The sequence below is a fragment of the Jeotgalibacillus alimentarius genome, from assembly GCF_000829445.1.
GTDB classification, from domain to species: domain Bacteria; phylum Bacillota; class Bacilli; order Bacillales; family Jeotgalibacillaceae; genus Jeotgalibacillus; species Jeotgalibacillus alimentarius.
On record NZ_JXRQ01000027.1, the window covers coordinates 1 to 49,773 of the forward strand.

Annotated in this window: 45 protein-coding genes; 15 read left to right on the top strand and 30 right to left on the bottom strand. The window is 44.0% G+C overall.

Features of this window, described 5'->3' with window-relative positions; translation table 11 throughout:
• Positions 1-466 precede the first annotated feature (466 nt).
• Both KP77_RS14195 and KP77_RS14200 read right to left on the bottom strand, forming a co-directional pair.
• Positions 467-3,967, bottom strand: coding sequence for an S-layer homology domain-containing protein (locus KP77_RS14195; protein WP_041123404.1), 3,501 nt, complete (start codon positions 3,965-3,967; stop codon positions 467-469).
• A gap of 505 nt (positions 3,968-4,472) precedes the next feature.
• Complete coding sequence (locus KP77_RS14200; RefSeq protein WP_041123405.1) at positions 4,473-5,900, bottom strand: S-layer homology domain-containing protein; 1,428 nt, start codon at positions 5,898-5,900, stop codon at positions 4,473-4,475.
• A 342-nt stretch (positions 5,901-6,242) separates the two neighbouring features.
• Here KP77_RS14200 and secA2 point away from each other — a divergent pair, with 342 nt between their 5' ends.
• Together secA2 and KP77_RS14210 are read left to right on the top strand one after the other, a co-directional pair.
• The gene (gene secA2, locus KP77_RS14205) at positions 6,243-8,621 is read left to right on the top strand and encodes an accessory Sec system translocase SecA2 (RefSeq protein WP_041123406.1); all 2,379 of its coding nucleotides are present in this window, start codon (positions 6,243-6,245) and stop codon (positions 8,619-8,621) included.
• On the top strand, positions 8,618-9,517 hold the full coding sequence (locus tag KP77_RS14210; RefSeq protein ID WP_041123407.1) for an accessory Sec system S-layer assembly protein: 900 nt from the start codon (positions 8,618-8,620) through the stop codon (positions 9,515-9,517). The genes secA2 and KP77_RS14210 overlap by 4 nt, the downstream gene beginning before the upstream one ends.
• A 180-nt stretch (positions 9,518-9,697) precedes the next feature.
• Here KP77_RS14210 and KP77_RS14215 read toward each other — a convergent pair whose 3' ends face one another.
• The 6 genes from KP77_RS14215 to galU form a co-directional block, all read right to left on the bottom strand.
• A complete protein-coding gene (locus KP77_RS14215; RefSeq protein ID WP_041123408.1) occupies positions 9,698-10,957 on the bottom strand; it encodes an oligosaccharide repeat unit polymerase in 1,260 nt (419 codons plus the stop codon).
• Positions 10,954-12,468 (bottom strand): murein biosynthesis integral membrane protein MurJ, encoded by a 1,515-nt coding sequence (gene murJ, locus KP77_RS14220; protein ID WP_041123409.1) that lies wholly within the window; start codon positions 12,466-12,468, stop codon positions 10,954-10,956. The genes KP77_RS14215 and murJ overlap by 4 nt, the downstream gene beginning before the upstream one ends.
• A gap of 10 nt (positions 12,469-12,478) precedes the next feature.
• Positions 12,479-13,186 carry a WecB/TagA/CpsF family glycosyltransferase gene (locus KP77_RS14225; protein ID WP_041123410.1) on the bottom strand — a complete coding sequence of 236 codons (708 nt, stop codon included), beginning with the start codon at positions 13,184-13,186 and terminating at the stop codon, positions 12,479-12,481.
• Positions 13,187-13,207: 21 nt separating this feature from the next.
• Positions 13,208-14,488, bottom strand: a complete 1,281-nt coding sequence (locus KP77_RS14230) for a nucleotide sugar dehydrogenase (RefSeq protein WP_041123411.1) — start codon at positions 14,486-14,488, stop codon at positions 13,208-13,210.
• Positions 14,489-14,555: 67 nt separating this feature from the next.
• Positions 14,556-15,875: a UDP-glucose dehydrogenase family protein gene (locus tag KP77_RS14235; protein ID WP_041123412.1), complete on the bottom strand. Its 1,320-nt coding sequence runs from the start codon at positions 15,873-15,875 to the stop codon at positions 14,556-14,558.
• Between the two features lie 6 nt (positions 15,876-15,881).
• Positions 15,882-16,760: a UTP--glucose-1-phosphate uridylyltransferase GalU gene (galU, locus tag KP77_RS14240; RefSeq protein WP_041123413.1), complete on the bottom strand. Its 879-nt coding sequence runs from the start codon at positions 16,758-16,760 to the stop codon at positions 15,882-15,884.
• Between the two features lie 723 nt (positions 16,761-17,483).
• Here galU and KP77_RS17670 point away from each other — a divergent pair.
• Both KP77_RS17670 and KP77_RS14250 read left to right on the top strand, forming a co-directional pair.
• On the top strand, positions 17,484-18,743 hold the full coding sequence (locus tag KP77_RS17670; protein WP_052474285.1) for a helix-turn-helix transcriptional regulator: 1,260 nt from the start codon (positions 17,484-17,486) through the stop codon (positions 18,741-18,743).
• Positions 18,736-18,924, top strand: a complete 189-nt coding sequence (locus tag KP77_RS14250; RefSeq protein WP_041123414.1) for a hypothetical protein — start codon at positions 18,736-18,738, stop codon at positions 18,922-18,924. Before KP77_RS17670 ends, KP77_RS14250 begins: the two co-directional genes overlap by 8 nt.
• 302 nt (positions 18,925-19,226) lie before the next feature.
• Here the strand turns inward: KP77_RS14250 and KP77_RS14255 are convergent, their stop codons facing one another.
• The 3 genes from KP77_RS14255 to serC all read right to left on the bottom strand — a co-directional run bounded on the left by KP77_RS14255 (position 19,227) and on the right by serC (position 22,917).
• Positions 19,227-19,685 carry an IDEAL domain-containing protein gene (locus KP77_RS14255; protein WP_235420730.1) on the bottom strand — a complete coding sequence of 153 codons (459 nt, stop codon included), beginning with the start codon at positions 19,683-19,685 and terminating at the stop codon, positions 19,227-19,229.
• 457 nt (positions 19,686-20,142) lie between these two features.
• Positions 20,143-21,327, bottom strand: coding sequence for a phosphoglycerate dehydrogenase (locus KP77_RS14260; protein ID WP_041123415.1), 1,185 nt, complete (start codon positions 21,325-21,327; stop codon positions 20,143-20,145).
• Positions 21,328-21,837: 510 nt separating this feature from the next.
• Entirely contained in the window at positions 21,838-22,917 is a 1,080-nt protein-coding gene (serC, locus tag KP77_RS14265) for a 3-phosphoserine/phosphohydroxythreonine transaminase (RefSeq protein WP_041123416.1), read from the bottom strand.
• A gap of 212 nt (positions 22,918-23,129) precedes the next feature.
• On the opposite strand from serC, the gene KP77_RS14270 reads away from it, so the two are divergent.
• Positions 23,130-23,933 carry a 3D domain-containing protein gene (locus KP77_RS14270; RefSeq protein ID WP_041123417.1) on the top strand — a complete coding sequence of 268 codons (804 nt, stop codon included), beginning with the start codon at positions 23,130-23,132 and terminating at the stop codon, positions 23,931-23,933.
• Between the two features lie 360 nt (positions 23,934-24,293).
• Here the strand turns inward: KP77_RS14270 and KP77_RS14275 are convergent, their stop codons facing one another.
• The 4 genes from KP77_RS14275 to KP77_RS14290 all read right to left on the bottom strand — a co-directional run bounded on the left by KP77_RS14275 (position 24,294) and on the right by KP77_RS14290 (position 28,573).
• Positions 24,294-24,485, bottom strand: a complete 192-nt coding sequence (locus KP77_RS14275) for a hypothetical protein (RefSeq protein WP_041123418.1) — start codon at positions 24,483-24,485, stop codon at positions 24,294-24,296.
• Positions 24,486-24,622: 137 nt separating this feature from the next.
• Positions 24,623-25,870 carry an S-layer homology domain-containing protein gene (locus KP77_RS14280; RefSeq protein WP_041123419.1) on the bottom strand — a complete coding sequence of 416 codons (1,248 nt, stop codon included), beginning with the start codon at positions 25,868-25,870 and terminating at the stop codon, positions 24,623-24,625.
• A gap of 352 nt (positions 25,871-26,222) precedes the next feature.
• The gene (locus KP77_RS14285; RefSeq protein ID WP_041123420.1) at positions 26,223-27,488 is read right to left on the bottom strand and encodes an S-layer homology domain-containing protein; all 1,266 of its coding nucleotides are present in this window, start codon (positions 27,486-27,488) and stop codon (positions 26,223-26,225) included.
• A gap of 230 nt (positions 27,489-27,718) precedes the next feature.
• Complete coding sequence (locus tag KP77_RS14290) at positions 27,719-28,573, bottom strand: STAS domain-containing protein (RefSeq protein WP_052474288.1); 855 nt, start codon at positions 28,571-28,573, stop codon at positions 27,719-27,721.
• Between the two features lie 229 nt (positions 28,574-28,802).
• Here KP77_RS14290 and KP77_RS18215 point away from each other — a divergent pair, with 229 nt between their 5' ends.
• Both KP77_RS18215 and KP77_RS14295 read left to right on the top strand, forming a co-directional pair.
• Positions 28,803-28,958 carry a hypothetical protein gene (locus KP77_RS18215; protein WP_160289535.1) on the top strand — a complete coding sequence of 52 codons (156 nt, stop codon included), beginning with the start codon at positions 28,803-28,805 and terminating at the stop codon, positions 28,956-28,958.
• Between the two features lie 39 nt (positions 28,959-28,997).
• Positions 28,998-29,189: a hypothetical protein gene (locus KP77_RS14295; RefSeq protein ID WP_041123421.1), complete on the top strand. Its 192-nt coding sequence runs from the start codon at positions 28,998-29,000 to the stop codon at positions 29,187-29,189.
• A 258-nt stretch (positions 29,190-29,447) separates the two neighbouring features.
• On the opposite strand, the gene KP77_RS14300 is transcribed toward KP77_RS14295, so the two are convergent.
• Entirely contained in the window at positions 29,448-29,960 is a 513-nt protein-coding gene (locus tag KP77_RS14300; protein WP_152614746.1) for a hypothetical protein, read from the bottom strand.
• Positions 29,961-30,273: 313 nt separating this feature from the next.
• On the opposite strand from KP77_RS14300, the gene KP77_RS14305 reads away from it, so the two are divergent.
• Complete coding sequence (locus tag KP77_RS14305) at positions 30,274-31,146, top strand: hypothetical protein (protein ID WP_041123423.1); 873 nt, start codon at positions 30,274-30,276, stop codon at positions 31,144-31,146.
• Positions 31,147-31,380: 234 nt separating this feature from the next.
• Here the strand turns inward: KP77_RS14305 and KP77_RS18220 are convergent, their stop codons facing one another.
• The 3 genes from KP77_RS18220 to KP77_RS18225 all read right to left on the bottom strand — a co-directional run bounded on the left by KP77_RS18220 (position 31,381) and on the right by KP77_RS18225 (position 32,222).
• Positions 31,381-31,521, bottom strand: coding sequence for a hypothetical protein (locus KP77_RS18220; protein WP_160289536.1), 141 nt, complete (start codon positions 31,519-31,521; stop codon positions 31,381-31,383).
• Positions 31,522-31,553: 32 nt separating this feature from the next.
• Entirely contained in the window at positions 31,554-32,000 is a 447-nt protein-coding gene (locus KP77_RS14310) for a hypothetical protein (protein WP_041123424.1), read from the bottom strand.
• Positions 32,001-32,084: 84 nt separating this feature from the next.
• On the bottom strand, positions 32,085-32,222 hold the full coding sequence (locus KP77_RS18225; RefSeq protein WP_160289537.1) for a hypothetical protein: 138 nt from the start codon (positions 32,220-32,222) through the stop codon (positions 32,085-32,087).
• 174 nt (positions 32,223-32,396) lie between these two features.
• Here KP77_RS18225 and KP77_RS14315 point away from each other — a divergent pair, with 174 nt between their 5' ends.
• From KP77_RS14315 to KP77_RS14325, 3 genes are all read left to right on the top strand, one after another.
• Positions 32,397-32,819, top strand: coding sequence for a helix-turn-helix domain-containing protein (locus KP77_RS14315; RefSeq protein ID WP_152614747.1), 423 nt, complete (start codon positions 32,397-32,399; stop codon positions 32,817-32,819).
• 165 nt (positions 32,820-32,984) lie between these two features.
• Positions 32,985-33,650, top strand: coding sequence for a hypothetical protein (locus KP77_RS14320; protein ID WP_041123426.1), 666 nt, complete (start codon positions 32,985-32,987; stop codon positions 33,648-33,650).
• A 15-nt stretch (positions 33,651-33,665) separates the two neighbouring features.
• The gene (locus tag KP77_RS14325) at positions 33,666-34,943 is read left to right on the top strand and encodes an efflux RND transporter periplasmic adaptor subunit (RefSeq protein WP_041123427.1); all 1,278 of its coding nucleotides are present in this window, start codon (positions 33,666-33,668) and stop codon (positions 34,941-34,943) included.
• 322 nt (positions 34,944-35,265) lie between these two features.
• On the opposite strand, the gene KP77_RS14330 is transcribed toward KP77_RS14325, so the two are convergent.
• Positions 35,266-36,249: a nuclease-related domain-containing protein gene (locus KP77_RS14330; protein ID WP_041123428.1), complete on the bottom strand. Its 984-nt coding sequence runs from the start codon at positions 36,247-36,249 to the stop codon at positions 35,266-35,268.
• Positions 36,250-36,626: 377 nt separating this feature from the next.
• On the opposite strand from KP77_RS14330, the gene KP77_RS14340 reads away from it, so the two are divergent.
• Positions 36,627-38,165 carry an SWIM zinc finger family protein gene (locus tag KP77_RS14340; RefSeq protein WP_041123430.1) on the top strand — a complete coding sequence of 513 codons (1,539 nt, stop codon included), beginning with the start codon at positions 36,627-36,629 and terminating at the stop codon, positions 38,163-38,165.
• Positions 38,152-40,947, top strand: coding sequence for a DEAD/DEAH box helicase (locus tag KP77_RS14345; RefSeq protein ID WP_041123431.1), 2,796 nt, complete (start codon positions 38,152-38,154; stop codon positions 40,945-40,947). Before KP77_RS14340 ends, KP77_RS14345 begins: the two co-directional genes overlap by 14 nt.
• 280 nt (positions 40,948-41,227) lie before the next feature.
• Here KP77_RS14345 and KP77_RS14350 read toward each other — a convergent pair whose 3' ends face one another.
• Entirely contained in the window at positions 41,228-41,635 is a 408-nt protein-coding gene (locus KP77_RS14350) for a single-stranded DNA-binding protein (protein ID WP_052474290.1), read from the bottom strand.
• Positions 41,636-41,875: 240 nt separating this feature from the next.
• Between KP77_RS14350 and KP77_RS14355 the strand changes: the two genes are divergently transcribed.
• Positions 41,876-42,301, top strand: a complete 426-nt coding sequence (locus KP77_RS14355; RefSeq protein WP_041123432.1) for a YwpF family protein — start codon at positions 41,876-41,878, stop codon at positions 42,299-42,301.
• A gap of 315 nt (positions 42,302-42,616) precedes the next feature.
• Here KP77_RS14355 and KP77_RS14360 read toward each other — a convergent pair whose 3' ends face one another.
• From KP77_RS14360 to KP77_RS14400, 9 genes are all read right to left on the bottom strand, one after another.
• A complete protein-coding gene (locus KP77_RS14360; protein WP_041123433.1) occupies positions 42,617-43,000 on the bottom strand; it encodes a hypothetical protein in 384 nt (127 codons plus the stop codon).
• Positions 43,001-43,242: 242 nt separating this feature from the next.
• A complete protein-coding gene (locus tag KP77_RS17675; protein ID WP_052474291.1) occupies positions 43,243-43,587 on the bottom strand; it encodes a hypothetical protein in 345 nt (114 codons plus the stop codon).
• Between the two features lie 473 nt (positions 43,588-44,060).
• The gene (gene fabZ / locus KP77_RS14370) at positions 44,061-44,483 is read right to left on the bottom strand and encodes a 3-hydroxyacyl-ACP dehydratase FabZ (RefSeq protein ID WP_041123434.1); all 423 of its coding nucleotides are present in this window, start codon (positions 44,481-44,483) and stop codon (positions 44,061-44,063) included.
• Positions 44,484-44,499: 16 nt separating this feature from the next.
• A complete protein-coding gene (locus KP77_RS14375; RefSeq protein ID WP_041123435.1) occupies positions 44,500-44,754 on the bottom strand; it encodes a DNA-directed RNA polymerase subunit beta in 255 nt (84 codons plus the stop codon).
• Positions 44,755-44,769: 15 nt separating this feature from the next.
• Positions 44,770-45,606: a flagellar hook-basal body protein gene (locus KP77_RS14380; protein WP_041123436.1), complete on the bottom strand. Its 837-nt coding sequence runs from the start codon at positions 45,604-45,606 to the stop codon at positions 44,770-44,772.
• 12 nt (positions 45,607-45,618) lie between these two features.
• Positions 45,619-46,458, bottom strand: coding sequence for a flagellar hook-basal body protein (locus KP77_RS14385; protein WP_041123437.1), 840 nt, complete (start codon positions 46,456-46,458; stop codon positions 45,619-45,621).
• Between the two features lie 116 nt (positions 46,459-46,574).
• Positions 46,575-47,576, bottom strand: a complete 1,002-nt coding sequence (mreB, locus tag KP77_RS14390) for a rod shape-determining protein (protein ID WP_041123438.1) — start codon at positions 47,574-47,576, stop codon at positions 46,575-46,577.
• A 274-nt stretch (positions 47,577-47,850) separates the two neighbouring features.
• Positions 47,851-48,114: a sporulation transcriptional regulator SpoIIID gene (gene spoIIID, locus KP77_RS14395; protein ID WP_041123439.1), complete on the bottom strand. Its 264-nt coding sequence runs from the start codon at positions 48,112-48,114 to the stop codon at positions 47,851-47,853.
• A gap of 63 nt (positions 48,115-48,177) precedes the next feature.
• Positions 48,178-48,864: a M23 family metallopeptidase gene (locus KP77_RS14400; RefSeq protein ID WP_052474293.1), complete on the bottom strand. Its 687-nt coding sequence runs from the start codon at positions 48,862-48,864 to the stop codon at positions 48,178-48,180.
• 123 nt (positions 48,865-48,987) lie between these two features.
• Here KP77_RS14400 and KP77_RS14405 point away from each other — a divergent pair, with 123 nt between their 5' ends.
• Entirely contained in the window at positions 48,988-49,422 is a 435-nt protein-coding gene (locus KP77_RS14405; RefSeq protein ID WP_041123440.1) for a VanZ family protein, read from the top strand.
• Positions 49,423-49,773 lie beyond the last annotated feature (351 nt).

Sequence of the window (49,773 nt, forward strand, 5' to 3'; positions counted from 1 at the left end):
TATTGTATAATCAGTCGTTCTTTTAGACACAAAAATGCCCCCTTCATAGTAGTAGAGAAGTTTTATTATTTCTCTGTCTACTTTGAAGGGAGCATATCACTTTAAGAGATAACAGGAGCTTTCTATTTCAAGGACTAATTCTATAAACCATCTTCAATCTTTCACACTCCGAATGATTCAAGTTTTACGTCCCCGTGAATCTTTCTAAAAGAAAAAAACTCCTGCCATCTCACTTATGAGATAGCAGGAGCCTTCTATTTCAAGAACAAATTTTTTAAATCACCTTCGGTCTTTCGAACTTCGAATGATTCATGATTTACGTCCCCGTGAATCACACAAGAAAAGCTCCTGCCATCTCTCTTAAAAGATAGCAGGAGCCTTCTATAACAAATACTCATCCTTTAAATCACCTTCGTTCTTTCCAAACTCCAGATGATTCAAGTTTTACGTACACGTGAATCGAAAATTAACGAGTATACGTTAGAGTTACAATTTGTGAAGCAGGCAGTAGATTTTTCTTAGCAGGAGCTGCTAAATCACCAGAACGATAAACTGCTGTTAACAATACTTTCACAGTACCTTGCTCTTTGTCAGCTGCCAAAGCAACTGTTTCAGCACCCGTTAGTGGAGCACCAATTGCTGGAGCAAAAGTTACATCTTTAGTATCTAGCAATGTAGCTTCAAATTCTAAATCTTGATCTGCTGAGTATCCTTGCAAAGTAGACAAGATACGATCATTGATAGCTTGCGCACCAGCTGCGAAGTTTGCAGTAGGTTCACCGTATGAAACTGGTCCTAATTTGATTACATCACCGTTTTGATCTTTAAGTTCAACAACTGGTTTCACCACTACGCCGTCTTGACCATTCTTAAGCGCAATGACTGTATCTGTTGGACCCGCACCGATTGAGTCTACAATATATTCAGAAACATCGTACAACCCAAGTAGTGAGTCTTTAATAGAGATCGGAGCAGTTGCAGCCCCACCAATTACTTTATTGGTTTCACTAATGTCGATTGTATTAGTAGTTTTAACAGTAGCTGTATTAGCAACTGATTTACTGTTATACGCACGTACATCAACTGTCTGAGCAACTAAAAGATTCGCATTTGAAGCATCCCCAGTTTTAGCTTTAACTGTGAAAATTACATCTTCACCATATAGTAAATCTGCTGTTGGAACGAATTCATACGTAGCTTCTGCATCACCAGTTGTAGTCAGTGTTAATTTATTGTCACCATCAGGAGTTGATGGAGATGCAGTAGTTGCAGTTGCTTCTTTAATAAATGCATCTGCAATTTTGTTATTTGGTACCACAGCTTCAAATTCAATTACATCATTTGAAGATAGAGTGACATCATCAGCAGTACCTACAGTTAAATCAGCACCACGGTTAACAGTCTCTACACCTTGTTCTACCTTACGAATTTTATCTCCGTCTTTATCAACTTCCCAAAGTTCAATTTTAGAAGTTTTGTTAAGTCCAGACGGATTCATGTCACTACCTTTGAAAAGCTTTTGCGCTGTAACTTCAGTAATATCTTTAACTTTTACTGGAACAGTGATAGTTTTAATCACTTTTGGAGTAGCAGTATTAGTATCATAAAGAGCTACTGTTAGATTCACGTTCTCATCAACAGAGATATCGCGGTTTGTAGAAGTAACAGTTACTTCATTAGTTGCTTCATCAAAACCAACAGTTAATTTCGTATGATCTGCAGTAATTACTACTCTACCACTTTTAGTTGAACCGTCATGAGATGTGAAAGTAACATTTGCTTGTTGACCAATTGTGTCTCCATTGTCATTAGCATAAGCAGTTGGTGCACTAACTGTGAAATTAGCTACTCCATTTTCTTCGTTAGTAAAATCAGCACCGAATTCAGTAGCATATTGGTCTAAGAATGTAAGATTCATAGAAGCTGATTGTAGAGCAGGATCAATTACAGTAGCATTCGCCGTATTGGTTTCAGCAACTTGTAAAGCTGATTTATTTGCAGTGATATCTTTCAGTTCAGCTGCATTGCGTAATTCAACTTCAGCATTATATGAGAATGCACCTTTTTTAACATTTACAGTAGCTTTCCCTGCAGTGCTTGCTTGATAGATGATACTACCGTCATTTTTGTTAACTTGTAACAAAGTTCCACCAGTAGTCACATTGTATTCAACTACTTCACTGTTTGAAGATGTAACAGCTTCAGTCAACGGGTCATTGTTTGCATCATAAGCATAAACAGAAAGGAATGTTGGAGCTGCAGTTCCTTGGGTAGGATATAAAACTGTTTTATGTTCATTATCTGCTTGAGCAAGTTTAAAGTCTACAGTGTTTTCAAATTGATCCGCAGCAGTATTGATACTGAAGCCAGCTGTGTTTTTAGCATCTTGTGCAACTGCACTTATTGTCGTACTTCCAGTTTCTAATACTGTACCATCAGTTAAAGTATAACGAATGTTTACCTTAGCTGTTCCAGTTCCTTTAATGTCACCTTTTGTTACAGTATTTGTAGCATCGACTACATTAGTGTTATCAGTTTCAATATCCTTAGATGCTATTTGGCTTTCTGGGACTTCTTTACCGTTCACATCATAAACTTTCACAAAATCAAAGATATTTTCATCAGCTTGATTAGCATAGATAGTGAAAGCAGTTTTTTCTAATTTAATTCCTTTTTCAACTTCTACAGCGTATAAGAAGTTAGCAGAAGATTTTTCATATCCTTCTTTTTCAAAATCAACTGTATAAGTAGTTCCATTAGACAATTCAGAGCTTAAAGTTAAAGTAGCAACTTTACCGTTAACTGATACGTTTGTAACAGCAAGGTTAGAAACTTTGAAGTCTTCTGCTTTCAGATCTTTATCAGAAACATCAGTGTTAAATGTTACTGCAACAGATTTAGCGTTAATCGCACTTACAGAAGTAACTGCTACTTCACCAGCAAACACATAAGTATCCTCAACACCATTAATAGATAGAGTCACTTCATCGCCTTCAAGAGCTTCACGAAGATCATCAAGATCAGTGTGACTGAATGTTACAGTCATACCATCTACTGAATCAATATCTAGGTTTAGTGCTTCAACTACTGCTTCATCAAGTTCAGTTACAGGTGTATCATTAACCTCTACATCATAGTTTTCAAGAATCCATTCAGTTGTTACGTCTTCAGAAATATCTTCATCAAACTCAACAGTGAACATGTTACCTTCTTCATTGAATTCAACTGAAGTTACGCCAGGATACTCTCCATCGACAATTTCACCATAAACTACTTCATATGCCTGAACTAGGAAAGAAGCAAGGTGTCCACGTGAAGTGTAATCAAGAGGGCGGAAGTTAGATACCGTTGTAACTTCATGGTTAGCAAGAATTTGAATATCATCCTGGTACTGAGTGAAAGCTGAGTCAAGATCTTCTACTACCACTTCATTATCAGTTTCAACCTCATCAAGATTGAAAGCATTAACGATAACCTGAGCCATCTGCTGACGAGTAATGTTATCAAGAGGCATTAGGTTGTTGTTGCTACCTTGGAAAATCCCAGCTTCTTTAACAATTAGAGAATAATTATATAGCTCAGAGTCAACAGAATCGGATGGAACATCATTGAACGCTTCAGTAGCTGCAAGCGCTTCTTCGTTTGCTTCGAAATATTCAGCAACTGTTTCAAAACCTGCAGCTGCAACTACGTATTTACCTAGCGCTTTAACAACATTAGAACGAGTTAGGTCTTGAAGAGGCTTGAAAGTGCCATCCGGATAACCACCCATGAGGCCGGCTATTTCTGCCTTATAAATATTTTCAAAGTGAGAATTTGTAGCTGGGACGTCAGTATATCCTGACTCCTGTGCTGCTTCGTTCTGTGTTGTTTCGGCACCTGCGACTGGAGCAACAGCTGAAGCAACTAGTGCAGTTGTAACTGTACCCGCAAGAAACTTGCGGTAAGACTTTGGTTGGTAAGCCATGTAAAAATTTCCTCCTTGTGATTGCATTATTATAATCAAGCTGTTGAAAGGGAATATGTAATTATGAAAAAAGACCCATTTAACAACTTATGAACCTACACCCATCAGTATAGTCATAGGTTACGAGAATGTCAAACCTTTTACAATTTGGAAATTAACATCATTTATTTCCATTTAGGATAGGTTTACCCATTTCAATAACCATCTTTTATTCTACAAGATGACAGAAATATTTCAATCATTTTCTGAAAAATAAAAGAAAAAACTCATTAGAATAAGTTTCTATACTTCTTTAATGGTTTTCTCTAGTGTTCTTTTCTTTTTTCGTCATCTTTTCGTAAAACTTTAGCACAAAAAGAAAAAAACTAGTTCCATACCCTTTATATGGTTCGATTACTGTACTTTTATCCTTTTGATGATAATATTCGTTATATTCTTATAACAAAAGAAAAAGAGACTGACGTCCTATGTAGATGTCAGTCTCTTTTTCTTTTAATCGCTTACATTATTCAAACTTTTCCTCCATGAGTCTAATGGACCGCTCAAAGAACAGCGCATACTGTCCGCGGGTAACCGAATTCCATGGATTAAATGCTGTATTCTCATCAGCATTTGTAATCCCGTTATGAACGATCACTGCAATATCATCATAGATCAGATCATCAGTACCGATATCCTTAATCTTCAAATCTTCTTCTGGCACTTCATATACTGCTTCAAATGAACGGTTCAGCATACTGGCCATCTGTGAGCGGTTCAGTGGTGCCTGTGCGTTCATCTGACCGCCTCTGCCCATGATGCCGTGATACTCCATAATCGCAAGGTCTTGGTATCCTGGCGTCTCAGGTGTCAGGTCAGGTGAAGTCACTTCATAGTCTTCAGGCATTTCAAGGTCAAGCGCTCTGACGATCAATGCTGCTGCGTGTCTTCTCTGAAGAACGTTGAACGGTTTGTATGTGCCGTCCTCATAGCCGTTAATGACATCTCTTTGCTGTAGATAAGCTACAGCTGTTTCAAATTCTCCCGGTGATAAGTCACTGAAGATCGTCAGGTCATTACCATACTGCAGGTTGGAACTGGCAATGTATCCTTCACCAAAGTTTCCTTTAACTTTATAGAAGACATAGTGGTTGGCTTCTCCTGCTGCTTCAAACGGTCCTGCTGTGATTTCAAGTGGTGTGTAATGGTTAAGAGATGCAATAACCTCTCCCCCAACTTCACTTCTCACGTTTGAAGTATCGAAACCTTCATGTTCATGAAAGGTGTAGACACTGCTGCCGTTTGCTGCAAGCTGCATAGACGGCGTTTCAGTCGGCCATGTGTAGTCGCGATCCGGGAAGGACATAATCAGGCGGTCTTCTTCCGTGTCACCAAAGTTGATTTCAAGTTCCGGTGTTTCACCGACTGGAATCACACTATTGTTGCGGATATAGTCATATACATCCTCCTGATAAGCATCATCATTTGTATTCGGATCATTAATTTGACTCAGGCCGTTATAAGCCATTACAGCAAAGTACCATGATTCTAAATCCCGCATCTCACCATCATTCACAATCGGAAGGTTCAGTGCTTTTTTACGGAGCAGATGATCAGCTGCCTGTTCGATATGATAGTCCACATCATTCGCTATACGATCCATATCAATGTTATAGCGTTCAATTTCATCCGCTGTGAACGTCAACTGCATCAGCCCGATTCCGCCATCATCAGAAACAACAGGTTGTCCTTCTTCATTATAGTGATTGAATCCGCCGTTTTCTTTATAGGCGATTGCTTTTAACACTTCAGGCGGTATCCCCTTCTCAATTCCTGTCTCAGTGAGCATTTTCTTAAATGCCTGTGTGTCGTTCTCTTCTGCTGATGCACTGTTCACACTGACTAATGAAAGTGCAAGTGCAGCAGCCGTAATGCCAGTCCATTTCTTTTTCATGAAAATCCCCTATTAAATAATTTCGTAAACACGATTTGCTGTATCTGCACAGCTAAGTGATTGGAGCGTAAGGGGGTCCGACTCCAGCGCGAGCAGTCGGATAGGCGAAACCCCCATAGGCGCCCTGCGCCGAGGAGGCTCACCGTCAACCGCGCGGAAAGCGGTCCCCCTGAAGCGGAAATCACCAGCCCGCTTCTACAGACTCTATCATTATCCTACACTACTAACCTTAACACACTTACCATCTATATCCAGTTGAAATGCTGAGAAATTAATGTAACTGACTACAGTACATGCTATACTGATAGCTGATGCAGTTTACAAGATTAAGGAGAGAACACCATGATTTCTTTCATACAAAAACTTAAAAGCTCCGGCGATGACCGGCAGCTAAAAAAATATAGAAAACTGGCAGAGCAGATCAATGCTCTTGAAAGCCGTTATGAAGCGTACAGTGACCAGGAATTGAGAGAACAGACCACCATTTTTAAAGAACGAGTCGCTCAGGGTGAGGCATTATCTTCACTGCGTAATGAAGCATTCGCAGTTGTACGTGAAGCGTCTAAGCGTGTGCTTGGCATGCGCCACTTTGACGTTCAGATGATTGGCGGTATCGCGCTTTCTGATAACAATATTGCAGAGATGCCAACCGGTGAAGGGAAAACGCTTGTTGCGTCCCTGCCGAGTTATCTGCACGCACTTGAAGGAAAAGGCGTTCACGTCATTACAGTGAATGAGTACCTGGCACGGCGTGACCGTGACTTAATCGGTCAGGTGCATGAGTTCCTTGGGCTGGATGTCAGCCTGAATATCCCCGGGCTTGAGCCTGACCGTAAGAGAATGGCTTATGCTGCTGATATTACATATGGAATCGGAAGCGAATTTGGTTTTGATTACCTGCGTGACAATATGGTCTATGAGACCGGGCAGCGCGTTCAGCGTCCCCTTCACTATGCCATCATTGATGAAGCTGACAGCGTATTAATTGATGAAGCGAAGACGCCGCTGATTATTGCCGGTAAAGATGGAATCAGTACTGACCTCAGTTATCTGTGCGCTCGGATCGTTAAGAATTTTGAAGAAGGCCGCGAGTTCCATTATGACCTGGAGACAAAAACGACGAACCTGACAGAAGACGGGATTTCAAGTATTGAGCGCGGATTTGATATTGATAACCTGTATGAGCTTGAGCATCAGACGCTTTACCATTATGTGATTCAGGCATTGCGTGCACGCGTGATGTTCCAGCGTGACGTGGATTATATCGTGAAGGAAGGTAAAATCCTTCTGATTGATATGTTCACAGGCCGCCCGATGGAAGGCCGTACACTCAGTAATGGTCTTCATCAGGCGATTGAAGCCAAAGAAGGTCTTGAAGTGACAGAAGAAAATAAAACGCAGGCCTCAATCACGATTCAGAACTACTTCCGACGTTACGAAAAGCTGTCAGGGATGACAGGGACTGCGAAAACGGAGCAGAAAGAGCTGCGTGATATATACAACCTTGGTGTTGTACAGGTGCCAACAAATAAGCCGATTGCACGTGAGGATTTACCTGACCGCATTTATGAAACAGTTGAGCAGAAGTATCAGGCCGCAGCTGACCGTGCCGAAGAACTGCATGATGCAGGACGTCCGGTTCTGATCGGTACGACTTCTATTATTCAGTCAGAGCTTGTCTCTAAAGAACTGAAGAAGCGCGGTCTTGCTCATGAACTGCTGAATGCGAAGAGTCTTGAGCAGGAAGTACGCCTCATCTCACTTGCAGGTCAGAAAGGTTCCATTACGGTTGCGACGAATATGGCTGGACGCGGAACGGATATTGTCCTTGGTGAAGGTGTCCGTGAGCTTGGCGGTCTATATGTGATTGGAACAGAGCGTCACGAAGCACGACGGATTGATAATCAGTTAAAGGGGCGTTCAGGCCGTCAGGGAGACCCTGGTACATCTGAATTCTTTATCTCACTTGATGATGAAATGTATCGCCGCTTTGCACCGGAAGAGCTTGAAAAACTGAAGAAAAATATTTCTTCTGATAAAAACGGTGAAGTGAAAAGTAAAAAAGCCAAAGAATTCGTTGACCGCGTGCAGCGGATCTGTGAAGGCTCCAACTTCTCGATCCGTGAATATAACCTGAAGCTTGATGATGTGCTTGGGGTTCAGCGTGCGACGATTTATGATCTGCGCGATAAGTTGCTTGAACGTGACGCTGTTCATCCGATTCTGAAGAATATTATTTCATCTCATGCAATGGAGGAAGTCCGCCTGCGCTGCCCTGAGGATGAGCCGGATGAAACGTGGGACCGCAAACAGATGAAAGACAACCTGAAGCTGATTGTGCCAACAGGTGACTTTTCGTTTATTAACGAAGACACACCACTGAAGAAAATCCAGCAGTCTGTGAAAGAACAGACTGACGTTTATGTAAATCTTGTAGATGAACACTTACAGGAGGAGTCATTCTCTGAGCAGCTGAGAAAGTTCCTTCTTGGGCGTACGGATCATTACTGGCTGCGCCATATTGATGCAATGGACCGCCTGAAGGAAGGCGTTGGTCTGAGAAGCTATTCTCAGGAAGATCCGATGAGACAGTATCAGCGTGAAGGGCTTGAACTGTTCTCTATGATGTATTATCAGCTTGAGCAGGATGTAAGCAGACAGACTGCACAGCTGATTCATAAGATCGAGACAACGAAGAAGAACGGAGTGAACGTTAAATGAGCTGGCTAAAGAAATTTACACGTAATAAAAAAAGAGAAGGAAAAGATCATGCTGTTTCTTCTGATGAAATCGTGGAAAATGCAGAAGCTGCGGGTGAAGAGGAAGTCACAACTGGCCTCTCCCTGCACCCTGGTTCAAGAGTGAATGATGAAGAAAAATATTATTATCAGTTTCTGAATAAAGAATTGACACCGCTTAAGCGTAACCAGCTGTCACTGGCAGGTATAAACCTTGAGCAGGATGAAAAAAGCGGCGCTGTTGCGGTAACGGCATTTATGAGATCGAGCCTGAAGAAGCCTGTAACACTTGGTAAAACATTTTTACTGTTGCTAAGTCCTGAAGGCGAACGGCTTGCGCGTAAGGAATTCGACCTCGCAGAGCTTGGTGAGCTTCCTCCTGAAAGCAGCCGCCCGTGGCAGTTTATGTTCGAAGCTGGAACAGTGGAGAAAAAAGACATGCCTTCAGAGGACTGGCAGCTTGCTTTTGAGCTGAAGCCAAAAGAGGTGCCGCACAGACTAGAGCTTGATGAGAAGTGGGAACTGTCCCTTGCAGTTGAGGAGCAGGAAAAGCTTGCTTCATTTGTGAAGCAGACAGAACCGCCTAAGCCAGGCGAAGTGAACTTCCTAGGCCTGCAGCAGTCACGTAAGGAAGACGGCAGTCTTCATGTCACGCTGCTGATCCGTAACGGCAGCCAGAAGAATATTCAGCTTGAGCAGCTGCCGCTTGTGATTGAAGATGCACAGGGTGATGTCGTGGCACAGGGCGGATTCAAGCTTGGACCGTTATCTGTATCAGCGAACACGAGTAAGCCGTGGACATTTATTTTCCCTGCGGAGATGGTGAAGAAGACGGATGCTGACTTCAGCAGATGGAAGGCTTATCCGCCGAAGCAGTAAGATTAGAAGCACAGTTCGGGATATCCGGACTGTGCTTTTTTCGCATCAAAAAAGCACCCCGCCATTAGACGAAGTGCTCCCGGCCACCAACCAGCCGTTGTTATATATTTTAGAGGAAATTTCTATCTGCAAAACCATCTTATCACTTATTGACAATTTTCACAATCTTTCATTTCACAATTAAGGAATTTTCTTTTCCACCGTCGCACTCAGCAGCGCAAACCCAAGCATCAGCACAAAAATCAGATCTAAAAGCCCCGTATGAAGCGAGATCGTGAACACTGTCAGCACAAATGCATAACTGATCGTCTGATACGACCGCTCCCCCATCTGCCGCGTCTGGTTATACAGAACGGTGATAAATAGCCCGATCAAGCCGAATCCGATGATCACACCTGCATAACCGAAGTCAGCGAAGAACTGACCGAATAACGTCGGCGTTGTGGTTCGTCCGGGACGGGTAATATAGATCCCTTCTTCGACGGTCAGGGAGTTTGCGATTTCAGATACCTTCATCCGCGGTGACATTTGCTCACCCGGCAGTACCGGGCTTAAGATCCCTTCATGAATCTCGCCAAGGAGGTACCCTTCCTCATCCGTGTATTCCATGATCTTACTCAGCACAACATGTCCTGTGACACTTTCATTATTGATTGCGCGGACAACTGCTGGCGTTTCTTCCATGCGTGCCCTGAGCATTTCATTGCGCTCTTCAATCTGATCCACGTTCAGCTCATCTGAGATCTCAGGCAGCTCGCGGCTGTTGAACGGGTTTGACGGATCCTCTGTAGCGAAGCGGTAGAAGCCGAACATCGAGAACGCCAGTCCGACGAATACAAGTGCGCCGATAAACCAGGTGAACTTAATCTGTCGCACCATATAGTGAAAAATGATGATGGCTGTAAACAGCATGATGACTAGCGGTGTTCTGTAGCCCATTACAACAAACAATCCTGCAAGTACGGCAAAAAGTAAAATAAACACGCCTACCTTCTTCTCTTTTACAAGAAAGAACCAGCTGATTAAAAACAGTCCGGAGAACCACAACAGTGCGCTCAGAAAGTTCAGCTTCGGATCAAGCGATCGTCTTGCTGCTTCATCGCTGATTCCGATCTGCCCGGAGCCGATCATGATAATGTAAGCGATCAGGCCAAGCCAAGCGAGTGCAAACAGCACCCAGATGCTTTTACCCTGAAGCTTATCAGATACGTTGATCGTAAAGCGCCAGTTTTTACTGCGGACGATCCAGACCATCAGCCAGTAGGATGCAAGGCCAAGCAGAATCACCGGCCAGATTGAATACGTTAAGCCGAAATATTCAAACCGTCCGAAGTCAAACAGGCTTGTCCCGAAGTAAAGCAGCACAATAAACGGGAAGAACAGATACGGTGAAAAGACATCGATTCTATTTAGCTCCTGAAGTACGTGTTTGAATTTCATGTTCTGTTCCCTCCCCTTGCGATCAGCTCTTTAAATGGCTGGCTTTTTAATAAATATAGTCCTGTTGCGTACACGATGATCCCTGTGACGCCAATAATAACGAGATATAAAAGTATTGGCAGTGACGGAATCGCTGTCTGCTGAAGACCGATCAGTGCGGCAGTCATAACTGCTCCGGCAATGAGTACCTTCAGCACATTCCAGCCGATCTTCTTCAGGTCAAAGCCGCCAGTCAGCCTGTAAAGCATGGTGAATGTCATGATGCTGTAGAGCATGCCGACAACGGATGATGCAAGCGCAAGGCCAACTGCACCGTATAGACTTGAGAACCACCAGTTGAAGATGACATTCAGGACGACTGAGATTAATCCAATGCGCAGGATATAATGCCCTTTTGACATCGTGTAAAATCCTTTTGCAATAACAGCCTGAATACTGTAAAAAAACACAGACCCTACGTAAAAGATCGCATATGTAGCAGTATCAGCAGTCGCTGCTGCGTCAAACCGTCCTCTTTCGAAGAAGATCTTCACAAGTGGCTCCATCACAAGAATCATTCCGGCGATAGTCGGGATCAGAAACATGATCATAAAGATCAATCCTTTTTCAATCCCGCTCTTAAACTGATCCATCTTATTTTCTGCATAAGCGGATGCGATTAATGGAAAGACGAGCGTTGCGATCGTTACACCAAAGATCGCCTGCGGAATGTTCACGAGTCTGAACGCATAGTTCAGGTTCGCTACAACACCCGTTTCCATCTGCGCTGAGAAGATTGAGTCAACGGTCAGGTTAATCTGTCCAATTGCAATCGTAAGACCAACTGGAAGGAAGATCAGATAAAAAGCCTTCACTTCTTTCCGGTCAATCTTCTGCTTCCAGGCTAAAAAGCGTTTTGGTTTCAAATACACAAGCTTGATTAAAAATGAAATGATCGTTCCAATCAAATATCCGATCGGAACAGCATAAATGCCCAGCTGACGATAGAATAATAATGAAAAACCGATCATCACAAGTACGACGACAGTTTGAGAGAACGTTGAAAATGAGAACTTCTTCTGCGAGTCGAAGAACCCTTCATACACTGCATTCATCCCTACAAAGATAATCGCAATAAAGTAAATGATTGCGGTCCATGTAGCGATTTCAAAGCCGTCTTCATAACGTCCGAATTCAGGATATATCAGTCTCATCAGAAATGGTGAAATGATAATCCCGATAATTGAAATCCCAATTGTAATCCAGAACGTCCCTTTGACGACGTTTGTAAGATGCGAAAATCCCTTCCCCTGCTGATCGAACTTATAATAGCTCGGCAGGAAGGCATCCTTCATGCCTGTAAGCATAAAAAGAACGATGGCATTTGGAATGGTCATCGCGGCAAAATAAATATCTGACTGCCCGGAAGCACCAAACAGCCCCGCGATCGTCATGTCGCGGAGCATGCTTGAGAACTTTAACAGCAGTGTTGAAAATAGAAATAGTATACTCGCTACTTTGAATTTCGACATAGTAAACTCCTTACTTCTTCAGCACGCTGATTAGGAATTTTGGCAGAATGAGCTGACGCTTGATCCGCTTTGGTTCCTTCAGCAGGCGGTAAAACCATTCAAGCCCGAGGCGCTGAAAGGCTTGGGGCGCACGCTTGATTCTGCCTGACAGTACGTCAAATGAGCCGCCGACACCCTGGAAAATGTGCGGGTGCAGTTCACTCATATTGTTGACGATAAAGTATTCCTGCGCAGGGCTGCCCATTGCAACAAACAGAATATCAGGTTTCGCGTCATTGATCGTCTGCCTGATCACGTCAGGATCTTTTTCATAACCATTCAGCGTCCCTGCCACCCGGATACCGGGATACAGTTTTTCAAGACCTGCCTGCGCTTCTTCAGCGATACCAGGCTTTGCGCCGAACAGAAACACGCTTTTGTTGCGCTTTACTGACTCTTCGCAGATTCGCATCATCATATCAATACCCGTGACGCGGCTGTTGATGCTGCCGCCTTTTAGCTTGGAAGCCAAAATCACGCCAATCCCATCCGGAATCTGAAAGTCAGCGCGGTTTAAGAGCGTTCTCAGCTCCTCATCCTGCTTGGCTTTCATGATTTTTTCCGGATTGATTGCGACGATGAATGAATTTTGCTGTTCTTCAAGTCTTTTATAGAGTGCGCTTATCAGTTCATCGTAGTTCAGAGGACTGACATCGACTCCGAGATAATTTTCCTTCATGTCATCTCACCTATCCCACTCTTATTCAGAGTGCTTTGAGTCACCTAACAGTCCGAATGCAAAACCTGCTTCTTCCCAGCGAACGCGGTCAATGCAGTTTTTTGTATCAAGCACAGCTGGTGTGCGCATCTCGGATTTGAAAGCTGCGGGATCCAGCTCTTTAAATTCATTGTGATCTGTCAGGATCAGCACCAGATCAGCATTGCTTACCGCTTCTGTAAAGTCCTGCGTCTGACGCGGCACTTTATTTTCTTTTACATGCGGATCGTAAGCTGTATAATCAACGCCTGCTTCTTCAAGCTGACGAAGTACTTCAAGTGACGGACTTTCACGCACATCATCCACATTTCCTTTGAACGCAAGACCAAACACTGCCACGCGGCCATGCTGAATCTGCTCTTTCTGGAAATACTTCTGTACGCGCTCTACTGTATGCTTTGGCATACCGTCATTTGTATCACGTGCAAGGTGAATCATCTTTGCAAGGTCAGGTGCAAGTTCAACAAGGAACCACGGGTCAACTGCGATACAGTGACCGCCCACACCAGGGCCCGGCTTATGAATATTTACACGCGGGTGGAAGTTTGCAAAGTCAATTGCCTCCCAGATATTCACGTCAATCTTTTCAGCGATCTTCGCAAGCTCATTGGCAAATGCGATGTTAATATCGCGATATGTGTTCTCAATTACTTTTACAAGCTCAGCTGTCGTTGCGTCTGTTAAATGGATTGTTCCTTTTACAAACGTTTCATACAGCTCTTTTGTCTTCTGTGAAGATTCAGGGCTGATCCCCCCGACAATGCGGTCATTCTGTACAAGCTCTTCAAAGATCTTACCCGGAATCACGCGCTCAGGTGAGTGTGAGACCAGCAGTTCAGTTCCGAACTCAAGACCTGTTTCTTTTAATACAGGCAGCATCACATCTTCAACGGTACGCGGCGGCACGGTTGATTCAAGGATGACCAGGTTGCCTTTTTTCACAAAAGGAACGATTGATTCTGTCGCCATGCGCACATAATCAAGGTTCGCTGTTTTATCGTCATTGATCGGTGACGGAACGGCAATAATGAACACGTCCGCTTCTTCAGGCTTTGTTGATACAGTAAGTGTGCCTGCATCCACCGCTTTTTCAAGGTACTCCTGAAGTCCGTTTTCTTCAATATGAAGCTGTTTATTCTGAATCATGCTGACTGCTTTTTCATTTACATCAACGCCGTGAACCTTCATGCCGTTATTTGCAAACATGACAGCAGTCGGAAGGCCTATATAACCAAGACCTACAACACAAATTTTCTCAAACATACGTTTTGTACTTCCTTTCATCGGCTTATCTTCAATAAACCTGCCTTTTATTATATCGAAAAAACGCTTAAGTTGACATACTCATACGAAAAGAATTTCCGCTCCGTCCGATTGAATGATAGTGAATGCCGCCACTGAGCATCTCCCCCGGATCAAAGCAATTCCGTCCATCAAAAATCAGCGGACGTTTCATCAGTTTTGTAAAGAAATCGGGCGTCTGTTCTTTAATCTGCTGCCAGTCTGTAATAATGAACGCGGTCTCAGCACCGGATAGCGCTTCTTCAAGCGAATCCGTATACGTCAGATCTGGGAACACTGCCTTCATTTTGTCCGTTGCGATCGGGTCATATGCGATAATGTCCGCTCCTTTTCGCTGCAGCTCTTCAATCATATGAATCGCAGGTGAATCCCGTGTGTCATCTGTATTCGGCTTGAATGCAAGTCCGAGCACGGCTGTTTTGGTGCCGCGGTGAATCGCGCTGTACTCGTTGGCTTTTTCCATCAGCTTGTTGTGCTGCAGCTCATTTACCTCAAGCACAGCATTCAGCATACGGAATTCATAGCCCGCTTCAGCGGACATCGACGTGAGCGCTTTTGTATCCTTTGGGAAGCATGAGCCGCCAAAACCGATTCCGGCTTTTAAGAACTGGGTGCCGATCCGCTTATCAAGCCCCATACCTTTCGCGACAGCTTCCACATTTGCGCCCGTGATCTCACAAATATTTGCGATTTCATTGATAAAGCTGATCTTAGTTGCTAAAAATGCGTTCGATGCGTATTTGATCAGTTCTGCACTTTTTGTATCAGTCTGCACGACTGGAATGTCAAACGGTTCATATAGCGCAGCCACCTTTTGGACAGCCGGCTCATGGTTACCGCCGATGACGATCCGGTCCCCGTGAAAGGCATCATAGATCGCATTGCCTTCACGCAGGAACTCAGGATTTGAGACAGCGTGTACGTCAATTGTTGACTGGCTGCGGATGATGTCTTCGACCATTTCGTTCGTCCCGACAGGCACTGTGCTTTTGGTGACGACGATGATATCGTTTGTCACAGTGTCAGCAATGTCTGCTGCAGCCTGTCTGACATACGACAGATCCGCCTGACCGTTTTCACCCTCAGGCGTTCCGACTGCGATAAAGATCATGTCTTTACCGTGGTAGGCTTCGGTGCGGTCTGTTGTAAAATGCAGCCGCTCTTCACGGATATTTTTCTGCAGCATCTCATCAAGCCCCGGTTCAAAAATCGTTGACTTGCCACTGCGGAGTAATGCTATTTTTTCTTCTGATATATCGAGACAGGTCACATGGTGTCCAACCTCTGCCAGGCAGACGCCTGTGACAAGGCCGACATAGCCAGTTCCTGCAATTCCAATATGGTTCATGTTGATTTATCCTTTCTGACGTACCATCAGTTCCCCCAGATAATCTAGGAGGTCCCCTTTCAGGTCTTCCCGTTTCAGTCCAAGTTCAAGCGTCGCTTTAATAAATCCGAGCTTATCCCCGACATCATAACGGTTGCCGTTAAAATAATACGCAAGCAGCTGCCCCGGCATCTGTCTCAGCGCATCCGTCAATTCTATTTCACCCCGCGCACTCGGCTCAAGGTTCTCTAGTATATGAAACACTTCAGGCTGCAGAATATATCTGCCCTGAATCGCAAGCGTGGATGGTGCATCTTCTATAGAAGGCTTTTCCACCAGACTTTCAATTGTATACAGGTGATCTTCTATCTGCTCACCCGGAGATACGATCCCGTATTTTGACACGTCTTCTTTCGGCACTTCCTGCACGCCGATCACAGAACTGCCAGGGTGCTCTCCGTATATATCAATCAGCTGCTTCAGGCATGGCGTATCTGACTCCACAATATCATCCCCTAAAATGACCGCAAACGGCTCATCGCCAATAAAACTTTTCGCACACAAGATCGCATGTCCGAGTCCTTTAGGCTCTTTCTGTCTGATATAATGAATGTTCGCCAGATTCGAGATATGCTTCACCTGATCAAGCAGTTCACGCTTCTCTTTTTTCTCAAGGGTTTCCTCCAGCTCATACGATTTGTCAAAATGATCCTCAATCGCACGCTTCCCGCGGCCGCTGATGATAATAATATCCTCAACGCCCGATGCAATGGCCTCTTCCACTATGTACTGGATCATCGGCTTATCTACAATCGGCAGCATTTCCTTCGGCTGAGCCTTCGTCGCCGGCAGCATCCTCGTTCCAAGGCCGGCAGCCGGAATAATCACCTTACGCACCTGCTTCATCCAAACCCCTCCCCTACACTTCTTTCAATCTAACTATTATAACGCAAAAGAGGCAATATCTGATAGCAAAAACGTGATTTTGCACATTATCCTATTGTATGCGAGTCTGATGATACGTGCCAGTGGGATATGTGAAATTTAAAGGAAATGTAATGGTTGTTATAGTGAAGACCCGGGACAGTCCCGGGTCTTCGGATAGTGCGGGGGTCGGTTGCAGTGTTTTGGCTGGTGGTTGCAGTGTTTTCGCGTGCGGTTGCAGGATACGCCCGGTTTGATTGCAGTATATACAGCCGCAGATGTCGTGTATGCACCCGCAGTTGCAGTGAGCCCATAAGCGGTTGAAGCGGCACGCCCTCGTGATGGTTTTGAGAAACTAAAGGCTTGTTTCTGAAGGGCATGCAGGGCGGCTTCGCTGTGCGCGGGCTTGGTTGTAGTGTTTTGGCTGGCAGGTGTTGTGTTTTCGTGCGCAGCTGTTGGATACACCTGGGTTTGTTGTAGTGAGACGGGCCGTAGATGTAGTGAGATGCGATTTTGTTGTAGTGGCCGATCTCGTAACTGCAGAACCCCCTAGGTAATGACTATATCGAAAGTCTTATATTATAATAGGAAGAGAAGATTTGAACCGCTCCGCCTTTTCGCAGGGAACTGCGCTTAGTGACATAAAGAAATAGAATAAAAATCTACACACACTTTTATACATAGATAACGAATGGGGGATGGCAGATGAATGTCGGGTCAATTATTAAGTACTACCGCACGAAAAAAGGCATGACGCAGACTGAGTTGGCTGAAGGCATTTGCTCAATTTCTCACTTGAGTAAGATTGAGACAAATATGTATTCAGCGAACGAGGAGACTGTTGGGCTGCTGTTGGATAAGCTTGGGCTAAAGCTTGATGAAATTGCTGATAACCTTGCTGAATTGAAAGAAATACTACAAGAGTTCATTTCTTCTGTTTTTATGAGGGATACAGCAACTATAGATACCTTATTTGAAGAAATGATGCAAAAAGAAGACTACTTTGAGACAAGCGAATATGTAAATTTGTTTCATTTATATAAATACCGATACTTTCTTAATAAAGCTGATTTAAAAGAAGCTCAGGTACAGATGAAAATTCTGCAAAGACTTAAAACCACTTTTGATCCAATTGAAAGTAATATCCTGACATTCTTTAATGGCTTCCATTATACAATAACTGAAAAAACAGAAGAGGCGATTAAGGCTCTAAATAAATTCTTAGAAAACCCACTTCCTGTAGGAGGTCAATGGGTTGGAGAAGCGTATTATTTACTCGCCCGTGCCCATGTCAGTATGAACCAAAATGAAGCTGGGCTTATTTTTAGTAAAAAAGCGTATGATATTTTCATGAATGAGAGTAATTTCTCAAGACAGGTTCATTCCCAGACGATTATCGGGATAAGCTATATGCGCCTTAATCTCTATAATGAAGCCATTGCAATTTATAAACCACTATTGCAAAATACGCGCATGTTCTTTCGGGACTCACTGTATGCCGGCGTCCTAGTTAATTACGGAAGATGCCTGCATATGTCAAAGCAATATGGAAAAGCACAGAAATATCTTGATGAAGCACTCGAACTTGCTGAACCATATACAGAAAGTCATGCAGTTGGATTACTAATATGGTTAGAGAATGTACAGAAAAATCGTAAAGTAAATAAACAGTGGCACAGCAGAGTGCAGTTATTAAAAGAATCTTATAAAGAAACATACGGAAAATACTATTATCACTACTCTACGTATTTAGAAAAATTAGAATTTTCCCAACTCGAAGGAGTTAAATATGCGGTAAAATGGTTGTATCCTTACTTAGTGAAACATCAGAACTATGGGGATGCACGAGAAATCATTGAAGTTATCATTGATTACTATAACGACATCGGGGACTTTACTAAGACCAAGGAGTTTTATGATCAATGGAGGCTACTAATAGAAAAGGAGAGAATATATTATGGTTAAACTAAAGAAACTTATCACTGCCGGAGCTCTTGGAGTCACTGTACTAGCTGGAGGCTTTATGGCTGGAAGTGCTCTCCACACAGCGACAGATCATAACGATACACTTCATCAAGTTGCGAGCGATGACACTTACGGAACACAAACAGTTAAAGATCGTACTGTGCTTCCTCCTGCCAGATAAAGTAAACACAATTTTCCCAATAGACAATCTCGCGAACCTATCCTACAATAAGATTATGAAATGACCCAGCAATACCCTCTCATTTAACCGTCCGATTTGATCGGGCGGTTCTTTTTTATGTTTATTTAGGCGTGCGGTGACTTTTTACATATAAGTGTTGATTTATGAGACCTTGGAACAATTTTTCTAAAAAAATTTCCAACTGTTTTTGACAAAATGTTTGGATTTTTCCCAACTTTAAAACCCTCTCTTCTGTTGGTCAGATGAGAGGGTTTATGGCTCGCTTCGGGTTCGGGCTTTCATTACTGTGCTGCCTCCTCTGTTTTCAGCTGGTCAGTAAGCTGCATAAACAGGTCACGGTCTCCTTCCAGGAGGGCTTTATCGATCAGTCTGTAAAGGTTCTGCATCTCAAGGTTGCCGATTTCTTCATTCATCGCTTCTTCCTCCTCGTCTGCCTGAATTTGCTCAACGTAGAATTGTGATACTGCTTTTAGATGATCAACCAGATCTGATATTTGCAGCAGCTGGAACAGCGGGATTCTAAAGATCCTTGTGCCACGCTGGAAAACAAAGATATCAGTCAGGTTTTCGATTTGGCGTGTTTTTAGATTAATTCTGATTTCGTTTGATTCGACCGGGATAAATTGATAGACTTCCTCTCCCTTTACGACGGAGAAGTATTGGTACGCGAATACCAGCTTGAGCTCATGGCCTTCCTGAAGCGTGTAAAACGGCTTCATCATTTTAACGGTCAGCAGCATTGTTCTCCCTCCTGTCTTTAGTTGTAGTCAATAGTCGCAGATCCTATCTGTGGATCTGCCCCTTATGCTGAATAGGAGTTTCACGTCTTAAAGCGTAAAGAGATTTACTGGTTAAGTCATTTAAGCTGAATATTGTTTAAATATTCAGTACTTTAACATAATTATCGTATATTTTATGCAAAATGAAAAGGAAAAATGTTTGAATATTTTGTGGATAGCACATTGTATGCTGGTTATTAAGGAAATTTTTCTGATGAATCATAAAATTTAAGGTGGTTGTATTTTACTTTTTGGGAGATAACAGTAGAATGTTCTGATTAGTTCGGAAAATTTGATTTCAAATTTTTGGTTATATTTTAGCGCAGTGAAGTATTTTGTCAGAAAGAAGGGGATTTTGCAGTTGTTTGTGCTTAGAGTGAAAAGCGAAGACCCGGGACAGTCCCGGGTCTTCGCTTTCTTAGTGCCAGCCGTTTGCGATGTGTCGTGCGCGGATGACGCCTTCTATTTTTTGGAGTCTGTTCATGATGTCTGTTGCTTCTTCGTCGTTCAGTTTGTTGTCGATATCGATTAGTGTGTAGGCAAATTCTCCACGGCTGCGGTTGAGCATGTCTGCGATGTTGAAGTTGCGTTCCGCTAGCAGCTGTGAGAATTGACCGAGCATATTTGGAATGTTACGGTGCATGATCGTCAGGCGGCCTGGTGATGTAAGCGGCAGGCTGACATTTGGCAGATTGACGGCATTTTTGATATTACCTGTTTCAAGGTAATTCTTCAGCTGTCTTGCTGCCATGATCGCACAGTTTTCTTCGGATTCAGTTGTTGATGCGCCAAGATGCGGTGTAGCCACTACATTGTCCATGCCAAAAATATCATCGCTCGGGAAATCTGTAATGTATTTGCCGACTGTTCCGTCCTGGAGTGCAGTTTTCAATGCTCCGTGATCAACGAGTTCTCCACGTGCAAAGTTAATGAAGTGAATGCCTTTTTTCATGGCTTTAAATGCTTTTTCATCAATAATACCGGTTGTTTTAGGGCTGAGCGGCACGTGGATCGTGATGAAATCACACTGCGAAAGCAACTCTTCAAGCTGGTGCACGCGCTTAACACTTCTTGAAATGGTCCACGCAACATCTACTGACACAAATGGATCATAGGCCATCACTTCCATGTCGAGTGCAAGGGCATCGTTGGCTACGACTGATCCGATATTACCGAGCCCGATAACACCGAGCTTTTTGCCGGCTACTTCATGTCCGATAAACGCTTTTTTGTTTGCTTCCACTTTTTCAGAGATTTCAGTTTCTCCTTTTAGCGAGTGGGTCCACTGTACGGCACGGAACAGGTTACGCGAGCTTGCAATCAGGCATGAGATCACGAGTTCTTTAACTGCATTAGCGTTCGCACCAGGTGTGTTGAACACAACGACGCCCTGTTCAGAGCACTGGTCGATCGGGATATTATTCGTTCCGGCACCAGCCCGGGCAATGGCCTGAACGGTTTCAGGAATTGGCTGTCCGTGAAGCTTATGGCTTCTCAGCAAAATGGCATCCGGGTCATTGCCTGCGTTGATCTCGTATTGTTCATCTAAAAGCTTCAGTCCTGCATCAGCGATTTTGTTATAGGTTTGAATCTGATAAGTCAACGTAGAGAACCTCCTGATATAAATAAGTTAGGGTGATGCTTGTATAAAAGCTGGAGACCTTTGTTTCAGGCGGAGGCTTTCCGAGCGGTGGTCGCTAAGCCTCCTCGGCTTCGCCTGCGGGGTCTCAGCTATCCCACTTATCGCTCCGGAGTCCCCGCCTTCCACTCCGGTCACCAGCGGATGGGTTTTCGATATCTAAATAGTATAGAAGTAAATAAGTCCAGTTGATTAAGAAAGTTTATTACCTATTATGCATTTGACTTAAAAATCTGATTGTAAAATGAAATGACACTTAAATATAGAAGTATCTACATTATATCCATCAATTAACTTGATGAGGCAGTGTTAATATATTCATCAAAGCGTTGACCGTAGCGGAGGGTGGCGACTCCAGCAGGATAAGTCGGACAGGTGAGACCCCGCAAGGCGAAGCCTGAGGAGGCTCACCGCCGACCCTGCGGAAAGCGCCACCCGCAGCGAAGGTCATAAGCGGTTATTGAATTCCACCTTCTACTTCATCGTCTCCTCAAACTCCCGCATGGCCCCACACAGCCGCTCCACATGCTCAAGCGGCATCGCGTTATAAATGCTCGCGCGCATGCCACCTACTGATCGGTGTCCTTTTAATTCTACAAGCTGTTTCGCTGCTGCGAAGTGTAAAAATGCACGGTCTGTTTCTACGCTGTCTGTTTTAAAAGGAACATTCATGAGTGAACGGTCTTCCTTTTTAACAGGCGAATGGAAAATGGTCGATTGATCAATTGTTTCATATAATAAGGAAGCTTTTTCACGGTTGCGCCTTTCAACCTCTTTAACGCCCCCGAGTGAATCAATCCACTCAAGCATGAGACCGATCATATATATGCCGAATGTCGGCGGTGTATGATAGAGCGAATCTGCTTTTGTATGCGTTTCGTAGTTCAGCATGGTCGGCAATCCATCAGGTGCATGTCCGATCAGGTCGTCCCGGATGATCACGACTGTGACGCCGGATGGCCCGAGATTTTTTTGTGCACCTGCGTAGATCATGCCGTAATCGCTGACGTTAATCTCCTCTGACAGGATACCGGAGGACCAGTCATTGATGATCGGCGCATCAGTTTTTGGCAGGTGCGTAAATCGCGTTCCTTCTATTGTATTGTTACCGGTGATGTGGACGTAGGATAAATTTTTTGAGTGTGTAATCTGAGAGAGATCAGGAATTTGTCTGAACTGATCCTCTTCGGATGTTGCTGTGACAGTGGTTTGTCCGACCTTTTTAGCCTCTTTTAGTGCTTTTTGGGACCAAGATCCTGTAATAATATAGGCCGCTTCGTGATCTTTTTGTAACAAATTTAACGGAATCATGCTGAATTGTAACGATGCACCACCCTGTAAAAATAATATTTTGTAGTTTTCAGGGATGTTCATCAGTTTTCTCAAGAGCTGTTTTGTATTGGACAAAATTTCCTCGAAGGCTTTTGACCGGTGACTCATTTCAAGTACCGATATGCCGGCGTGATTCGTGTCGACGAGTTCAGATTGTGCTCGCATCAGTACTTCGAGCGGCATAGCTGAAGGCCCCGCCGAAAAGTTGACGACTCGATCCATCAGGTTTCTACTCCTCTCTTACACTTTAAATCATTAAAATATCCTTTCCAATAATAGAGTATAGTATAGTCCTCACGTGTACACATGTCAACGCTGTATAGACAAATTTGACCGTAATGTAATTGTTATCTCTCTCTAACTTGTTTGTTATTGCTGTGAAATGTATGCGTGTTATGCTAGGTCCTGTTAGTGAAAAGGAGGTAATTCAATTTATGAAAAAGCAAATCGTTGCACTAACTGCAATCGCAGCATTATCAACAGGCGCAGCAGCGTCAGCATCAGCAGCAGATTATTCAGTCAAAAAAGGTGATACTCTTTGGAGCATCTCTCAAAATAATAATGTAACAGTAGAACAAATTCAGGAGTGGAACAATCTATCTTCTACTCTAATCTTCCCGGCACAAACGCTTAAGGTTTCTGGTGAAGCACAAGCTGCTTCAACTTCAAATGACACTTATACAGTAGTGAAAGGCGACACACTTTATAAGATCGCTCAAGCACACGGTATTACTGTAGGTGAACTTATGAGCTGGAATGGCCTTTCAAGTGACCTGATCTTCCCAGGACAGGAATTCTCAGTAGCTGGACAAGCGGCAGCTCCAGCAGTATCTCAGGCGGCAGCTCCAGCAGTATCTCAGGCTGCAGCACCGGCACAGAGCTCAGGTCAAACTCAGTCAGCTGAAGGTGTACAAGGAACAGGTGGCGAAGCGCCATCATCTGATGCAGTTCAGGAAATGACAGTTACAGCTACAGCATACACTGCTTATTGTGCAGGCTGCTCTGGCGTAACAGCAACTGGAATCGACCTACGTTCGAATCCTAACCAGAAAGTAATCGCAGTAGACCCTAACGTAATTCCACTTGGATCACGTGTATGGGTTGAAGGTTACGGAGAAGCAATCGCTGGAGATACTGGCGGCGCAATCAAAGGAAATAAAATCGACCTATTTATTCCTTCTCAACAAGCTGCGCTTAACTATGGCGTACAAACTGTAGATATCAAGATCCTTGATTAATAGGATTTTATAATAAAAGAAACCCCGTCGTTCTGCTGAGCGACGGGGTTTTTGGTTGGTTGTGAGGTTATTGGAATGAAAGGTTACTGATTTGAGTGTGAACTCTGGGGTGGTATGGTCGGGCCTCAATTCCTTCAAGTTGAACGATATTTCCATCAACCCTGAATTTATTCCCTCAATTTTGGAATGATTCCTTCAGAAGTCAATTTATTTCCTTCAGCCTCTTATAGGCGTTCGATATTTCCTTCACTGAGGCGCGAAATTCCATCAGCACGTACATGATATCCATCAGCACTTGAGTTTTTTCCATCACCCACCCACCTAGCTAGCCCCCACCGGCCCCGTGCCAGCCTCCATTCCCTAGTTAATAAACGCATCCAGCATATAGAAAAACCCGGCGATCGACATGAGTATTCCTACGCCGCGGTAGAAAATCACAGACAGCTCACTCTGCTCAGCATTGACCAGCCAGCCGATTGCAATAAACCACGGAATGGCCGGTTTCCACGTAATCATCAGACTGAAAAATAACAGAAAAAATCCTTGTACCATGTTTGTCTTCTTTTAACACATTATCAATTATTAATGGTAATACAGTGTTCATCCTCCATCAATGGAACATTCTAAAAAAAGCTGAACAGGCTTTTTGGCGCCTGTTCAGCTCTGATACTTACTCAACTTTATTCAACTTAGAATAATACAAGCCCGGTTGCTTTATCAACCTTAATTTCACGGTCACCCTGGCTCGAGTAGCTCATGAATACATAGCTGCCGTTTTCTTCTCTTAGTAGTTCATATTTGTAAATCGTAATCGCTGAATATGAACGTTCTTCACCTTCCATATAGTTCGCCGCTTCTTCAGCAGTCAGGTTCAGTACCGGCATTTCTTCTTTCGTTTCAAAATATGTTCTATTGTAATCATTTACTTTCCATGTTCCATCATCATTTTTAATTTCAAGGTGATATTCAGTTACTGGGGTTAAACCTGCTTGTGTATACATAACTTTCAATTCAATTGTATTTTCAGTGTTTTCAATCATTTCAAAACCAAGTTTACTCACGAAGCTTCCTGTGTAATACAATCCGTCACATGCACGGCACTGATGTTCATAGTTTTCAATGACAGTTGGTTCATATCCAACCGTTACTGATTCAAGCATCTCATCACGGAAGTTTTCATATGGAAATACTGGTTCGTTAGGGTCTGTTTTGATCACGTTACTATAAAACGTATCTTTCATTTTATTGAATGTACCTCTTGCCTGCACTAATGCCATATCATCGTTCAGCTCTTTTGATTCATAGATCCGGTCGATGAATGCAGCAAGCTGATAGCGTGTTACATCATTGTAAGATGAGAATGTATCTGCTGATGTACCTGTCGTGATACCGGCATCAACAAGTGCTTTTACATAAGGCGCTTCCCAGCTGTTACTGCTGACATCGTTAAATCCGGTGTCCGTATCATTTTCATCAAATGGCAGATCGAATCCTTCCACCAGCATTTTAGCGATCTGAGCTCTGTTCAGGCGGTCTTCAGGATTAAAATTGCCATCTGCGTCCCCTGATACAACACCGTCATTTTCAAGAAGTGTTACGTAATCATGTGCCCAGTGCCACTCATCGATATCCGGGAAGTCACTCACATTTTGAGTAGCCTGGATGTTTCCTATACCATTTGAAATCATTTTCGCAGCTTGTGCACGCGTGATTTCCTGGTAGGGTCTCATTTCATAGCTGACACTGCCATCAGCGTTTGCCTGATCATAACCAGTCATAACTCGTTTGAAAAATACACTTTCAATCGGTCCATAAGCGTCACTGTCAACACTCACATCTGTAAATAATTCTTCTGCCTGTGCCCCTGCTGCAAATCCTAACGATAATACGCCCGCTCCAACAGTTGTCAGCAAGCCTTTTGATAAACGTTTTTTCATTATGTAATCCTCCGTATGTATAAATTTTATTGTAATCTAAATGTAACATTTAAGTAATCATAAAGAAACATTAAATCCAAATCTCTCCCAAAAATGATACATTAGTCTTTACCCTCATTCCTGATATGTAAACGTTTGGAAGGTCAAAAACATATTTCTCAAATTTTTATAGCAGGTCTAAAGACAGATAAACGGTGAGTAAAGTATTGTGAGATTGATGAATTCTGATTACTTGGTTGTCTGCTGAGAGCTGCATCCAAAACAAATTCACTGAAGATCATACGACGATCAAAATATATTTAATTTAAAAGAAAAACCGCAGCCATCTTTCAGCTGCGGTTTTTCCATCAGTTCAGTAATAAAAACTGCCTTCTTCCGGATTGAATCTAATGACATACTCATCATTAGAACCATCCGTATTCAGTTGAATCAGCCATTCCCCTTCTTCATTCATCCCAATGTCCGTCACACTATAAACTTGTTCCCACTGTTGATAGTTCAGCCGGTAAGATGATTCGATATGATCAAGTGCTTCTTCTTTTGTCAGGCTGAGCTTAAGTTTGGTACCTTTGTAGAACTCAGCTTCATATCCGTCGAGCTTCCATTGTCCATTCTCTTTTGCAATACTGATGACATAATTTGCGGCCGAAAAAAGACCATTTGCTTCTTCATCATATTGGATTGTAATCCGCTCATCACTATATTCAATAATATTTTTATTGAACATATTTTGTAATGTTGCAGTATACCTTAATCCATCACAATCTCCATTTAGCGCGCATTCTGAGTTAAAAACTTTTTTCAACACAGGTTCATAGTCATCAGTCACAAGATCTTCGAATCGCCACTCGAAATCTTCATATGTCTTACTGGTCACATTACCTTCCTGCAAAGCTCTTATATAAAAATGTTGAAACTCTCCATACACTTCCCGCACTTTAAGAAAAATCTGATCCTCGCTTAGTTCAGACTGATTAAGTGAACGTTCAATGAATGCAGCAAGCTGATAGCGCGTGACATTTTCTTCTGGAGAGAAAGCCGTTTGTGACGTACCAGTCGTGATCTCAGCATCAACTAATGCATGAATATATGCTGCAGCCCAGTGATCACTAGAAACATCATTGAAACCGGTGTCCAGCTCATTTTCATCGTATGGCAAGTTAAATGCAGTAACGATCATTTTCGCAGCCTGAGCACGCGTTAAATTTTCCTGAGCTTTGAACGTACCGTCCTCATACCCGCCAACTATCTCTTTCTCATTCATGATCGTGACATAATCATGTGCCCAATGCTGTTCACTCACATCTGTAAATGGACTAATCTCTTGTGTAGCCATTTTTCCACCTAATGATGCAGTCATCATTTTTGCAGTCTGCGCCCGGGTTACACTTTCAAAAGGACGCATTTCGTAATACATTCCGGAAGAATCCTGGTACCCTGACATAATGTTCATATGAAACACACTCTCCATCGTTTCATAAACAGGTGAATGCTGCTTAATGTCCGAAAAAATATTTTCAACTGGCTGTTGTTCTTCTCCGGAAGCAGTTTGTGATAATCCAAATGATAGAATACCTGCACCAATCAGTGCTGAAGCTTTCTTAGTTACTTGATTCATCTTATACCTCCTTATGTATTTGACAAAGCCCAACGACAAAATCATTTCCCATCAAAACTTTGAACCATTCGTTTATCGTGATGGACCGTAACCATAATGTAACATTTTAGTGACAATAAAGAAATGCAGAACTTTTAACTATGTACAATTAATGATCGAAAAATTACCTTTGTTTAGAACGCGTCTCTAAAAAACAAAACCGCAGCCATCACCAGCTGCGGTCTTCTGTATTAACTATATTCACTTACCTTCATTTCAAAACCAATTTCTTTTAACGCAGATTTCAGTGTTGCATATGACGGAATATCTGAGAAGTTCAGGCCGAGCTGCACGATTGTCTGTGCCATTTCAGGAGAGATGCCTGAAATTTTCGGTTTTACGCCAATTAATTTGAGTGAATCGATGACCTGAAACAGCTTGTGTGCAACAAACGTATCAACCATTGCTACACCTGAGAGGTCAATGACAAATTCACTTACATTCAGTTCAAGACACTTTGTCAGTGATTCTTCCATGATCAGCTTCGCACGGTGCGTGTCAATGGTTCCGACAAGCGGCAGCACTGCAACGCCTGCATCGATCGGGACAACTGGCACTGACATTTCGAGCATCTGCTCCTGTGAGGCCTGGAGAGATTTTGTCTGTACTTCTACAAATGGCAGGCAGAAGTAATATACGACGTCATCGACTGTACGGTCCAGCACTGACAGGATATCGTACAGTTTTGCTACAGACATATCATATGTAATCGCTTCTTCTTTAATGATTTCACCAATGGCAGCCCGGTATTCCGGAACTTCCTTCAGCATGGAATCAAGTGAGATACCCATCTCAGCACAGGCCTTACCTGTTTTTGTCCCCCAGCTTTCGATCCGCTCCTGCCGCTCATCTTTCGTCATAGACAAAGATTCTGCGTAGAGCGTCACCAGTTCAACGCGGAATTGGAACAGGTCTTCAGAAAATGCTTCAAGTCTTTCATATCGCTTATTTTGATTTCCAGTAATGTCATGTGCCAGATCAGTTTTACAGTCTAAAATTTTATCAGTTAATTGATTGAGGGTTGGTTCAAGACGAGTGTCAGCCATAGCGGACCCCTTTCGCACGTTTATAAATGTTGTTAGCTAAATTCATTTACCCTTATTTTTAAAGTATAAACATAAATCTGAATGTTTTTTTAGTGTAACAGATCGAGGGGGAAATTTGTCGTTTATTGTCTATATATATTATTTATGTAACAACGCGATTAAGAAATGATGATTTTGTTGAATGGTGTTTTTTTGCGGCGTAAGATGTTGTCAGAGGGAGGCGTTACGTATGCAGAAAGAGATTCTTTTTGACCTGAATGAACAGCGATTTTTCATCCAGTCCATGCAGCCTTCGAACGTACGACATGTGAGCTTAACGGGTCATTTACCCGGCTCAAGAATCGGACAGTCAACCGATCTTAAAAAGCTAAAGCCGCTTCAATAGTCAATGGACATCTTAGAGATTTGCAGGAGGTGTGGTTCGGTGAAACTTCATAACATAGGTGCAATGATCATTGCCATTTTACTTATTTCTTATATTACCCTGAAGGTGTTTACTGATATGTTCCAGACATCATTCAGCGAATCATTTTTAATTGAATTTATTCTGATTATCGGATTGATCGGCTCCTTTACTTTTCTTAGCTGGAAGTCGGAGGAGAACGAGCATTATTAATATGTGTAAAGGCTGAGACGTTTTTTGTCTCAGCCTTTTTTCTTTGGTAACCGGGTCACTGCGCTGCAGGGGCGCTTTCCGCATGGGTGCGCCGGTTTGTGGCGCCATAGCGACTCCTCGGTGCTTTGCGCCTGTGGGGTCTCACCTGTCCGGCTTATCCTGCTGGAGTCGTCCCCTTCCGCTCCGTTACCCTCAGATTTTTTCAATAAATTCATCTGCCTTTAAATTAAAATCCCTCTCATACACACCCACAATAGATTACGTCGTATGAAGTGGCAGGTCGTGGAGTTTTTTTGGCAGGAGAACGATTGGGATGTCTTTGATTTCGTCTCCATAGATGCCTGTCATTTTGTCGTCGAGTCTGGTGAACAGTTCGTCAAACCACTGCTGAACTTCTTCGTCAGCAAATACCTGATCGACGAAAAATTCAACTTCTGTGGTGTTGCTTTTGCGCTGGAATGTTTTTACTTCTGAAATCGACTCATGAAGTCCGAGTGCTTTCAGGCGTTTTGTATAAAACTTCAGCACAACCCCGTCGATCTGATTTTCCTTCATTTTCTGAGGATCTCCTTCATATTTCACCACGGCAATATCCTTTTCAAATTCAGGATTACCTTCTCTTTCAACCAGATATTCAGGGAGAGCGAAAGTCGCTTCTGTTACATCTTCATCTTTATAAAACTGGTGGTCATCCACCGTCCATTTGTTGTCGCGCAGTCTTTTACAAATTTCCATAAACAATACTTTTCCTAATGGGTCGAGCAGCATCATGCCTCTCCCCTTTCTTTTAAATGTTTGTTGTACTATGACCGCTTTCACCATTTTTTAAACACTGAATAGCAAAATGGGATTTTGTGCATACTTAGATTGAATCAGTAAGCTGAAGCTTCCTTGTGTCAATTTAGCGGGGTGGACCGCAGTACGATGCGTGATGCTTGTCGCCTTCAGACATCATCATTTAACTTTGACAGAACTAAAGAATGAAAAATGTTCTTAATATAGAACAATAAGTGTTGTAATCATCTGATTAAAGAACTATAATAAAGGTTAAATAGAGATAAAAAACTTTCAGGAGGCGGTAAAAATGGGTCAGGAATCATATCAGCTAAGTGTTCGTTATAAAGACTTTGAGTACGCTGTTGCCGGTGACCGTGAATTTGTGGAAGAGCATGATAAAGTCGTTCAGTCCTACCTTTCAAAAATGATGAAAGACGACCTGAAGCCTGGCCCTGGCCGCCGCGGTAAGGTGCCCGCTACTTTTGAAATCGAAAAGAGTTCGCCAACAGCACCAAAACCGCTTCCCCAGACAAGTTCAGAAGAGAAGCCTGATATTCAAAAGTATCTTGAAAAGCTTCCACTACATGCAGAATGGCAGTTCACACTCGCAATGGCCTATTACCTGTCTCACTTCAAACAGCAGCCGTCATTTACAGCGAAGATGGTGCGTAAGCAGTTTAGAGAAGCCCGTCATACTGTGCCAAATAATATTCATCTGAGTGTTCATACGTGTGTGAAGAAAGGTTATCTTCAGGAAGCAGGTCATCAGGAGCTGCAGAAAATCTATGAGGTAACGGAGTCAGGTTTCGCCTATATTCAGACCCTGCTCTCCAATACGCCATCAGAGCAGGATGACACAGGTACAGCTTCTGAGGATACGCCTGATTTTAACTTGGAAAACAACCCTGATCCGCAGATGCTTGAACGCGTGGAGGATCAGGCGCTCAGCATTCTATACATTTATATGAAGGAATTTGATCGTCAGCATATGTCTGCTAAGGAAGTATACGATGTGCTGAAGAATCATTTTGATACGGAGCACTCATCAAAAGCAATCCAAATCGCGCTCAGCCGCTCCCGCCCGCTCGTTGAAAAAATTAAGCACGAGGGCCAGATGCATTATAAGCTGACTGAAAGCGGAATTGATCATATGGAGACGCTGCTTGGGAATCAGGTGTAGCGTTAGCGACCGGGGCTGAGTTCTCCGGTTTTTCTTTGTATAGCACAGTATCTAAAATGGGTTTCATGTTAATTGGGAGCGGGTGAAGTTTACGGGTCACTTCTTCAAATTTACAGGTCACAAAATGAATTTTACCGGTCATATTCCACGGAATACCGGTCACATTCAGCACTCCAAAAGTTTTCCCCTCACCACCTAAAAAAGCATCCCGGAAACAATTTTCCGGCACGCTTTTCAGACTTGCTGTTTCGTATTCATTTGCGAAGCAAGCCATTGCACCATCTGTTGTGGTGTAAGCTGTTCTTTTTCACCTTTTTGGTGTGCTTCTTTTAAAATTGCTGATAAATTTTCGCTTGTCATTTGTTCCATTGCCATATGAATCGCTCCAGTATATGTTTTCCAATCATTTACCTGTTTTTCTGCCAGGTCAAACCGGACCAAATGACTCTTTTCTCACCTGGTAGGATTGGCTTATTTTGATCGGTTGGACGTGAATAGTTAAAAGCATAGCTGAGTGCGCTGCTCAATGATCGATGGCAATAGTTTTCTGCGTGCGGGTACATCAGGGTAATGGTGCGCGTGTTGGTGTTACAGGAAATATGTATATCGAAGGACGATTTTCCGCGAAGTGTGATCATGATGCCTGTCTGGTGTGGTGTTGCGGGCTGTTTGTAATAACGGCATGATTCGATAAAGATCTTTTTTTCACTGTAAAAAAGCTGTTGCAGTTGCCTGAAAAAATTATAGTGCGGCAGCCGGTCAAAATCCTGCACTGCCTGATAATCAAGGTAATCCTTCATAATTGTATTCAGATCTTCAGGCAGTTGATCAAAGCTAAACGTGTACAGATTCATAAAACCCTCCAGATGATAGCAGCTTCTACAAAGGCACTCCGTATCGATGTGGGAGCTGAGATTTTATGAATGACCCTTTTCTCTCTATTTATGGATTTGCGTGTGTACGAATTGCTCTTCCATCCATTTTAAAAAGTCAATTTCCTCCGGCTTCAATGCGCGTGACAGTTTTTCCTCAAAATCAATACGAGCGTCATGTACCCAATCTTGAAAAGTCTCCACTTACATTTCCTCCATTTTTCAGAAAATTACTAATTTATTGTATTTTATAATAATTGATTATAGCAAATAAATAACGATTTGTTTACACTTTTTTCATAACATATCGTTGATAAATATTTTTCAGTGCCTGCTGACCGATATTGTAAAAGTATTCCGGTCATTAAGTAGGTGAATATGTTGTCTTTAGCCCATATTTTAAAGTATTACCGTGAAGAAGTGCTGCAGATCAGTCAGAAAAATGCTGCCTATCAGCTGAACATTCAGCCTGCCACCCTTTCAAATTATGAAAGAGGCGTGAGGCAGATTCCGATCGATACGCTGCGCAGAATGAAAGATATTTATCATATTGATGATGACAAGTTTATGGCGATGGTGCTTTATGAAACAACAGATACTAATGTAATTAAAGAAGCGAGGCTCGAGCTCTCAGAAAGAGTACTGAAAGCTGAGGACCGTCAGCTGATCGACTTTTTGAGAACCTATCCGTCCCTGCTCGATGAATTGCGAACCCTCTCCCAGATGCCTTCAGCGAAACAGGCGAATAAGATTGATTTGCTTGTACAGTTACTGAAAGTTGTGAAGAAAAATGGATATTAAAACAAGCTGCGGGTCAATGGCAACCTGCAGCTTGTTTTAATGGTTCTTTTGTCACGAACATTTTTTTCACTATTACAACATTTAATTTCAAATTACTTCAAGCAGTGACAAGATCAGTGTTTTTCTTTACAATAGAGAAAGCGATTATTTTTGGGAGGTTTGAAGATGCGTTACGGCTTACGCGAGGGTCTCAAAAGCCCTGGCAGAATGATAGATTTCGTGTTGGGCAGCGATGCTGTTTTACATATAAAACGTTATATTGCAGCTGCTTTTATAGTGGCACTGGTGATTTTCGGCTTTGGTGCTGTCATTGGTATGGGCACCCAGGAATGGGCCGGGAATTTTGTTTTATTCTATGGACTTGAATATGATCTGCAGCGATTTTACTTCTTGCTGGGCAGACTTGCGCAGGGGTTATTGTATGTGAGTATTGTGCTATTTTTGCCGGCACTTTTTTACTGGCTGATGGCAAAGCAGTTCACTTTCAGACAGATGCTCGCACTGTCCTTATTCCCGGTTTTCATTCTTCTGCTTGAACAGATAAGCTATGTAGTGCTGATCGTATGGCAGGGAATCGACTGGTACTCTTCCCCGTTTTCATGGGGTGTAATCGGGCAGTTATTCATTGAACAGGCATGGCTTGTATACTTCCTTGGAGCGATTTCCCTTTTCAAATTCTGGGTGATCTACTGGCAGTTTACGGTGCTGCGTTCAATTACTACGTTAAAATGGTGGGCAGCGTTTTTAATTATTCTCGGGTTAAATATTTTATTCTGGGCTGCAACCGCTACGCTTGAATATCTCCCATTCTATCAGTATTTATTTTTATAAAGGAGCTGGCATAAATTGAGTAAAAGAAGTATATGGTTAATCGGCGTTCTCGCTGTCATTTTTGCCGGCGTGAACCTTTATTTGATTAAACAGGATGACCTGTTAATCGATCGGACTTCAATTGTCCACGATCAGAAGCCTTCAAAAAGTGAATTGGTCGAAGAAGTCATGGTCAAAGATGGTGTGGTACATACAGCGCTTGAAGAGAGAGTTTACTTTTCAGAACAGCTTGGCATGTTTACACAGTTTTTAGTAGAAGAAGGTGACCAGGTCACACCGGGGACACCTTTGTATGAATATACGGTTTCAGATCTTGAGGAACAGCGTCTTGTGTTCGAATCGGAAATTGAGCAGCTTGAAGATGAGATCTCGGCAGTAGAATCCTATCTGAGTGAGCTTGAGAGTATTGAGCGTAAGATTAAGGATTCAACAGCTTCTTCTTCTGCAACGGCGCGCCCGTCAAGTACGCTTGAGGATGAAGAATTATTGATTACGATCGAGCTTGAAGTCGGCGTTGACGTATCTGACGCAACCGTTGATCAGACACGCTCATTAATTAATCAGCAGATCGGTCAGCAGGAAGCACAGGTAGAACGCTTAGAGGCTGAGCGTGACAAGTATGAACGTCTTGCTGACGGACTTGAAGACAGCCCTGTTGTGACAGTTGAAAGTGAGTACACCGGACAGATCGCACGACTCGCTGAAGATATCAGCCACCCGCTGATCACGATCTATACGGATTCTCTCGCTTCAAAGTCGGAACTGACAGACGAAGAAGCAAAGCTGGTTGAGGAAGGCATGCAGGCACGTGTAGCTTCCCCTGTTGCAGAATCAGTCGGAGACGGCGTTGTGGCATCCAATCCGCTTTTACCGGAGCAGGAGCCGGAACTGAATGAAAAAAGCCTGTATCCTTTAAACATTGACTTACTGACAGCAAACGAGGACTGGTTCATCGGCCAGCACGTTGTCAATGAAATCGTGCTTGAAGCAGCACCGAATGCTGTGACAATGCCTGTGATCGGCCTTGATATTTCTAAGATCTATGTATTAAATGAAATGGGACTTGTTGAACCGCGTATTGTGGAAATCGGCATCCTTGATGGCGACCGTCAGCAGATTCTGAGCGGACTGAACGCTGGCGAGTGGGTTACGGTGGACCCTGAGCAGATCGAACGCAGCGGTATGCCTTACATTACGCCAATGAAGGTTGCCCGCCTGACGTTTGATAATCTTGGGTATACGGGGCAGCGGACGAATTGGAAGTATGTGTTGTTGGGTGTATTGCCGAATTGATTGGAATTGAAATTGAGTTTTGAGCGGAAGCCCTGTTGGTGCGGGGCTTTTTGTTTTGGGTTTTTGGTGGTGTGGGGCGAGCAGGGTGCGTGCGGCCATGCGGGGGCCGAATACGCGGCCGGGGGCCGTTATTCGATCACCTATTGGATTTTATCTATCACCTATTCTATTATTACATCACCTTTAAGAGGGATTCATTTCAGATGAGTCCGAGCGCAGATATATCTATCATCTTTTTAATTTTATCTATCACCTGCCTGCTAGATTCAATCACCTTTTCAGTTTTTCGCACCCACCCTCTTCATGCCCTTGGGAAATAATCTCAATCAACCTCTCTAGTTTCCTCGCCATTCTGTCGTCTCCGATGATATTTAGTTCCTTTTGTCAGACCTGTTTTGTGCAGATTTGCTTTTCTCGCGATTCTGTTCATTGTTTGTGTTGACATGCCTCCCAGGAACTTTCGCAGTTCTTTATTGCTAATCCCTTCTCCCAATATTAAAAAAGCTTCTTCAAGTGCGTGTTCAACTATTTGAAATCCGCTGAAAGAACAAGTTGTACAGCTCCATTTCACACTACTTTGAACAATGGCAAATTGCTCACATGAAGGACATGACATTCCATTAGTCAGTGTCTTAATATGAAAATCAAAGCGTCCAAACCAATCTACTACAAGCTCTTCATGGGAAGCAGCCATTCGTTGAGCCATCGCTTTTAATTGTTTTGAAGAGTGTTTTTTTGAAGTTAATTGATCCAATTCACCATATACGGCGAATGGTATCGATGAAGACGGGTGTACATTTTCCAATAATTCCGGGGATTCTGCTCTGAGAATTGAACGGGGATTGCTCATAATAATAAATGGGATAATCGGAATCTTGATATTACATTCTCTCTGTAACCACCTGCTAAGGTTATCTTTTTGCAACCTGACCTGAGTATGAAAACTTTTTTGAGCGGATGTTTGATCATTTACTGTTTTTAACACCTGATCATATGATGATCTGATTTCAATGCTTCCCGCTAAATTTTTTACTTCCAGAATAAAGATTGCTTTATTAAATATAAGTACTGTGTCAATTTGAAAGTTGTAATTTCCATTTTTCAACCGTATGTTATGAAGGACAAATGGCGCCGGATCTAAATATGAAGTGTAATAATCGGAACTTTTTTCACCTTTGTAACCTGCAATTTGCTTGTAGAGCTCTTCCTCAACCAACTGTTTCTTCGGATGGTAATCTGCCATCCTGTGGGCTATGCATTTTAAGGTTTTTATATGCAAAGGAAGTTCACGTTTTTTTATGATCATCGTTTCAACTCTTTTCAGTTTAGTTTGTAGGGTTTTTGTGTGAGCAGAGGACTTTGATTATTCTATTACGTTTGAAGATATATGTATCACCTTTGCAATGATTTCTATCACCTTTTGAATTTTTTCACTCGGCAAGGGTATGACCTGCCATTTTTGCATCAGCTCCTTCATTATATCTATCACCCCCAACCTTTTATCTATCACCAATTCACTTTTTCGCACCCCCGCGCCGCGCACATCCCATACCACTTCCCGACCCCATCCAAAGCACGAAAGATCACCCAGCGAAGACCCGGGTCTGTCCCGGCTCTTCGCTTTTCACGAAAAGTACGGTATAATAAAAGATACGTTTTTTTTCGAAAAGGTGGAGATGGTGGATGCAAACGCAATTGCTGGCAGATGGGATGGAGCGGCTTGAGCAGCGGCTGTTCAGGCAGTTTTCTCCTGCTGATCAGACGGATGAACGTCTTGTGCAGAAGGGATTGTTTTTATATAGGCAGGGCACGGTGTATGAGATGGGATTTGATGCGAAAAATGAGATGCTGAAGGCAAAGGTGCGTGATGTCCACGGCGTCAGCGTGCGGATTTCACTGAATCCTGATAAGGGAAGCAGCTGCAGCTGTCCAGAAGAGCCCTGGTGCCGTCACCGGATGGCGGTGTTTTTTAAGTTTTATCAGCAGAATGCGAGTGTGAGCCAGTGGATTCAGGCATGGCGCAATCAGAAGCAGGATGCCTCTTTAAGGGCGCAGAAGTCTCCTGAATTCTGGCGCAGAATTGCTGTGGAAACTGCTGACAGCATTCCCGCTGAACATATAAAAGCGGAGCCTTATCTGCTTGAAAACTATATGATGGCGAATTACCGGAAGTTTGAGCAGCATGCGCCGGTTGAAAAGGAATGGGTTCCTTTATATATGCTTTATGTATCTTTTTACTATCACAGACAGCTTTCTGAGAAGTTTGAGAGCTATGATTCTGTTCATATTACCCGTGCGCTTGAGACGATTATGGAGGCCATGCAGAAGGCTGTGTTTGATCTTGCTGTGTATGCCCATCCATTTTCGTTTGATCCGTTCTTTAAAGAGCTGAAGCGTGAGACGGCTTCGCTCCTTGAAAAGAAGGATCCGCTCAGCTTTTCGATCTATGCCATGCTGTGGTTTCAGCTGTTTACCAAACGCAGTGACCGCGAGCAGGAGGCTGAGCGTTTGAAGCAGGCTGAAATGACGGATGAGTCCCATTTAGCGGGGACGATCTTTACTTTGCTGCGGAATGGTGATGACTTTGAGGAGCAGTTCGCAGCTTCTACAGAGCTTGCAGTGCCGCATGCGGTTCAGTGGCTTGAGTGGCTGCTGCGCGAAGGTGAAATCGACCGTTCAGTAAGAGTGTTAAAGGCCATGCAGAAAAAGCTGGATCTTTATCTGGCGCGAATGGATAACCATTCAGACCAGCGCTCGTTCGCGTTATGGCTGATTCATAAAATTGAAGGTGAGCAGCTGAGACTGCATGTGCCGGATGTGACGATTAAGTTATATGAAAAACTCCTGCCATACAGTGCGCGGCACCTGGGTGCTGTGCTGCTTGATGCAGGAAAGTACAGGGAATGGGTCGAGCTTGTACACTGGATTGACTTTTCCCCTGAAGAACTTGAAGCTGCCGGGCTGAAAAAGCTGATGGAGCGCAAGCCTGAGTTTGCCGCTCCGCTTCTTCATCAATGGGTGGAGAGTCTGATTCAGAAAAAGCAGCGTGACACGTATAAAAAAGCTGTACGCTATTTGAAAAAGCTGAAGAAAATTTATCAGGGAATGAACCAGGAGCCGAGATTTGCCCTGTATTTCGATCAGCTGCTTGACCGCTACAGACGGCTGCGCGCCTTTAGAGAAGAATGTGAAAGGGGGAAACTGATTCATGGAAAAGATTGATATACTGCCGCTTGATCAGGGTTATTTTTCGATCAGGGTTCTAACTGAAGATGGTGAGATGATTGACCCTGCGATCTGGCAGTATGCGCTGCTGCTTTGGCATAAAGAATCATTTCATGGCACGTCTCTCCCAACATTCAGCAATCTGCCGGCTGATAGTATCGCGCTCGACAGCTGGGCGCTTTTGACACTGTTTGCGCAGCCGGAATTTCATGGGCGTAAGCAGTGGGCGCTGTCAGAGCAGGCTGAATTTATGTATGATGCCGCTCCCCTTTTATATGAATGGATCACTGAAGGAAAGTGGCTGGCTGAGTGGAATCACGAGTCTGATAGTGAAACATTTGATATGAAGCTTGGCGAGGAGTTCTGGGATGAGTGGGCGGATATGTCCTACAGCGGTGATCGTGCCGATGCGGACCAAAAGAAATTCATGAATGAGTGGTATGAGTACGCGATCACATCGTTTTTCGATCATCACCCGAGAAGTTCGAATCTTGCTGCGCGGCTATTCAACAGCGGTCACGTGCTGACAGCTGAAGATCTTGCAGCTTACTTTGATGAGACGAAATGGAAGATGTGGGTTGAGCAGAAGGATCTTGAGCTACCCTACCGCTTCGGACTGCGCCTGGAAGAACCTGAATCTGAAGAGCAGCCGTGGCGGATGCAGCCGTTCCTGCGTGATAGCAGACGGTCTGACTGGACATATGATCTGGATCTCTCAAAACCGCTTACTGACTCTCTTCCTAAAAGATGGCTGGACGCGGTGCATGCAATTTCCCATGAGCTTGACCGCTGGGTGAAACTGATTCCGTATTTAAAAGAAGACGGTCAGTGGCAGCTTGAAATGGCTGAAGAACGTGCATGGCTCTTTTTAACTGAAGGCAGTGAAAAGCTGCTTGCACTTGATGTGGAAATTCTGCTTCCTGCATGGTGGCAGTCGATTCAGAAGTCGAATGTCTCGCTGAAGGCTGCGGTAAAAGGTGATCATAATTACCGCCCGTCATTTGTCGGACTGGATTCGCTTGTGGATTATGACTGGAAGATTTCTGTGAATGGAGAGGACCTCTCAGATGATGAATTCCAGTCACTTGTCGAAGAAAAGCGCCGTTTCATCCAGCTGAACGGTGAGTGGGTGGCGCTTGATCCTGCGATGATTGCGCGCATTCAGCAGGCGATGCAGGCTGCAAAGAAGAACGGGATCAGTATGCAGGACTTACTTGAGGATCACTTAAATGATGATGAGGAAGATGATAGCGCGGATGACCTGCGCATCCAGTTCGAGCTGAACCGCTCGATGAAATCAATGATGGAGAAGCTGAATGATGCAGGAAGAGTTCCGCTCCTCTCTCCTCCTGACGCGCTCGATGGTGAGCTGAGACCGTACCAACAGCAGGGCTTCAGCTGGATGAGCTTTCTGCGCAGCAACTGCTTTGGTGCGTGTCTGGCTGATGATATGGGGCTTGGGAAAACGATTCAATTGATCAGTTATATGCTGCATGTAAAAGAAACGGAGTCACCTGAAGAGCCGTTTCTCATTATCTGCCCGACTTCCGTACTCGGTAACTGGCAGCGTGAGATTGAACGCTTTGCGCCGTCTCTGAATGTTCACCTGCACTATGGACCTGGCCGTGCAAAAAATGAAGCTTTTGGAACTTCAATTGCAACGGCTGATGTCGTGCTGACGTCTTATGGTCTGTGCCATGCTGATCAGGAAGAGCTCACAGCCGTCCAGTGGGCAGCTGTTGCGCTGGACGAGGCGCAGAACATTAAGAATCCATTTACCAAGCAGTCAAAAGCCATCCGCAGTCTGAACGGTGCCCACCACCTTGCACTGACCGGCACGCCAATGGAAAACAGACTGTCTGAGCTATGGGCGATTTTCGATTTTATTAATCACGGCTACCTTGGTTCACTCGGTGCATTCAGAAAAGATTTTATCGCGCCAATTGAGCGTGACGGGTCTGAAGAACTGACCTTAAAGCTGCAAAAAAGAATCCGTCCATTCCTGCTTCGCCGGACAAAAGTCGACCCTGCTGTCGGCCTGAACCTTCCTTCTAAGATTGAGCAGAAGGAATTCTGTCCGCTGACGTCAGAACAGGCATCACTGTATGAACAGCTCGTGCAGGACACGCTTGAAAAGATTCCGCAGCTGACAGGTATTGAGCGGAAAGGAATGGTGCTTCAGATGCTGAACCGTCTCAAGCAGCTGTGCGACCACCCTGCTCTTTATCTCCAGGAGGAAGCACCGGTTGACATTGTTGCCCGATCTGAAAAGATGGATAAGCTGATGGATCTTCTTGAACAGATTCTTGAAGCTGAAGAAGGTACAATTATTTTTACGCAGTACATCTCTATGGGACGCATGATTCAGGATGTGCTGCAGAAGAAATACGGGTTCAAAGTGCCATTTTTAAATGGCTCTACACCAAAAGCGACGCGCGATCAGTTGGTTGAGCAGTTCCAGGCAGGAGAATTCCCTGTCTTTATCCTGAGTCTGAAAGCAGGAGGAACTGGCCTGACGCTGACTGCAGCAAATCACGTTATACACTATGACCGCTGGTGGAATCCGGCTGTTGAAAATCAGGCAACTGACCGCGCTTACCGGATCGGCCAGACACGCTTTGTTCATGTGCATAAATTTATTTCTTCAGGAACAATTGAAGAGAAAATTGATAAGATGCTTGAGAAGAAGCAGTCGCTGAATGAGGATATTATCCGCGGTGATCAGTGGATTACGGAGCTTTCGAATGAGGAGCTTGAGGATTTACTGGTACTGAATTAACGATATGAAGAGAACCGTCTGACTTTGTCAGGCGGTTTTTTTAAGGGGATATGTGAATAGCCGCTATTGGGTTGGAGGGCTGCGCTTTCCTGCCCCCGGGCGGGAGTCTTCGTCCTCCAACCCAATAGCTGACATGCAGATCAAATGCTTCACAACATATTTAATAGTAAGTATGAGGATGATTGCGGCAGGCTTGTTTCCTGCAGGTCCGGCAATGGGGAAGGTTTGCTTTCGCTGCAGGATACTTGTGCCTGTTGGAGCGGAGCCACGGTTGGTTTTGCTATTTGATTGTTTCTAAATGAGTGTCCTGCGGTGGAGCGGTGTTTCGCGGAATCGGCTGTTCAAATGGGCCGGGATCTGCGGATTGTTTTCTGCGGTCCATAAATCTGACATTGTCTACGTGTACTTCTGTCGTATATTGCCTGATACCATCTTCTCTTTCATATGACCTTGACTGAATGCTGCCAACAACGCCGACTAATGACCCTTTTTCACAATAAGCATGTGTGTTTTGTGCATTCCTGTTCCAGATTGTACACCTGATAAAGTCGGCTTCAAATTCACCTGCCTGATTTTTAAACGGCCGGTTCACAGCAATAGTGACGTTCAGCACCTGCCTGTTCCCGGCGATTTCTTTCAGTTCCGGATCTTTTGTCAGCCGCCCGACTAGCGTAACCTGATTGATCATATCCATCCTCCTTTCTTTGAAGATATTCTTATTTTAGCGGCGGGATAAATTGTTGTAAAACATGGAAATATTCATTTTCATGTCGTTTTCAGAAGGGAAAAAGTCGAAATTCCATAGGCGAAATTCACCTTTTATTCTGCAATATTCCCCGGGAAATGAACTAACCCTTATTTTTTCACTTTTTTGAAAAAAATGCTGTGTGCTATAATCAACTTACAATTCATAAAGGGGATGGGCGGAATGAAGACATTTAAACTGATGAAAATTCAGGTTGTGGAAGAAGACAATATTCGTAATTTCACGCTGCATGACGGGCTGATTATTAATAAAGAAGATGAACACCAAACATGGATTCTCGAAGCTTTTTTAGACGGCGCTGAAACAGAATATTTCCAGAAGCTTCAGCAAAGTGATAAAAATGTTGAAATTCTTGCGGTTATTTCAAATGAGAAAAATGATCCAGCGGGCCTTTTTGCAAGCGTGCATGAAGTGAAACCAATCGGTGATAAGGTCAGTGTATTATTCAGTGCGCATATGAGAAATCAGCGTAATGAATACGCTGAAGAGCTACTTGCTTACATATTGGACCGAAAAGATATTTCAGGTGATGAGCTGCTTGCAGAGTTTAAGCAGCAGATGAAGGAGAAGCCGCGGATTAAGAAGTGATTTCGTGCCGGGGATTGGCGTGTGGTGGTCTAATGATGGTGGTGGATCTTACGGGTCAGATTTGTTGATTTACCGGTCAGATTGGGATTCTTACGGGTCACAAAAGAGTTTTTACAGGTCACAATCGGTTGCATTGGGCTGATTCAGGTCACAAACGAAGTTTTACCGGTCACATTGAGCTTTTTACAGGTCACTACTAATCTCTTACAGGTCACATCCGTCAGAAACGCCACACCCCCGCCTCTGAAAATGAAAAGGACTGTTCAAAAAATCAGCTGTACTGACTTTTTGAAGAGTCCTTTTTCTGTATATATATTAAGAAAGCTTTCTTTCAAGCGTCTGGATGACGTATTTTGCTTCTGCTTTACATGAGAAGTCCATTTCTGCACCTGTGCTGACTTGAAGCTGTTCGATGCGCTCGATTTGTGCAGGTGTTGGTTCTTCTTCCAGCACTTTTTCGATCGTTTCGTTGATCTTATTAGCAAGCTGCTCATGGAATTCCGGGCTTTCTTTGACAGATGGCTCCAGGTTTTCATACCATGATGCCTGAGTTGTGATGTATTTGCTCCATGCATTCATAAATTCAACCATGTTGAAGCGGTCTTCATTCCAATCTATTTCGTTCATGTACTGCTCAAATGCAGTGTTGATTGAACGGGTAATGCTGATTTTAGTCCCTGTTGGCAATTGTTGAAGCATATAAGAAACGAACCTCCTAGCTCTTTACTATCCGATAATTTCCCAATGACTATGATGTGCTCAACGTTGAAGTGATAAGTCTCTCTGTGCATTTTACCCTATTGAAGTTAAAAGTACAATCATCTATACATCCCAGTGGTATAACGTATGTCTTTTATCATAATTCAGGGCAGACGGGGCGGAGAAAGTCTTGAATATATTATGTAAAATCCATCTGCCGGATTGACTCCGGCAGACGGGGCTTACTCGTCGCGGTTATCGCGGTCTTCACGGTCGATGTCGTCTTCGATGATGTCTTCACGGTTGGTGTTGTCATCACGCATCGCATCTTTTTCTGTATCAGTGTTAATGTCGTTGTTGCGGTCACCGTCCATGCCCCAGTCATCGTCTGTACGATTGTTACCGTCCATCGCGTTGTTGTTATCACGGTTGTTACCATTCAGCCCGTTGTTGTCGCGATTGTCGTTGACAGGGTTATCCATCATGGATTCGTTGTCGTTGCCCGGCACGCCGTCGTTTACGTTACAGCCGACCATCAGTGCTGCTGCAAGCAGTGAGCCTGCTGTCATTTTGATGTATTTATTCATTTGATCCCTCTCCTTTTTATGAACTGACCATTCACGGTCTGTCGATAGTTTCCCCGGAGAGGGAGGAAATATGTATTGCTGCATGAAAATGAGGCTGGACGAGTGAGTCTCAGCCTCTGTAAGTGGGTCTTGGCAATTATAACCGTTCACTGCGCTTCAGGCGGATGCTTTCCGGACGGCGGTCGCTGAGCCTCCTCGCGCTTTGCGCTGCGGGGTCTCAGCTATCCCGCTAATCGTCCCGGAGTCACCGCCTTCCGCTCCGTTCACTTGAGATTACATTTAACTATTCAGGACTATTTGGAAAAAGGAATTTATCCTGTCACAATGTCCAGCTCCGGCAGGCAGGGGCTAGTGCGCTTCCCTCAGCTCCTCTAAGATAAGTCAACATCGATTCACTTCGTTCATCGTGTTTCCTTTATCTCTGATCCGCCTCAGTCCACCGCATACGCCCCTAAACGCCTGCCTCCGCCTTTCTACTTAATCGCAAACATAATCTCCGTCTCACATGCCACTTCGCCATCAACGGTTGCCGTTGCTTTTCCTTTGCCGATTGGTCCTTTGATGCGGATGATTTCGACTTCAAGGCGGAGCTGGTCGCCTGGTTTGACCTGACGCTTGAAGCGGCAGTTGTCGATGCCTGTGAAGAATGCGAGTTTGCCTTTGTAATCTTCCTGCTTCAGCATTGCGACTGCGCCAGTCTGTGCAAGTGCTTCAACGATTAAGACGCCTGGCATAACCGGATAGTCCGGGAAATGACCGTTAAAAAATTCTTCGTTCGCTGTTACGTTTTTTATGGCAACTGCGCGTTTACCTTCTTCAATTTCCACCACTTTATCAATCAGTAAAAATGGGTAACGGTGGGGAATAATTTCTTTAATCTGCTGAATGTCTAACATCAGTAAAACCTCCTGCTTATTCTGTATCTTGTGTAACGAGATCGATAATATGAGTCCAGGTTTCCTTCTTCAGGGCATCCTGCGGCGTGCCGTCGCCAATCACACCGTAGCCGACCATCAGTCCGACTACAAGACTGAGTCCCGCAAGCAACAGGATCAGTGCGACTCTGATCAGAATTGGAAACAGTCGGACCTGTACCCACTTTGGTGTTTTTGAGGTTTTTTCCTGATCCTTGGGCTTTTGATTTTTTTCAGAACGTGTTTCAGACATAGTGAAATAACTCCTTTAGCGCAATCCGTTGACAAGACCGGACATCTGATCAGAGATCGAAACGGCTCTTGAATGAAATTGGTAATTTCGCTGAACTTCAATCAGTTCAGTGAATGCTTTTGATAGATCTACATTTGACTGTTCAAGGGCTCCCTGCTCAAGACCAATATTCTGTCTGAGTCCGCCTTCCATCTGAACGAGAAGCTCATCAGCATCCACACCCAGTTCATCAAGGTTATCAGGAATACCAAGGTACACACTTGATACACGGTCCATCAGCTGCGGGCGCTGAATATCAACGATACCCATTTCAACTGTCTGCTGAATGCCCCCTGACTCCACTAATAATGAGCCATCATCCTGAAGCTGAATATTATCAACTGGTCCATCAAGCATGATGAGCTCGTCATTCTGATTTAAAATACCGTTACCCTGCGCATCAACAAGCATTACTTCATCATCGTTAACTGGTGTCAGATAAAACGCACCGTCACGCGTGAAGTTCTGCTCTGTCGTACCATCAGGAGATTGCACCAGGACTTTGAAATACTGATTTTCTGTCGTAAAAGCAAAATCCAGCTCCCGGTCTGTACGCTGAAGCGACCCTTGAGTGCCGACAAGCTGGGACTGTGAAATCTTCGCGCCGTTACCAAGTCTCAGACCATCCGGCGTCATTCTTGGTGCCTGGTCACCACGCTGATTTTGCACCTGCTGATGAAGCAGCGAGTTAAAATTGGCTGTTGTCTGCTTATAGCCATTGGTCGCAGAATTTGCGATATTATTTGAAATCAGATCAAGCTGCTGCTGGAGCTGATTCATCGTATTTGTTGCTGTTACCATATTGCGAATCATTTTTTAACCCCCTTAGTTCACCCTGCCGACTTCGTTAACGGCTTTTTCCATGCTACGGTCATATGCCTGCAGGACTTTCTGGTTCGCTTCAAATGAGCGGTATGACGTCATCAGATCTGTCATCGTTCTTGCGCTGTCCACATTTGACCGTTCGAGTGAACCCTGTACCATGCTAAAGCCTGCATCAGCCACATCATATGCACTTGCATACGCTGTCCCTTCAGGCGCACGGAATAATCCTTCACCTTCTTTTACAAGAGCACGCGGGTCATCTGAGTAGGCTAAGCCGATCCGTGCAACATTTTCACCGTTTTGTACGAGCTGTCCGCCGTCTGTTACTTCAAAGCGGTCATTCTCAAGTTCAATCCGCGCTCCATTTTCATCAAGCACGTAATGACCATCAGGTGTCGTTAAAAAGCCATCTGCATCGAGTGCGAAATTACCGTTTCTTGTGTAGCGGTCCGCTCCGTCTGCATTTTCAAGTGTGAAAAAGAGTGCGCCCGGTACGCCGGTTTCTTCATTTACAGGCAGATCGCCCTGTAAAATGGCAAGGTCCGTTGACAAACCTGTCTCACGCAGGTCTCCCTGTGTAAATAATGGGACAGCCTCCTGCATGTATACACCTGTGTTCAAACCGCCGACTGGTGTCATTCTGGTTGATGACATGCCGTTTTGTGTCGGAACATCAGATCCGCTGAGACTTGAGAGCAGCATATCTGGAAAAGCTCTCATCGAAGCCTGGTCCGCCTTGAAGCCAGGTGTATTCACATTTGACATATTGTTAGTCAGCATTTCCGTTCTTCTCTGCTGAGCAAGCATTCCGGTTGCAACTGTATAGAAACCTCTGAACATATTTTTCACCTCGTCATTTATTCCCGTGACTCATTATACCAAATTTCTACATTAAAAAAGCTGATTTTAAGGAGATTCCTTCTTTCGGCATTGAAAGCTGGAATCTCCCCCATGATTTAGCCCAGTTTGCTCTGAGGAATTTTATCGATATTTTCAAGCATCACGCCTGTTCCAATCGCTACACAATCCATTGGATTCTCAGCTACAAATACAGGTACTTTCAGCTCTTCAGCAAGCAGCTGGTCAATGCCGTGAAGCAGCGCGCCGCCTCCTGTTAAGATCACGCCGCGGTCAATAATGTCCGCTGACAGTTCAGGCGGCGTTTTTTCAAGGACGTTTTTAGCAGCCTGTACAATCACAGCCACAGATTCACGCAGCGCTTTTTCAACTTCATCAGATTTAATCGTGATGGTACGTGGCAGACCGCTAACCATGTCACGTCCGCGGATTTCCATTTCTTCATTGCGTGACTCAGGGAATACTGTTGCGATATTCAGCTTGATCGCTTCAGCCGTTCTTTCACCGATCAGCAGCTTATATTCTTTTTTCACATAGTTTAAAATGTCTGCATCGAACTGATCGCCGGCCATTTTAATTGACTGGGATGTTACGATATCACCCATTGAAAGTACGGCAACATCTGTCGTACCACCACCAATGTCCACAACCATATTCCCGCTCGGCTGGAAAATATCCATCCCTGCGCCAATTGCTGCAACTTTCGGCTCTTCTTCAAGGAAAATGCGCTTGCCGCCGCTCTTTTCAGCCGCTTCACGAATCGCTTTTTGCTCAACACTTGTGATGTTTGTCGGGCAGCAGATCAGAATGCGCGGCTTTGACATAAACCCTTTTACATTCAGCTTGTTGATAAAATGCTTCAGCATGGCTTCTGTTACATCAAAATCAGCAATGACACCGTCTTTCAGTGGGCGGATGGCAACGATATTGCCAGGCGTTCTGCCGACCATGTTACGCGCTTCCTCACCGACTGCAAGTACGCGGTTTGTGTTTTTATCAATTGCTACGACTGATGGTTCATTAAGTACGATTCCTTTGCCTTTGACGTGGATCAGCAGGTTAGCTGTTCCGAGGTCAATTCCTATATCTTTAGAGAACATCTGATTGTTTGACTCCCTTCGGTCACTGGTGGATTATGTTTTTATTTTTCGTTCATTGATATCCTTACATTATATCGGTATAAACGGACCAATTTTTAGGTGTTTATCGAGGTCTGTCCCCCGGTTTTTTAGGTTAAGGATAAGATATTGTTTATGTTTGTAGAGGCGGGTCAGACCATCTTCTACGCTCCATAGACCAATAAGTATATATTACCACAACTAAAAGAGGAGGTCATGAACCAAACAAACGTTTGATTCACGACCTCCTCTTTTTTCAGTTGGCTGATTGCTGCTGCTTTTCGTATTTGGCTTTAGTGGCTTCTCCGCCCCTTAGATGTCGGATCGCTTTATGATAATGAAGAATCGATTTTACTTCGTCTGCGAGCGCAGGATCTAGTTTTGGCAGGCGCTCGGTTAAGTCTTTATGCACTGTACTTTTAGATACCCCAAAGATTTTTGCGATAGAGCGGACCGTCTCCTCTGTCTCTACGATATGCCTGCCAGCCGAGATTGTTCTCTCTCTGATATACTCATGCACGTTGCCGGCCTCCTGTGGGTCCGTTTGTGCATTATATGCCGGCAGACGGTTATGATATACCTATTATTGCGTAATTGAGACAGGGTCGACCGGCTGGCCATCTTTTAGTACTTCAAAGTGAACGTGAAGGCCTGCTTCCGGGTTGAGTTCGCTGACACCGGACTGTGCGATGACCTGCCCCTGTCTCACTTCTTCCCCTTCAGCAACAGCGATATCATCAATTGCCTGATAGCGCGTTACATATCCTTCATGTTCAATTTCCACAGCGTTACCGATAAAAGCATCTTCTTCTATAAGTGTGACTTTTCCACTCATGGCAGCTGTTACTTCAAAAGGCTCACCATTTTGTACCAGATCTACTCCCAGGTTTGGATAATAGGTCTGGTTCACAACGACCAGTGCCTCCTGCTGCTCAGCAGCGTCAGCGGACTGATCATAGAATGGTTTATGAACAGTGACCGCATCCTGATCAGCGACAGGCAGCCTCAGCGTTTCTGCCGGCTGATTCACTTCAGCCGTTTCTTCAGGCGCATAAGTATAATCCGGTGAATCCTCCTGATAGACATATTCATTTTCCGTTGACAGTTCTGCAACTTCTGAATCTTTCTGACTCTGAATAAAAAATACAGAGCCAACCGCGAGCACAGCACAGCTCATATAAAGAGCCGGTGCAGCCCAGCGCTTTCTGAAAAACTTTTTCACACTTCCTGACAGGGTAGATTGATTTTTGTCTCCCTTAATCATTTTCATCACCTCAGCACTCATTTTGAACGCTTAGAGGAAATTCTATACATTGTCACAATTTTTTTCTTCAGGACTTGCACCTGCATGATACAATCCCGTTAGTATACGTCTATGAAAGGATTCTTCTCTATGATCAAATGGCTTAAATTGCTGATTACCGCTTTGCCTCTTATGTATATGATCCTGGTGTGGGTGCTCTCAAGTCTTCCCCACAATGCAGTAGTCGACCTGCCATCCGGGTCATTTGACCGTTTGTTAAAAGAATCTCTGCACTTAATTGAATTCGGCATCCTTCATTTCCTATTTATTCTCGCACTGCTCGTCCACGGCAAACTCACAGTGGCTACACATACCCTTGCAGCCGTGTTTGCGGCTTTCTACGGCTTTGTTGATGAAATCCATCAGGCATTCGTACCTTACCGCTCAGCGACGATGATAGACGCTGTAAAAGATATCATCGGCGTCATTGTAGTCTACCTGGTCGTTCAGCGTCTGTATTTTGTGAAAAAAGACAGCAGATTGAGACAATGGTTTGTGAGGGTGGAGCGTCATTTTGCGGGGTGAAGCTGTTTAACACCGCGTTTATTTGAAAAGCTACCTCTGTTAAAGGGGCTGTTGATTTCCGCTCCAGGGGGAACGCTTTCCGCATGAGCCGTATTGTGGCTCCGGTTCAATCGGCCCTCCTCGGCTTCGCCTGCGGGGTCTCACCTGTCACGCTTCTCCTGCTGGAGTCGTCCCCCTTCCGCTCCAATCTACAGCTGTGCTAAAACAACATCGGTCTTTAACAATGCCATTCCAAAAAGAAGCATCCCGCCATTGATATGCTCCCTTCAAAGTAGACAGAGAAATAATAAAACTTCTCTACTACTATGAAGGGGGCATTTTTGTGTCTAAAAGAACGACTGATTATACAAT

Excerpts from the sequence above, each read along its gene's own strand:
- KP77_RS14195 (WP_041123404.1), bottom strand. The coding sequence starts at position 3,967 with ATGGCTTACCAACCAAAGTCTTACCGCAAGTTTCTTGCGGGTACAGTT.
- KP77_RS14200 (WP_041123405.1), bottom strand. The coding sequence starts at position 5,900 with ATGAAAAAGAAATGGACTGGCATTACGGCTGCTGCACTTGCACTTTCA.
- secA2 (WP_041123406.1), top strand. The coding sequence starts at position 6,243 with ATGATTTCTTTCATACAAAAACTTAAAAGCTCCGGCGATGACCGGCAG.
- KP77_RS14210 (WP_041123407.1), top strand. The coding sequence starts at position 8,618 with ATGAGCTGGCTAAAGAAATTTACACGTAATAAAAAAAGAGAAGGAAAA.
- KP77_RS14215 (WP_041123408.1), bottom strand. The coding sequence starts at position 10,957 with ATGAAATTCAAACACGTACTTCAGGAGCTAAATAGAATCGATGTCTTT.
- murJ (WP_041123409.1), bottom strand. The coding sequence starts at position 12,468 with ATGTCGAAATTCAAAGTAGCGAGTATACTATTTCTATTTTCAACACTG.
- KP77_RS14225 (WP_041123410.1), bottom strand. The coding sequence starts at position 13,186 with ATGAAGGAAAATTATCTCGGAGTCGATGTCAGTCCTCTGAACTACGAT.
- KP77_RS14230 (WP_041123411.1), bottom strand. The coding sequence starts at position 14,488 with ATGTTTGAGAAAATTTGTGTTGTAGGTCTTGGTTATATAGGCCTTCCG.
- KP77_RS14235 (WP_041123412.1), bottom strand. The coding sequence starts at position 15,875 with ATGAACCATATTGGAATTGCAGGAACTGGCTATGTCGGCCTTGTCACA.
- galU (WP_041123413.1), bottom strand. The coding sequence starts at position 16,760 with ATGAAGCAGGTGCGTAAGGTGATTATTCCGGCTGCCGGCCTTGGAACG.
- KP77_RS17670 (WP_052474285.1), top strand. The coding sequence starts at position 17,484 with ATGAATGTCGGGTCAATTATTAAGTACTACCGCACGAAAAAAGGCATG.
- KP77_RS14250 (WP_041123414.1), top strand. The coding sequence starts at position 18,736 with ATGGTTAAACTAAAGAAACTTATCACTGCCGGAGCTCTTGGAGTCACT.
- KP77_RS14255 (WP_235420730.1), bottom strand. The coding sequence starts at position 19,685 with ATGCTGCTGACCGTTAAAATGATGAAGCCGTTTTACACGCTTCAGGAA.
- serC (WP_041123416.1), bottom strand. The coding sequence starts at position 22,917 with ATGGATCGAGTCGTCAACTTTTCGGCGGGGCCTTCAGCTATGCCGCTC.
- KP77_RS14270 (WP_041123417.1), top strand. The coding sequence starts at position 23,130 with ATGAAAAAGCAAATCGTTGCACTAACTGCAATCGCAGCATTATCAACA.
- KP77_RS14275 (WP_041123418.1), bottom strand. The coding sequence starts at position 24,485 with ATGGTACAAGGATTTTTTCTGTTATTTTTCAGTCTGATGATTACGTGG.
- KP77_RS14280 (WP_041123419.1), bottom strand. The coding sequence starts at position 25,870 with ATGAAAAAACGTTTATCAAAAGGCTTGCTGACAACTGTTGGAGCGGGC.
- KP77_RS14285 (WP_041123420.1), bottom strand. The coding sequence starts at position 27,488 with ATGAATCAAGTAACTAAGAAAGCTTCAGCACTGATTGGTGCAGGTATT.
- KP77_RS14290 (WP_052474288.1), bottom strand. The coding sequence starts at position 28,573 with ATGGCTGACACTCGTCTTGAACCAACCCTCAATCAATTAACTGATAAA.
- KP77_RS18215 (WP_160289535.1), top strand. The coding sequence starts at position 28,803 with ATGCAGAAAGAGATTCTTTTTGACCTGAATGAACAGCGATTTTTCATC.
- KP77_RS14300 (WP_152614746.1), bottom strand. The coding sequence starts at position 29,960 with ATGATGCTGCTCGACCCATTAGGAAAAGTATTGTTTATGGAAATTTGT.
- KP77_RS14305 (WP_041123423.1), top strand. The coding sequence starts at position 30,274 with ATGGGTCAGGAATCATATCAGCTAAGTGTTCGTTATAAAGACTTTGAG.
- KP77_RS18220 (WP_160289536.1), bottom strand. The coding sequence starts at position 31,521 with ATGGCAATGGAACAAATGACAAGCGAAAATTTATCAGCAATTTTAAAA.
- KP77_RS14310 (WP_041123424.1), bottom strand. The coding sequence starts at position 32,000 with ATGAATCTGTACACGTTTAGCTTTGATCAACTGCCTGAAGATCTGAAT.
- KP77_RS14315 (WP_152614747.1), top strand. The coding sequence starts at position 32,397 with ATGTTGTCTTTAGCCCATATTTTAAAGTATTACCGTGAAGAAGTGCTG.
- KP77_RS14320 (WP_041123426.1), top strand. The coding sequence starts at position 32,985 with ATGCGTTACGGCTTACGCGAGGGTCTCAAAAGCCCTGGCAGAATGATA.
- KP77_RS14330 (WP_041123428.1), bottom strand. The coding sequence starts at position 36,249 with ATGATCATAAAAAAACGTGAACTTCCTTTGCATATAAAAACCTTAAAA.
- KP77_RS14340 (WP_041123430.1), top strand. The coding sequence starts at position 36,627 with ATGCAAACGCAATTGCTGGCAGATGGGATGGAGCGGCTTGAGCAGCGG.
- KP77_RS14345 (WP_041123431.1), top strand. The coding sequence starts at position 38,152 with ATGGAAAAGATTGATATACTGCCGCTTGATCAGGGTTATTTTTCGATC.
- KP77_RS14350 (WP_052474290.1), bottom strand. The coding sequence starts at position 41,635 with ATGATCAATCAGGTTACGCTAGTCGGGCGGCTGACAAAAGATCCGGAA.
- KP77_RS14355 (WP_041123432.1), top strand. The coding sequence starts at position 41,876 with ATGAAGACATTTAAACTGATGAAAATTCAGGTTGTGGAAGAAGACAAT.
- KP77_RS14360 (WP_041123433.1), bottom strand. The coding sequence starts at position 43,000 with ATGCTTCAACAATTGCCAACAGGGACTAAAATCAGCATTACCCGTTCA.
- KP77_RS17675 (WP_052474291.1), bottom strand. The coding sequence starts at position 43,587 with ATGAATAAATACATCAAAATGACAGCAGGCTCACTGCTTGCAGCAGCA.
- fabZ (WP_041123434.1), bottom strand. The coding sequence starts at position 44,483 with ATGTTAGACATTCAGCAGATTAAAGAAATTATTCCCCACCGTTACCCA.
- KP77_RS14375 (WP_041123435.1), bottom strand. The coding sequence starts at position 44,754 with ATGTCTGAAACACGTTCTGAAAAAAATCAAAAGCCCAAGGATCAGGAA.
- KP77_RS14380 (WP_041123436.1), bottom strand. The coding sequence starts at position 45,606 with ATGATTCGCAATATGGTAACAGCAACAAATACGATGAATCAGCTCCAG.
- KP77_RS14385 (WP_041123437.1), bottom strand. The coding sequence starts at position 46,458 with ATGTTCAGAGGTTTCTATACAGTTGCAACCGGAATGCTTGCTCAGCAG.
- mreB (WP_041123438.1), bottom strand. The coding sequence starts at position 47,576 with ATGTTCTCTAAAGATATAGGAATTGACCTCGGAACAGCTAACCTGCTG.
- KP77_RS14400 (WP_052474293.1), bottom strand. The coding sequence starts at position 48,864 with ATGAAAATGATTAAGGGAGACAAAAATCAATCTACCCTGTCAGGAAGT.
- KP77_RS14405 (WP_041123440.1), top strand. The coding sequence starts at position 48,988 with ATGATCAAATGGCTTAAATTGCTGATTACCGCTTTGCCTCTTATGTAT.